The sequence below is a fragment of the Aquimarina discodermiae genome (assembly GCF_040786235.1).
GTDB lineage: Bacteria > Bacteroidota > Bacteroidia > Flavobacteriales > Flavobacteriaceae > Aquimarina.
Map to the genome: position 1 here is coordinate 57,672 of NZ_JBFMKP010000015.1, position 57,671 is coordinate 115,342.

A 57,671-nucleotide genomic window follows, 5' to 3' on the forward strand; every position below is an offset into this window, starting at 1 on the left:
AATACGGTTTGTGCAAAAATAGTAACACAGTGGTGCCCCGATGGAGTAGAATATTGTACCAATATTTATGTCCCCTAATTCTGGAATAGAATTAATTATCTTAAAACAATCTTTTTAATTAATGTTTTTCCGATTTCTTCATTAAGATTATCTATAATTTTTTGCTTACCATAACTTAACTCTTCTCTAAGAACAGATGAGGTAAGCTCGACATAAAGTGTATCTCGGTTAAATTTTATAGTATTCGTATATTTTACAATGGCAGGTCCCATTACAGACTCCCATACCTGCTGAGCAGCTACTTTATCAAGGCCTTTTTGAAGATTATTGTCTGAAACAAAATCTTTTAACACTTCTTCCAGGCTTTGATGTTCTTGATGACGTTTTGCCATTATAATTTAATCTTTTGATGTCGTCTGTAAAAATAAACATTTCCTGCTTCATTTTTAATAACCATTTTGTTTTCTTTAAGAGTGATAATCGTCTCTTTCCAAGATGTTAACGAGGTTTTGTAGTGTAATTGTATGTTTTCTTTAGCAAGATTGACCGAAAATTGTTCTCCTTTACCAGAGATTACATATTTTTCATTAAACCTGGGCTGTATTTTTTTTCGAATACCCGTAGTGTCTTTAATTTCAAAAAAGTCAATAATTGAATTAAAACCATATTCTTTAACATTTCCATCAGATAAGATTACTTTTTCTATTTCCCAATATCCGTTTATATGTTTGATTTGAAGTTGAGGATTGACTTTGTTACAAGAAATTATAGTTAAAAGAAATAAAATTATAGACGAATATACTTTGAGAGCTTTGCACATATTTTTATAATTTGATGACATTGTAGGATTGCGATATTTTTTTAACAACAGTTTCAGTTCTATCGGCATGCGTATCACTAATAAATAATTGACCAAAACTTTCATCATCTACTAATTTGATAATATGTTCGACTCTTTTTTCATCAAGTTTGTCAAAAATATCATCAAGTAAAAGTATGGGGTTTACTTTACATTGTTTCTTTATAAAATCAAATTGTGCAAGTTTTAATGCAATCAAAAACGATTTTTGTTGTCCCTGACTACCAAATTTCTTGATTGGATATTCTTCAATTTTAAACAACAAATCGTCTTTGTGAACTCCAACACTCGTATATTGTAGTATTTTGTCTTTGGCTATATTTTCTTTTAGAAGGGATAATAAATCTATATCAGCCAGTTTACTTTGATAAGATAAACTTACCTTTTCTAGTCCAGAACTTATTGCTTGATACCTATTTATAAATATGGGGATAAATGTTTCTAGAAAAGTTACTCTTTTTTTGTAAATAATAGTTCCGTATTCATGCAATTGCTGATCATAAATACCCAAGGTGTCTGCATCAAAAGTAGCATTGGCAGAGAAGTATTTTAATAAAGCATTTCGTTGAGATACAATTTTAGAGTACTTGATTAGAATGTTAAGGTATTTCTGATCACTTTGTGAAATAACACCATCTATAAACTTGCGACGGGTACTACTACCTTCTGTAATTAGATCTCTATCGGCGGGAGAGATAATAACCAGTGGCAAAAAACCTATATGTTCACTAAAAGTATCATATATTTTTCCGTTACGTTTTATAACCTTTTTATGACCTTTTTTTGCGCTAATAATGATTTTTTCATCTCTGTCTTCTTTTACGTAGTGTCCATCAATAACAAAAAAATCTGCATTATGCTTAATGTTTTGACTGGTAATAGGGTTAAAATAGCTTTTCCCAAAGGATAGATGATATATAGCATCCAAAATATTGGTTTTTCCTACCCCGTTATTACCCACAAAGCAGTTGATTTTATCATCAAATTTGAAATCAACAGATTCAAAATTTTTGTAATTAAGTAAAGAAAGAGATTTTAAGATCATAAAATTCTGACTGTATAAGGAATCTTAATTGTAAAGGAATTCTTAATTAATTTGCGCAAATTATTGAAAAATTATAAATAGTTGTGCTTTTAATTATGAATAAAAATTTTATTTTTGCCGTTCATTAAAGAAAACTTATGGCAACTTACAAGAAACGAGGATACAAACCAAAGAATAAAGCTGAAGAAGTTGTAGAGGTAGAAGATAACTCTACAACAGCAGAAGTGTTTAATACCTTAGACGAAGGTGCTTCTAAGACCGAGGAATGGGTTGCAGCAAATCAAAAATATATATTAGGGGGTGTAGGATTAATAGCTATTGTTATTTTGGGATATCTTGGATTTCAAAAATTCATCCAAGAACCAAAAGAACAAGAAGCTTCTAATGAGATGTTTCAGGCACAGCAGTATTTTGACAATGCTGTGAATGGTAATTCTACAGTTCGCGACTCTTTATATACGTTAGCACTTAACGGAGGTGAAGGTAAATACGGGTTTTTAGAAATTATAGAAAATTACGGCGGAACCAACGCAGCTAACTTAGCAAACTATTACGCAGGATTCTCTTATTTAAATACGCAGCAATACGAGAAAGCAATTGATTATCTGGATAATTTTAAAAGCGATGATCAAATGTTAGGTCCTCTAGCTTTAGGAGGTATTGGTGATGCATTTTCACAATTAAACCAGGTAGAAGAAGCTTTGGGCTATTATGAGAAAGCAGCAAATACTAAAATAAATGATTTTACAACACCAAAATTTTTGTTGAAAGCAGCGATTACAGCAATAAACCTTAACAAACCAGAAATAGCAACTCCTTACTTAAAAAGAATTAAGGAAGAGTTTCCTAGAAGTGTAGAAGCAAATCAAGTAGATGTGCATCTAGGAAAAACGCAGGCAATGCTAGAATAGTTTGTGGTATGTTGTAATTAGGTGTTAATGGTTGTCAAGAAGATGCCTGACAATAAATCATAAAAACTTAAAGCTTACATGGCTACAGAAAATAAAAATTTATCGGTATACGATAAAACAACAATCCCAAATGCGAAAGATTTTCGGTTTGGGATTGTTGTTTCAGAATGGAATGAAAATATTACTCAAGGTTTATTTCAAGGAGCTTTTGATGCGTTCATAGATTGTGGAGTGCTTAAAGAAAACATTGTGAGATGGAATGTTCCTGGTAGTTTTGAACTCATTTATGGATGTAAAAAAATGCAACAATCTTATGATATGTTGGATGCAGTTATTGCTATAGGTTCTGTTATACAGGGAGAAACCAAGCATTTTGATTTTGTGTGTGAAGGAGTAGCTCAAGGGATTAAAGATTTGAATATATCAAATGATATTCCGGTAATCTTTTGTGTGCTTACCGATAATAATATGCAACAATCGATAGATCGTTCTGGAGGTAAACACGGTAATAAAGGAACAGAAGCTGCTATTGCGGCGATCAAAATGGCACAATTGCGTAAAGACGCAAAGTTTTAATTGTAATATAATAGCCTTATGAAAGAAGAAATTAAAGTTGTAACTGCAAAATTTTCTGAATTATTAAAAGAGGCTACTAAATATATAGCTAATACTTCAGAAGGTGACCTAAAAAACAAAATTTCAGAAGGTTCATGGTCTAAACTTGAAATATTAGGGCATTTAATTGATTCTGGAACTCATAATTTACAACGGTTTTTAGAAGTTCAATTTGCTGATGAGACCTATAAAGTTCGACCATATAATCAAGATGAGCTCGTAAAAGCAAATGGGTATAATAATGCAGACCCTATGGAGTTACTTAGTTTTTGGTTGTCTATTAATGAAAGAATACTTCAGGTAATTGGTAGGATCAACGAAAAAGTCTTTGATTATCAAATTCAATTACCTAATAATGATATTTCTGATTTTAAATTTTTGTATACCGATTATGTAGTTCACTTAGAACATCATATAAATCAGATAAAAAAATAAGGTTTTTACTGTTTTTTAAAGTCCTTCTATATATAAAACTATGTTGTTTGTAATAGTTTTCTAGCGCAATTTTATAACACTTTATTGTTTTAAGAGGTATGGTATAATACTTGTAATAACAATGTTGTTGTTATTGTAATGCTAAAAGCTTTAGATTGCAATGCATTTTTGAGTATATTTGGATAATATAAAGATAGAGTAGATTTTGAAATTAAGTATCCCAAAGAGAAGGAAAAACAGAAGATTTAACTATACTCCCAGATATTATAAAGGGAAGAGTGAAGGTAATATTTATGATTTTGAGAATAAAATTACCAAATTTCGGGATGCTACTAATGATATTGATTTTGGTTCTCACTGGGCAGAGGCTCGTGAGTCTAGTAGACACAGAGGCAATCGAGAGATCAATAAGCGAGTGATTTATATTGCTATGATCTTGATCTTGATCTTTTTATATATAATAGACTTTGATTTATCCATATTTACTTCACGACGATAAATGTCAGATATCATTCAATTATTGCCAGATCATGTAGCCAATCAAATTGCTGCGGGAGAAGTGGTTCAAAGACCAGCTTCTGTAGTAAAAGAATTGCTAGAAAATGCAATCGATGCAAAGGCAACTTATATAAAGTTAATTATAAAAGAAGCAGGAAAAACACTTATTCAGGTCATCGATGATGGAGTAGGGATGAGTGTTACTGATGCCAGATTAAGTTTTGAAAGACATGCAACATCCAAAATAAAAACGGCAGAAGACCTTTTTGAGTTAAATACAAAAGGTTTTAGAGGAGAAGCTTTGGCTTCTATTGCGGCAATTGCACATGTAGAATTAAAAACGAAACAGGAGCCTGATGAAGTGGGTACTTCAATAAAAATAGAAGGCAGTGAGGTATCTGCACAAGAAGTGTGCGTAACTCCTAAAGGAACTTCTATCAGTGTCAAAAACTTGTTTTATAATATTCCTGCAAGGCGAAATTTTTTAAAATCCAATTCGGTAGAGCTAAGACATATTATTGATGAGTTTCATCGTATTGTAATGGCACACCCTATGATACGATTTGATATGTATCATAATGATAGTGAGGTTTTTAATTTACCTAAAGTAAACCATCGACAGCGTATTGTAAATGTTTTTGGAGGAAAAACCAACGAAAAACTGGTGCCGATCAAAGAAGAAACAGATTTGGTGACTATTAGTGGGTATGTTGGTAAACCAGAATATGCAAAACGAACGCGAGGAGAACAGTTCTTTTTTGTAAATGATAGATATATAAAAAGCCCTTATCTAAATCATGCGGTAAATGCTGCATTCGAAGGATTGCTGAAGGATAAAACACATCCCAGTTATTTTATCTATCTAGAGGTAGATCCAAAATCGATTGATATTAATATTCATCCAACAAAAACTGAAATAAAATTTGAAGATGAACATGCTTTATATGCCATGCTCCGTTCTTCGATAAAACATAGTTTGGGGCAATTTAATGTGGCACCTGTGTTGGATTTTAATAGAGATGCCTCGATGGATACTCCTTACGAATATAAGAGTAAAACTGCTCAAACCCCCACTATAGAGGTGGATCGTAGTTTTAACCCTTTTAAGGAAGAAAAACCTGCGGGTGAGAAATCATCAAAAAATACAGCATATACATCCTTTAAAAAAGAACCAACTGCAAGTTGGGAAAACTTATATGTTGGGCTTGAGTCAGAAACAAAAACACCAGAACCCGAAGAAAGTAATTTTTCTTCAGTAGAATTCGAGAGTACAGAAGTTACAAGCTCATTGTTTGAAGATGATGATACCCAAATTGCTCATCATACTACGTATCAGCTTAAGAAAAAATATATTGTCACCACCATTAAAAGTGGAATGGTGATTATCAATCAACATAGAGCGCATCAGCGAATTTTATATGAGGAACTATTGCGCAGTATCACAATGGCAAGTGCAGTTAGTCAGCAATTGTTGTTTCCGATTACGATCTCTCTTTCTAAAAGAGAAATAACCTTGTTAGCAACCGTCAAAGAACAATTAGAGAACACCGGTTTTGTTTTTGATAAGTTTTCTGATGAATCCATAGAAATAACAGCAATACCCTCTGCTACATCAGAGCAAGATGTGTCTATGATAGTTGAAAAATTATTAGGAGATTTGGAGAGTGAAGTGCCAGAAAGTGGTTTTTCGCAAACAGATGTATTGGCAAAATCGATTGCCAAAAGTATAGCAGTACGCAGTGGGGTGGCGTTACCTGTAGAACAACAACAATATATTGCTAATAGTTTATTTGCTTGTACAGAGCCTACTATTACACCAGATAACAAATCGACGTTTATAACATTAACGGTAGACGAAATAGATAAGAAATTTTAATAAATGGGGAGAATTACAGAAACGGTAAAAGCATTATTAATCATTAATGTCATTTTTTTTATAGGGGCTCAAACACTTGGAAATAATGCATTCGAGTGGTTTGCACTTTGGTTTCCTAAAAATGACAATTTTCAAGTATGGCAGATCGTGACACACATGTTTATGCATGGTAGTACAAGTCATATTTTCTTTAATATGTTTGCTTTGTATATGTTTGGTAGTCACCTCGAGAATTCTATTGGACAGAAAAAATTTCTTTTTATCTATTTCTTTTCAGGATTGGGAGCAGTCGGTTTTCAGATATTATTTACTTATTTTCAATTTAACCCGGGCTATCAGGCGTATTTAGAGTCTGGTTTTTCTCCTGCAGAAATAGAAAATTTTATACAAAAAGCAATTGCCTCTGGGCAATATCAAGTATATCCAAATATTCCTAAAGATGTAACTCAGAAAATGATTGGAGCGTTTGTTACCCCTATGGTAGGAGCTTCGGGTGCAATTTTTGGTGTATTGGCAGCGTTTGCTGTGTTGTACCCTAATTTACCTTTATATCTTATGTTTATTCCTGTACCCATAAAAGCAAAATATTTGATAGGAGGATATTTCTTGTTAGATTTATACAGTGGTATTACAGGACAAGCAATTTTAGGACCATCGAATGTGGCTCATTGGGCACATATTGGTGGAGCTGTGATTGGTTTTATCACTATGTGGTACTGGAAAAAAAATTCGTTTAATCAGCATCGTTGGTATTGATATGACAACTAATAACCTTTTATACCAGTTTAAAACTTCTTCTATTATAATAAAGCTGATTGTAATTAATACAGCTTTGTTTTTGATTGCTTCATTAGGAGCATGGATTTTTAAGATAAATCCTGGTGACTTGATGGAGTGGTTTGTGTTGCCTGTGGATCCAGGTTCATTGATTCTAAAACCTTGGAGTATTCTTACCTATAGCTTTCTACATTTTGGTTTTTGGCATATTTTCTGGAACATGCTCGTTTTGTATTGGTTTGGTCAATATGTTATTAATTTGTTTACAGAAAAGCGTTTTCTTACCATTTACCTTTTAGGTGCAATATGCGGAGGATTATTATTTGTGTTGGCATATAATCTGTTTCCTGTTTTAAATAATAAGTTAGCTTATTTGATTGGCGCATCGGCATCGGTAAGAGCAATAATGATTTTTATAGCTGCTTATACGCCTAACACAGAAGTGAGGATTTTCTTTTTTAATGTTAAGTTATGGCAAATAGGGTTGTTTGTTGTATTGTCTGATTTAATTCAAATTCCTTCCTCTGGTAATGCAGGTGGACTCATAGCTCATTTAGGAGGAGCTGCTTTTGGATATGCATATGCCATGCAACTTAAAAAAGGGAATGATATCGGAGAATGGTTTGAGAAAATAGTGGATGGAGTGGTAAATTTGTTTAAGCCAAAAAAGAAAAGCCCATTACGTACGGTTCATAAATCCAAAACCTATAAAACAAGCCCTAAAACAACAACTTCTAATAAAACCCCTAATCAAAAGCAAATTGATGCTATTCTAGATAAAATTAGTAAGAGTGGGTATGATAGTTTAACCAAAGAAGAAAAAGACTTTTTGTTTAAAGCAGGGAAAGAGTAATGTAGTAATGAGGAAACTGATCAACAAAATTATTTTTGTATTTAATTCTATTGCAGCTTTTACTTTGTTGTTGTCTTATCTATTACCCTACATTTCACCAAAAATGTTTCCTTTATTATCAGTACTAAGTCTGGCGGTACCTGTTTTGATTTTGGTAAATGTGTTGTTTTTATTGTATTGGTCTATATTGCTTAATAAAAAACTGATACTATCACTTGTTGTTTTGGTATTGGGGATTTCTCATGTTACTTCTTTATATAAATTAAACGGAAAATCGGTTGAAGAAGAGGAAGAGTCTGTGTCATTAATGAGTTATAACGTACATAGTTTTAATCGTTTTGATTGGATCGATTCGAAACAGATACCGCAAGATATTTCTAAGCTGGTAAGAAAAGAAAACCCTGATATTGTATGTGCTCAGGAGTATTATAACGATGTATTTACCGATTTTACACAATATCGATACAAGTATGAGAACTTTAATAATGATAATGGTGAGTTAGCACTGGTCATATTTTCTAAGTTTCCGATCATTAATAAAGGGTCGTTACACTTTAAAGAAACAGTAAATAATATTATTTTTTCTGACATTGTAATCAAATCAGATACTATTAGGGTATACAATGTGCATCTACAATCTCATAAAATTAGTTCTATGACCAGCCAATTGGCTAAAGCTGATTCTCAGAAATTATTGAAAAGAATCCAGGTGTCTTTTGTAGAACAACAAAAGCAAATAGAGCTTTTATTACAGCATATGGAGACCTCACCTTACAAAAGTTTGGTGATGGGGGATTTTAATAATACCGCCTATTCCTATGTGTATAATAAGGTGAAATCTATGGGACTTCAAGATACTTTTAAAGAAGCGGGAAAAGGTTTTGGAAAAACCTTTGAGTTTGATCTCTTTCCCGTTCGTATTGATTTTATTTTGGTTCCAGAGGATTTTGAAGTATTATCTTTTAAAACTTTTGATCAGCACCTGTCTGATCATTATCCAGTAGTATCCAGGGTAAAGTTATAAAAGGTTGTATTTTGAAAAATAGCTATTCTATTCGGGTTGCTTTTTCTTTCATTTTTTTTTCCCAACCTTTTGTAAAAGTCGCGTGATTTTGCGAGAGTAATTTCATTTTTTCTATTGCAACCTTTTGTATGGATTTAGGTAGCATATAAAATTTTGAACTGATTTTTGTTAACCTTCCTCCATATTCACTGTTTTGATGACGTATGGTTGCTCTGGTACGATTATGATAAATCATAATTTTCACCCTTCCATCTGCGTATCCATCGGGACCTAATGTGCCATAAGTTAGAATAAGGTCCATATAACCATCGTTATCAAAATCTGCCAACTCAGAGTATTCATTCCAAAAACTGATAGCAACTTCCCAATCTTTGTCAATTTCATCTTTAAAGGTAGATCTTTTTTTAAATGTATTGTCTTTAGAATAAAGCTGAAAGGCTTTGATAGCATAGTAAGTTCTATCGTTCTTTTCTTTACCTTGTAAATAATGATCTGTCAATAATAAATATTGTAAACCTAAACTATCTTTATAGGTATATGCTTGATAAATAGGATACTCAATTCCTAAACGCTTTTTTATTCTTTTTGTAAAAATAGAATTGACCTCTTTTTCTGATAGCTTTTGAGTAGTTTCAGGGTTAAATATGATAGGGTCAGATCTTTCTAGGTTAACAATTACCGACTTATCTTGAACAGTTGTCTTTTCTTGGGTGTTATTTTTGGATTTCTGGGACTTTTTTTGACAAGAAAATAATGTAAATAATAAAATAAAAAGTAAAATTCTCTTCATAGGTGGTTTCTTTTTTTATCTGCTACCTAATAAAGATAATCAATATTTCGTAAAAGAACGATTTACATCATCCAGCAATCAATTTGATCGGTGCATATATGCCATAGCAGCGCTAAACCAACTATTCGGTAGCTCTTTATAAATGATAGTAAAAGATACCCTACTATTGCATAATAGCTATGTAGGGGATGATATCCTATACCACAACGGTTAGGGTCAAAAATTGGGTATGCCAGTAAGTGATCAAGGTCAATAAGCATAGCAGCAATAAAAACTAAATAGGTTTTTTTCCATTGCTTTGGAAAAAAAATAACTGCAATAGCTAGAGGTAGTATAAAATGGCATCCATAATGTATTAATGGTCTAAGCATATAGAGAGATGATGTATAGAATAAGTTGGTTATGTCTTTGTTTTCTCTAAATGTGATACGGGATTTAAAGAGGTTGAAAAATCAATTGATTTTCTAGATATGACGTCGTATTCGTGCCTTCATTAAAGAGTAGGTCAAGAATAGATAAGTTGGGAATAAACCCTTCTTTACTTTCAAAAACCTGTATATAGGGCTGTAATTGATATGTTTTTTCTTTTTTTGCGTTGATAAGATTTCTGACATCAATAATATCAATGGGTTCCTTTTGAAACTTGGTGGTTTTGGTATAAGAAAAATCCATTTGCAAACAATCTGTAATAGCTTGCATACATTCATAGTTTAAATCTAAAAGAAACTCTTTTTTCTTTTCAAACAGTGGTGCAAATTCATCTTCATAATATTCAAAAAAGGGAGAAGTTCTATATGCTGCTTCCAATGATTTCCAATGTTGTTGTTGCCAGGTAAACTCGTTTTCGATACGTATGTCTCGATATAATTGCCTACCATTTTTTTGACTGTGTTTTATAGGTACAGTTAGCAATAATTTTCCGTTTGCACCATAAATATAAGTTCTGTTGCGGTAGGTTTGTTTTTGATAGTTATCTTCATTTTCAAAAACAATTGCATTAGATTGTACCATAGCAACATATTGTGCTATAGAACCAAAATACATAGGGTGTAATAAAGTTGTTTTCAATTTTACTATAAGTAATTAAGAATCTATTCCAGAACTTGTAGCGGTTTAAAATAAAAGTTCTGGAATAGAAGATAATATATCTTAGGCAGCTTTTTTTCGTTTACGGTATTTGCTGTAAATAAACCAACCGGCCATGAGTATTAAGAAGTATCTAAAATAAGAAACAGGCTCTCCGTTTCCACCAACTGTAGTAAACATACGTTCCCATCTTATTTTGTTAAAAAGCCCTTTGGCATTAGAATCGATACTTAGCCATATAAACACTGGTTTTCCTACAATATGATTTGCAGGGACATACCCCCATGCGCGACTATCTTCACTATTATGTCTGTTATCACCCATCATCCAGTAATAATCTTGTTTAAATGTGTAGCTGTCTATAGGTTTATTGTTTAATAGTATTTGTGTTCCGTTAGCAGTAAGTTTGTTTTTAATCCCCATTTCAGAACCTTCATACACTTCGATGATTCTTCTATAAAGAGCAAAACTTTTAAGGTTCATTTTTACTGTTTCTCCTGCTTCTGGAATATAGATAGCTCCAAAATTATCGTTGCTCCAGTCTACTTTGCTATTGTTGGGAAAAATAGAAGGGTCTTTTCGGGCTGTTTTTGGAGCTATTATTCTTTCTACATTTGCTATGTTTGGATGGTGCTTAAAGCGTTTTGCAGCTTCTTCTGTCATTCCCTGAGCAAAGAACTGTGATTCGTTGTACCTAAATTCATTTGGTTTTATTTTATACCTATTGTATAAGTTTTGAAGGTTGAAATTACTTCCCTTGGTTGCTCCTGTATAAGAGAATTGTAACTGAGCACGATCAGGTAATTGGGTTCTTTTACCATTGATATGTACATATCCGTCAACTACAGAGAGTGAGTCTCCCGGGACCCCAACACAACGTTTTACGTAATTTGATTTTTTATCAATTGGTTTATAGAAATTTTGCTTAGAACGATCTCTAAAAAATCGTACTGTATCAATAGGCCAACTAAAGACAACAATATCATTACGTTTTATTTTTTGAAAACCTGGTAATCTGAAATAAGGATATTGTGGACTACTTAAATAAGACTTTGTTTTTACTACAGGTATGGTATCATGTACCATAGGAAAAGATACTGCAGTCATAGGAGTACGGGCTCCATAATGAAATTTACTAACAAACAAAAAGTCTCCTACTAATAATGTTCTTTCTAACGAACCTGTTGGTATCGTATAGGGTTGCATAAAATAGGTGTGTACTATGGTTGCCGCTACTACCGCAAAAAGAATAGAACTAGTCCATTCGCCAGCAGCTGTCCTTGGTTTTAGATCACGGTCTTCTATATAGGTTTCATCCAGCATATAATTCACATAGTAAATGTAAAAACCAAGTGTTATTATAACAAGAACAGTATCTTTTGTAGTGTTTTTACCAAAACTACGAATCGTTTCTACCCATATAACAGGTAACATGATAACGTTTATAACCGGTATAAACAGAAGGATTACCCACCACCAAGGTCGATTTATAATTTTCATTAAAATTACGGCATTATAGACAGGAACAATTGCTTCCCATGCTTTTCTACCAGCTTTCACATATAATTTCCAAGTTCCTAAGAAATGGACAACTTGTATTATTAGAAAAAAAATAAACCACTCTGTAAGTATCATCTTTTATATTTTTAAGTATAAGTACCTTTTGTTTGTAAAGTGTTACAATTTATAGTCCTAAAACATCTTTCATGGTGAAAATTCCGGTTTTGTCTTTAAGCCATTCTGCAGCTACCACAGCACCTAATGAAAAACCTTGACGATTATGGGCTGTATGTTTAATTTCGATATCATCGATTTCAGAAGTATATGTAACAGTATGAGTTCCGGGTACTTTTCCAATTCTTTTTGCGGTAATTGCAATAGTATCATCATCTCCTTCATCTAGTTTCCAGGCTTTTTTATCTGTGTTTTGGATGACCCCTTCTGCAAGTGTAATTGCTGTTCCGCTTGGGGCATCTAATTTTTCTGTATGATGTATTTCTTCCATTGTGGTAGTGTAGCCTTCTAAGGGACTCATCATTTTCGCCAGTTTTTGATTCAGTTCAAAAAACAGATTAACTCCCAAGCTATAATTTGAAGCGTATATAAAACTGCCCTTTTTTTCTTTGCACAGTGCTATGATTTCGTCATAATGATCAAGCCATCCGGTGGTGCCAGATACAATAGGTACATTGGCATTAAAGCAATTTGTAATATTGTCTACAGCAGCAGAAGGGATGCTAAAATCTATAGCTACATCTGCTTCAGAAAGATCATAATTGTTATCATCTTTATCTACTTTTAGTACAATGGTATGGCCTCGTTCGATTGCAATTTTCTCTATGGCTTTACCCATTTTTCCATATCCAAGTAGTGCGATTTTCATAGTTGATTGTTTGTTATGTTGCTTTAAGAAAGGGAATTACTTCTTAAAAGCTGAAATTAAGTGATACGCCATAATTTAATTGCGCATCAAATTCGTTATAATTTATTTTTGGTTTAAAAGATAGATCCTCGGTAACGTTGTACTGCATAAGGTGTGCGGTAACATTTGCATCGATGATGTTTAAAAGATAACCTCCAACGGTAAGAAGGAGGGATAATTCTTGTTGGCGTCTAAAACGCTTCTGAAAATCTATTAACTGGTCATTGCTTATTCTGGGATCTCCATTCGAATTGGTTGGGGCATAAAATTCATCATCTGTAAAACCCGCAAGCCTTCGTTTGTAGGCATCTCTAACCCGATTATAATTCTTATTATTTTCGATATAAAAATAGATTCCTGTTCCTAATGCAGCATATACAATAGGGATTTTCCAGTATTTTTTGGTATAAGCTTGACCAAGGCCAGGAAGAACCGCAGAATAAAAAGCAGCTTTGGCTGGTGCCAAAGGCTCATAAGGGTGTACTTTCTTTTCCTTTTTTTTCTTTTTTACGGCCACTTCTTCTGTTAAAACTTTTAATTCGTCTTTGTCTTGTGACAAAACATTTTGAATAGAAAGTCCTACGAACAGAAGGATATAAAAGAATTTAGCGTTCACTATCTATAAGTTTCTTTATGCGTTTGAAATCCTCTGCAGAGGTAAATGGTATAATTAATTTACCGCTTCCTTTGCTGGTTACTTTTATATCAATTTTTGCGCCAAAATAGTCTGAAAAATCTTTTACTCCTTTTGCAATGTCTTTTGGCAGTTGTTTTGAAGAAGTTTCTTTGCCAGTATCTTCTGTTCCATTATTTAAAGAGCGTACTAATTTTTCGGTATCTCGTACAGATAATGATTTACCAATAACTTTTTCGTAGATGTCAAGTTGTTGAAGTTGATCTTCTATATTGATCAAAGCACGTCCGTGTCCCATAGAAATAAACCCATCTCTCATACCGGTTTGTACAATTGGGTCTAATTTTAACAGTCTTAAATAGTTTGCTATGGTAGATCTTTTTTTACCCACGCGATCACTTAATTGCTCTTGTGTAAGACTGATCTCGTCTATAAGACGTTGATAGGATAATGCGATTTCTATTGGATCTAAATCCTGTCTTTGAATATTTTCTACCAATGCCATTGTTAATGATTCTTGATCATTAGCAATTCTGATATAGGCAGGTATCGTTTTTAATCCTACTAACTTAGAAGCTCTAAAACGGCGTTCTCCACTTACAAGTTGGTAATTATTAAAATCTAATTTACGAACCGTAATAGGTTGTATTACACCGATTTCTTTTATAGAGGTGGCAAGCTCTCTTAATGTTTCATCATTAAAACTTGTACGAGGTTGAAATGGATTAACATCTATACTGTCCAATTCTAACTCAATAATATTACCTACGACTTTATCGGCATTTTTATCTTCTACAGATTTTATATCATTTTCTGGATCTTTTAACAGAGCCGATAATCCTCTTCCTAATGCTTGTTTTTTTGTTGCCTTCGCCATGAATCCTTAACTGTTTTTCTTTATTATTTCGTGTGCTAAACTTAAATAATTGCTTGCACCTTTACTAGATGCGTCATAATTGATTATACTTTCACCATAACTAGGTGCTTCACTTAAACGAATATTTCTTTGAATAATCGTTTTAAATACCATTTCATTAAAATGTTTTTGTACTTCTTCTACTACTTGATTTGATAATCGTAATCTAGAATCATACATGGTTAGTAACAAACCTTCAATATCAAGTTGTTGGTTGTGTACTTTTTGTACACTTTTTATGGTATTTAATAATTTTCCTAATCCTTCCAGCGCGAAATATTCACATTGAATAGGGATAGCAACAGAATCAGCAGCAGTTAATGCGTTAAGTGTTAATAAGCCAAGAGATGGAGCGCAATCTATTAAAATATAATCGTATTGAGATTTTAAATGCTCAATAGCTTTTTTCATCATATATTCTCGTTGATCTTTATCTACAAGCTCAATTTCTATAGCCACCAGATCAATATGTGCTGGTATGATATGCACATTGGGTGAGCTAGTTTCTATAATAGCATCTTCGGGTTTTACTGTGTGTTCAAGAATCTGATAGGTTCCTTTTTCTATAGTTTCTACATCCAATCCAAGTCCAGAAGTGGCATTGGCTTGCGGATCTGCGTCTATAAGTAACACTTTTTTTTCTAAAACACCCAGAGATGCAGCTAAATTAACAGAGGTAGTTGTTTTACCTACGCCTCCTTTTTGATTTGCAATTGCTATTATTTTACCCATAGGGGAAGATTTGGATTTTACAGCGATAAAAATACGATTTATTATATATTATAAAAATGAAAAATGTTAACAGTATTAGAATAAAAAAGACCATCCCTTTAAGGATGGTCATTTGAACTTTGTATATTGTTAATAACTAGGTTATTTGCTTTTTTTTGCTCGTATCATTGCTTCGAGCATATCCCACATTTCTTCTGGCACTTGTTCTAATAAATTAAATTGCCCTGCACCTTTTAACCATTCTCCTCCATCAAGAGTTACTACTTCACCATTTACATAGGCAGAAAAATCAGAAACTAAATAGGCTGCTAGGTTGGCTAATTCCTGATGATCTCCCACACGAGCCAAAGGTACTTGTTTTTTCATGTCAAACTTTTCCTTTAATTCACCAGGTAGTAGGCGATCCCATGCTCCTTTTGTAGGGAAAGGGCCAGGTGCAATGGCGTTAAAACGCATTCCGTATTTAGCCCATTCTACCGCTAGTGATCTGGTCATGGCCAAAACGCCTGCCTTGGCAGTAGCACTAGGTACCACATAAGCAGATCCTGTCCATGCATAGGTGGTTACGATATTAAGAACCACTGTATTTTTATAATTTGTATCGATCCAATGTTTTCCAAAAGCGAGGGTACAGTTTTTGGTACCTTTAAGAACAATATCTATAATGGTATCAAATGCTCTATGTGACAAACGTTCTGTTGGTGAGATAAAATTTCCCGCAGCATTATTTAATAATACATCTACAGTACCAAATGCCTTGAGCACTTGATTTTTCATGGATTCTACCTGATCGTATTCTCTTACATCACATTGTAGAGGCAGACAGGTACCACCGGTTTCGGTTTCAAGCTCCTTGGCAGTATTTTGCAGTTTTTCCAAATTTCTGGAAGTAATAGCAACTTTGGCACCTAGTTCGAGAAAATATCGAGTCATGGATTTTCCCAGACCGCTACCTCCGCCAGTAACTACAATGTTTTTTCCTTGTAGGGCCCCGTCACGAAGCATTTTATCTGTATAGCTCATATAAATATGCGATTATCATTATTTTTTGTGAAAGGTACAATTTATAGTTCAAAAAAACTATGCACGCATAATTTTATTGATAAGTTTCAATTAAAATATTTAAAATAGTAATAGCTGTATCACTTATTTTTGTGCCTGGTCCAAAAATAGCAACAGCTCCTGCATCAAAAAGATTTTCATAATCACCTGGTGGTATGACTCCACCTACAATAACCATAATATCTTCTCTCTCGTATTCTTTAAGTGCTGTTATGATTTGCGGAACCAGTGTTGTATGCCCTCCAGCCAGGGATGATACTCCGATAACATGTACATCATTTTCTACAGCTTGTTTTGCCGCTTCACCTGGAGTTTGAAACAAGGGACCTATATCTACATCAAATCCTACATCTGCATAACTGGTAGCCACTACTTTTGCTCCACGGTCATGCCCATCCTGGCCCATTTTGGCAATCATTATTCTTGGTCTGCGACCTTCTAATTCTGCATATTGATTAGCTAATTCTTTGGCTTTGTTAAACGATTGATCGTTTTTTATTTCTTTTGCATACACTCCTGTAAACGATTTAATTTCTGCTTTATATCTTCCAAATTTTACTTCGAGAGCATCGCTGATTTCTCCTAAAGTAGCACGATGTCTTGCTGCCTCTACTGCTAAAGCTAGTAAATTTTGTTGATCATCAGAAGCCGCTCTTGTTAAATTATCCAAAGCCTTTTGTACAGCTTCCTGATTTCGTGTAGCTTTTATTTTTTTTAAGCCTTCTATTTGTTGGGTTCTAACTAATAGATTATCTACTTTTAGAGTGCTTATAGGATCTTCTTCTTTTAGTTTATATTTGTTTACACCAATGATAATATCTTGTTCACTATCTATTCTTGCTTGTTTACGAGCTGCTGCTTCTTCGATTCTTATTTTAGGGATGCCAGCTTCAATAGCTTTTGTCATTCCGCCTAAATCCTCTATTTCTTTAATTAATTTCCATGCTTTAGTGGTAATCTCATGTGTTAAGGATTCTACATAATAGCTTCCTGCCCATGGATCTACTGTTTTGGTAATTTGTGTTTCTTGCTGTAAATAGATTTGTGTGTTTCTAGCGATTCTTGCAGAAAAATCTGTAGGTAAGGCAATTGCTTCATCCAATGCATTTGTATGTAAACTTTGCGTTCCTCCAAATGCGGCTGCACTAGCCTCAATGCAAGTACGAGCTACATTATTAAAAGGATCTTGTGCTGTAAGACTCCATCCACTAGTCTGACAATGCGTTCGAAGCATTAGAGATTTTGGGTTTTTTGGGTTAAAAACTTTTACCAATTTTGACCATAATATGCGGGCTGCTCTCATTTTGGCAATTTCCATAAAGTGATTCATACCAATAGCCCAGAAAAAAGATAATCGTGGTGCAAAAGAATCAATATCCATCCCTGCCTCAATACCCTTTTTGATATACTCGATACCATCTGCCAAGGTATATGCCAATTCTATATCACAGGTAGCACCTGCTTCCTGCATATGGTAGCCAGAAATACTTATAGGATTAAATTTGGGCATATTTTTAGAGCAGTACTTAAAAATATCTCCAATAATGCGCATCGATGGTGCAGGAGGATATATATATGTATTACGAACCATAAACTCTTTTAAAATATCATTCTGTATGGTTCCTGTAAGTAATTTTTTATCAACACCTTGTTCTTCTGCCGCTACAATATAAAATGCCATGATAGGTAATACCGCACCGTTCATGGTCATAGAAACCGACATTTGATCCAACGGTATTTGATCAAAAAGAATTTTCATGTCTTCTACAGTATCTATGGCAACTCCAGCCATTCCTACATCTCCAAGTACACGTTCATGATCACTATCGTATCCACGATGCGTTGCCAGATCAAAAGCTACAGAAAGCCCTTTTTGACCGGCAGCCAGGTTTCTGCGATAAAATGCATTACTTTCTTTTGCCGTAGAAAAACCTGCGTATTGTCTTATGGTCCATGGTCTACGAACATACATAGTAGAGTAGGGACCTCTAAGATAGGGAGGGATGCCTGCAGAGAAATTAAGATGTTCGTGATCTTTGGTATCATTAGAAGAATAAAATGATTTTACAGGAATTCCTTCTGCCACATCACGAATTATTTTTTTTTGAGATGAGTCGACTCCATTGTTTTTCGATATTTGAAGATGCTGTATGTCTTTTCTATCCATATTCAAAACCCCAATTTATGGTATAATGGATATAAAAATAAGGTTTTAAAAATGGTTTATCTCAAAAAGTATCATAAGTTTTACAGTAACGACAAATACCATTATTTAAATGCTTTTTCGATTACCATCAAAATAGAGAAGTATATATCAAAGGCAATAAAATTCTTTATTTCTCTACTACATAAATATTTGTCGGGGATATAATAAATTTTTTGGGACACTAAAGAGGTACTAATATTTCCATCTTCTTCCAACGCATAAATAATTTCCTTAAAATCATCGCTGTCGCTATTGTTTTTTAGGCATTGGATAAACCCCCCTCTATAATTGAAAATGAGCAATTCCTGATCATCATCTTTTGATGTTGAAGGAGAAGCTTTTTTTTGAGCTTCCTGGTTCTCATATTCACTAAGTTTTATCCAGAGAGAGTTTTTGTTATCAGCAATTTGTTTAAACTCTCTAACTAGTCGAATGGAGTTTTCTGAAGGTAACTTTTTTAAGTTAATGGATAAACTGGCTACCTCTGCAAGAAATGTACGGTATGTTTTGGTAGAATCTGTACCAAATCTATAATAACTAAACAAATCCTCTTCAAAAGATCTAAATGCTTTTTTGATAATACCTGTATCATCTACAGACAAGCAGTTAATACCTGATTGCGCGCGTGTTACTTTTAAGCAAACTAATATCGCTATTAGCATGCAATATCTAATCTTAAGGGGCATTGATTTAGATTTAGTAATGTTAATGTATAGGCTTAAATTTATAATTCGACAGTGAAGTTAGTGAATTGTTTGTTAAAATTAACATTTTATTATTACTATTTTTGATAAAAGTTATTTATATGGCGATAATTTGTAATGATAGCTGTCTTTTTATAAATAATTTCTCAATAATTGAAGTAGAGCTACTTATGGATTTATAAGAAGCAAGAAACCTTTTTAAACAGAATTTTATTTGAGAATATAAACTAAAATGTATGCCTTCTTTTATATATATGTAAAATATAGATATTAAGATTGTCAGATAGAACGTTTAATTACCTAAAGGCCTTTTCTATAACTAATAAAATAGAATAATAAATATCAAAAGCAATAAAGCTTTTAACCTCGGGAGTATTAAACTCTGCTGTAGGTAAGTCGTGTAACCTTTGCGCTATTAAAGATGGGCTTACATTACCATCGTATTCTAGTGCTTCGATAATATCTTTAAAAGCCTCACTTTCATTTGTGTTTTTAAGGCATTGTATAAATCCGCCTCTGTAATTAAAAGTAAGCGTTTTTTCATCGGTATTATCTGTTTTGATAGAGCTTTCACCTCCAGAAGCTACCAGTTCTTCATCATATTCACTCAAAAGTACCCAGAGAGAATTTCTATCAGTTGCTTGTTTTTTAAAAACTCGGGCTAACTCTAAAGAACTACTAGAAGGCAGTTTTCTTAAGTTTATAGATAGACTATATACTTCGGTAAGAAAAGTTTTATATGTTTTTATAGTATCGTTTTCAAAAGAATAATGATTAAATAAGTCTTTTTCGAAAGAATCGAAAGACCTTTTTAGCACCCCGAGATTATCAATCTGGAGGCAATCAAAATTTTGTTCGTTGGTTTGTGTATTACCAATAGTACTTATAAAAAGAACTAAAAACAATAACACAACCGTATGATTAATCCTTTGGGGCATAAGATTAAAATTTAGTTATTATTTCCTGTAATATACGAAAAATTAATAAGTTATGCTATTTGTTTACGGTTTTACTCTCGATTTTGTACGGTAATCTACTAGTTGTTATGGGTTGAATAAGTGTTTTTCGTACCTTTTTTTGGGGGAAAATTGGTTTTTCAAAATTAGGAATTACCTCTTTTGAGTTTTCGAAAGCATTAACACCGGTTAAGACAATTTTTTCATCATCAAAAAGTGCTTGTTCTTTTAGAGCACTTTCTTTTATTTTTTTCTGAATAACACCCGATTTAAGTTGTTGTAAGAAGCCACCCCCTTTTTCAATGTTTTTGAACAGCTCTAATACTTTTTCTGAAATTTGAGATGTTAAGCTTTCTATGTAATAAGATCCAGATGCTGGATTGGCGACCAAATCAAAATAACTTTCGTTTTTAAGAATCAACAATTGATTTAGTGCTATTCTACTAGCAAATCCATTTTCTAGATGGTAGATGGTATCGTATGGTAGATTCTGAATTGTATCTGCACCTCCAAGTATTGCACTCATGCATTCTGTTGTGGTGCGTAGCATATTAACATTGTAATCTAAAAAAGTTTTATTTCTAAGCGATGGATATGCAAGGATGTGGCATTTGGGATGAACATCATATGCTTCTGCTAATGTGCTCCATAAAACCCTAAGTGCTCTTAATTTAGCGATTTCAAAAAAATAATTACCTCCTAAGGCTACTTTAAAAATGATAGGTGTCTTTTTAAAAAAAGAAATTGAGGTGTTGTTAAAGTGATTTAAATATTCATTGGCATGAGCCAAACCATATGCTAATTGTTGTACCATGGTAGCACCAGCATTTTGGTATAATCCCAGATCGACACTAATGATGCCTTTTAGATTATTATTAGAAACTACTTTTTCTAATTCTTGATGATCGCTTTTTAAATTAACATACCAATTTCCTGTTTGTGCAAGGTTACCAATAATATCTGTAAAAATGAATATGTCTAAATTATTCTTTAAAGCTATTTCATTTACCTTTTGTGTAAAAGAGTTTGAAATAAATTTATTCTCTATGTAAACAGTTATTTTAGAGGGGATGTTATTTAATAATTTTTCAGGATCTGTTTGGGTATTGGTGATTGTAAAATGAATATTCTCTGCGCCTTTTGCAATAGCTTCTATAGCTTTTTGTTGTCCATCAATAGTATCGTTAACCTCAATTTTTATTGAATTTTTCCAGGCAGTAGGAGTAGGAACTGAGAGGTTGTTGTTGATAAGATCTTCTTGATGGTAAAAAGGCTTGATATCTATACCTTCAAGCGATTTATAAATCAAAGCTTCATTATAATCTGCGCCTTTAAGATCAAATTGAATTTTTTGTTTCCATTGTTTTGCAGAAACTTCATTAAAATCATCAAATAGCGGTTTATTCATTACAATGGTGTTATTTATGGTATACTGTCCTCGTACTCTATAATATAAATCTCTTCATCATCACGCTTCATAAAATATTCTTCTCTAGCAAATTTTTCTAGTTCGTTACTATCTTTTAATATTTTGGTGTCTTTTTGATCTTTTACAATCTCTTTTATATAATATTCTTTATTATTCTTTAGTTCTTGTATTTCTTGATTTAATTCTCTGTGAATCAACCACGAGTTGGTGTCAAAAAATAACATCCAAACCACAAATAATAAAACAATAAGTACATATTTGTTTAAAAATATAGCAAATATTGGTATTAATGCAGGTTTGTTTTTTAATTTCTGAAAATATTGTTTTAGCTTCAATTTAGTTAAGAATAATATAAGATGGTAAAGGTACAAAAAGTTAATTCAAACGTTCTTTTATGATCGTTCTAAGAATATTAATAGCTACATTATTATAGTTGTTGTTGGGTATAATTAAGTCTGCAAATTCTTTTGTGGGATCAATAAATTGTTGGTGCATAGGTTTTAAAGTGTTTTGGTAACGATCTAAAACTTCATTCATATCTCTTCCTCTTTCAATAATATCTCTTTTTAAACGTCTAATTAATCGTTCATCACTATCGGTTTGTACATATATTTTAATATCAAACAAATCGCGAATTTCGGGTCGGGTTAGAATCAATATTCCCTCGACGATAAGCACTTTTCCTGGTTTGGTAGTAACTGTTTTATTGGTTCGGTTATGATCAACAAATGAATAGACTGGTTGTTCTATTGATTTTCCTGTTTTAAGGATTTTTAAATGTTCTCCTAATAAATCAAAATCTATGGATTGAGGATGATCAAAGTTGATAGCTGCTCTTTGATCTGGAGTAAGATGACTGGTGTCATTATAGTATGAGTCTTGAGAAATAACGCTTACTTCATTTTCAGGAAGTTCGTTCACAATTTGATTAACAACAGTGGTTTTACCACAACCTGTTCCACCAGCGATACCTATAATCAGCATTTGTTTTTTTGCAAATTTAAAGATTGTTTTTTGATTTTTTGATCTTTTGTTTTTAACATGTTTTATAAATCAATTTTATTTGCTTAAAGTGTGTTTTTTTAATCAAAGTTGTAGAGTTTGATTCTCTGAAGTTTACTTCGAGGTAATTGGTTATTATTATTATTATTATTATTATTATTCCTTAAAGAAAAGAATTGATTTAAGGTGTTTAGAGAACTTTTAAAAGGTGTCATTAGAACAAGGTTTCGTCGTCATACGAAAGCATCCTGCGTCCTGCGGCAAGGTTTCGTCATCATACGAAAGCGTCCTGCGTCCCGCGACAAGGTTTCGTCATCATACGAAAGCATCCTGCGCCCTGCGGCAAGGTTTCGTCATCATACGAAAGCGTCCTGCGTCCTGCGGCAAGGTTTCGTCATCATACGAAAGCGTCCTGCGTCCCGCGGCAAGGTTTCGTCGTCATACGAAAATGTCCTTCGTCACGTAGGACAATTTTGCTATTTTGTAAACAATGTGTTGTATTCGAGAAAAGTAAATCTGTGGTATTAACTCGAAGTCGATGGATTATATACTTACTGGCTTATAAAGCCTTAACTTATTAATGTTCTATTCCTTAAGAACAAATCTAAAATATAGATAGGGTGCCTTTAAGAAGGGATAAATACGACCCCCGAAGAAGAGTCAAATTTTGCGCCTGTAACCGATTTTAAGCAATTTATTTCATTTCTATCCCTTAGAACTCCCATAAAAGCAAAAATTAAAGCTTCTTTAAAATCAATAATTTCTTCTGAAGGAATTATGATTTCGGCATGGTTTACCTGCTTTTGTCGTAATGTTTGAATAAGAAAGTCATTTTTTGCACCACCTCCAGTAATTAATAGTTTGGTTTTATCGGATTCTATTTTTTTTACAGAAAAACTTATTTGATCACAGATATGATGCACAGCAGTATGTAAAAGATTTTCTGTGGTATCTTTTGTGTTATCGATAATTGGAATTACTTTTTTTGCAAACCACTCGTATCCTAATGATTTTGGGAAAGGAAGTTGGTAGTACTCCAGAGCGTTTAATGTGTTTAGTAGATTTTTGTTGAGACTGCCTGATTGAGCAATTGCTCCACCTTTATCATATGCTTTTCCAATTTTGGCGCACAGATAGTTAAGAAGCATATTGACGGGAGAGATATCATAGGCGATCCTATTTTCATGTTCTTCGAAAGAAATATTACTGATGCCACCCAGATTTAAACAAGCGTCATATTCGTTAAACAACAATCGATCTCCTATAGGAACAAGAGGTGCTCCTTGTCCACCCAACGCAACATCGTTTGTTCTAAAATCACAGATCACTTTTTGACTCGAAGCGTTAGCCAAATGTTGCCCAGAGCCTATTTGATAGGTTAACCCAATTTCTGGTTGATGAAAAACGGTATGACCATGACTAGCTATAAAGTCGATAGAGAGTTTATTTTTATCGATAACCTTTTTTACTTCTTTTCCTAACCATGTTCCGAACTCATTGTGAAAATGAAGTAGATCAGTGGCATTTAGATGTACAGTATTTTTTAATTTCTTTTTAAAAGCGGCATCATATTCAATACTCTCTTTGCAAACAATAATAAACTCCCATTTGCCATTTTTATGGGTAAAATTAGCACAAACAATGTCTAATCCATCTAATGAGGTTCCTGACATTAATCCTATAACAGTATACTGATTCATATTTCTTATTTGGCGCTATTTTTTTAAGATTATAGGGAGTTTACCGATAGCTGTATGTTGCTCAAGAAAATGAGCAGAAGCAATTTCTTGAAAAGCGTCAAAATTCTGATAAACAATCGTGATGTTCTCAATATATTCGGTGTGTAGTGTTCTCAAGACATACGGATTACCAAACAGGTATAGGCTTATATTTTTTGATTTACTTATTTCATTAATTTTTTTTAGTATTTCTTCGTCCAAGCCAAAATTATTGGCAGGCTTTATAGAAGGCGGGAACAAGGCTATAAGAATATTTTTATGACCCAGCATATTAAGGTTGGTTGTATGACAAGGTATGTGTTTTTCAATGTTTGCGATAAATGAACAAGTATCGACATTACCTATCATGATGGTTTCAAAACCTTCTGTTTTAAAATTGTTTAGGTTTTCTTTATTAGACTTATATGCTGTTAGGGATCCTTTTGCAAGTTTTAGATTAAGAGCCCTTGTTGCTTCAAGATTAAAGTTTTGTTTTACGCTTTGCCCTTTAAACATTTTTTCTTTTAAGGTCAGAATTCGCAAAAAACTTTCTTCAATTTGCTCACTAGTAGCATTTTTTTCTATGGTTTTCATACCTTCTTCGACGTTTTCTGCAAAACATAGCAGGTCATTACCTGCATCAAAAGCCTTCCATTCTAATGCACCTTTTTCTGGATATAGTTTTGAAACACTATGCATATTCAGCGCATCAGATATCACCACTCCTTCAAAATTTAATTCGTTTCTTAAAATTCCTTTTATGATTTCTTTTGATAGTGTGGCAGATATACTTTTTCCGTTAGTTAATGATGGAATAGCAAGATGTCCTATAAGAATACTATCGATTCCAGCTTCAATAGCTTTAATAAAAGGATACAGTTCCTGATCATACATCTCTTCTTTAGATTTTGAGATAATCGGTAATCCAATATGTGAATCTACTTCGGTATCTCCATGCCCAGGAAAATGTTTAAAACATCCCAGAATATTAGCATCCTTTTGCCCTTTATAAAAAGTCAACGCTTTTTGAATCACTTTTTCTTTGTTTTCACCAAAAGAGCGATAACCGATAACGGGATTATTTGGATTGGTGTTTATGTCTACAACTGGTGCCAGATTAAGATGAATACCTATTTGTTTAAGATCGTTGCCAATATGTTTTCCAACCTCATAAATAAGTTCTTGTTCTTCATCGGGTAATGCACCTAGAGTAATTGCATAAGGATATTGCGGTGTGTTTTCTACGCGCATTGCCAATCCCCATTCTGCATCGATGCTTATTAATAAGGGATAAGGAGCTATGCTTTGATAGTGAGTGATGAGTTCTGATAACCGGTCAATACTATGATCATTTTTTACAACCGTTTTTTTTCCTTCAAAATTGGTAGCTGTACTGGCTCTGCTATGAAAAAAAGTGAGCCCACCAATTTTATACTCCTTAATAAGACGTTCTAATTGCTGTATACCTTGATTTGTATCGTTTATGTAGGCAGCCGGAGAGAAAAACTGTCCAATTTTTTCTACTTTAGAAATGGCTGGATTTAGTATTTTCTTAATATCATGTGTCATAGTACTTGCTAGCTTTTATCTTTTTTTCCGTAGGTAGCAGGATATTGAATATACCTAGTAAGAATAATCCCAGGAATTGCAGCAATTGCCACCCAGATAAAGAAACCTGTATATCCTATATACTCTTGTATATACCCACTGATCATACCTGGCAACATCATTCCTAGTGCCATAAATCCAGTGGCAATGGCATAATGAGAAGTTTTTGATACTCCCTCGGCAATATATATTAGAAACATCAGGTAGGCTGCAAATCCAAATCCATATCCAAATTGTTCTATAATTACGACCAATGTTGTAAATACAACAGAAGAAGGTTTTAAAAAAGCAAGAAAAACATAGAGAATATTGGGTAAGTTAAGTGCTAAAATCATTGGTAACATCCATTTTTTTAATCCGTGAGTAGAAATGACGATTCCGCCCAGTATCCCACCAATAGTAAGGGCAACAACGCCAAAAGTACCATAAATAGTTCCTACCTCTGTAGTAGATAACGCTAATCCACCTGCCTCTGGTTTATCTAATAAAAAGGGAGAGGCCATTTTTACCAATTGCGATTCTCCAAGTCGATATACTAATATAAATGCCAGTGCAATACCGATCTGTTTTTTCTGGAAGAAAGTTTTAAAAACTTCAAAAAAGCCAACTGTTTTTTCTTTGTCGATAGTGATGGGATCTTCTGCTTTGGGAGTAGTAAAAAGATTTAATGCTGTAAGTACAATCATCATTATAGAAACAAGGATCATCGTATAGGACCATGCCCTTTGATTATCACCATAATATTCTTCTAAAAAACCTGCAAGCACTACAATCAACCCTTGCCCGGTAACCATGGCTAATCGATAGAAAGTACTTCTTACTCCCAAGAAAAAGGACTGCTTTTTTTCTGATAAAGCAAGTAAATAATAACCATCAGAAGCAATGTCATTGGTTGCAGATGCAAAAGCTGCTATCCAAAAAAAGGAAAGACTTACTACAAAAAAATTGTTGGTAGGTGTGGTAAGTCCAACTCCCAAAAAAGCGATTGCAATCAATAGTTGCATGCTTAAAAACCAATTTCGTTTGGTACTTTTTATATCTACTAATGGACTCCATAGAGGTTTAACCACCCAAGGTAGGTATAACCAACTTGTGTATAGACCAATATCGGCATTACTAATTCCTAGTTTTTTATACATGATTACGGACACTGTAATGATGATAATATATGGTAACCCTTCTGTAAAATATAGGGAAGGTACCCAAGCCCAGGCATTTTTGTCTTTGTTAGATGATGTCATGAATTAGTGGTATGAGAGTAGTATACTGATCAAAGTATCGTAGCGTATAGTTTATATTTTATCCTTAGGGTCAAGCTCAAAGGTGTCTAAATGTATATGAGGAACTGATTTTTTATAGAAAAAATCAATGATTTGGTTTTCAAGGTATGAATTAATTCCTTTAGTTTTTTGTTCTGTTACCATTTTATAAACATTCATCGCTTCTGCCGTTTTAAACTCTTGAATTATTTTATCAGGTTTCTTAACAGCATTCATCCCTCTATATGTTTCAATTCTTTTCTTCATCCATCGATGACTCATCAATTTTAATTTGCTGTCTCGCAAATCTTCACGTAGAATATCAATTCGATCGGTATTATTTACGGCTTCTTTAGAGGCTCGATCCAAAACTCTTTTTGCATAAGTATATTCTCTTTCAAATTTAAAATCTAGACGGCGCATATCTTGTTTTAAATGCATAATTACCTCATACAACGCTTGGTCATATATAAGTAAGAATTCTTCATAAGAGTATAAGGTATCCAGAAAAACAATAGCATGTTTTCGATATAATTTCGGAATAGGTTGACGGGTTACTTTTTTAAACAATCCCGTTAACACTACCTGTCCTTCTTCTGGGATGTTTACAAATAAAGAATTATTTTTTAGTTCTCGTAATTGTTTGGTAATGGAATACCTCGTGCCTTTAAATACAATTGATTTGTATCTAAACCTATACGTATTAGGGTTAAGACTTTCGTTGTGTTGTGCTACGCCCTGATACATGAACATAAACATCATTATGAATAGTAACAGTCTCATATATCACATTTGGGTAAATCCAAATTTTTTTTAAGGTATACAATATACGGCTTATTGTTTGAATTTATGATTTGCGAGGAATTAAGTGTACGATTTATGTCCTTCTTTATTGTAAAAGAGGTAATCTTTTCTAAATTTTTTATTGAAGAATTTTACTAATAGAGCAAGTCACGTTTAAAACAAAAACATCGTTATGGAGTGGTCCGATTTAACTTAATATTTACAGGTTAATAGCGGCTATAAGTAAAGGGGAAATAGTATGTTCTGTCGTTGAAAGAAGTTTGTTATTAGATGTTTATGAATTTTTGTAAGGTATGTTAGAATGTGGATTTCCATCATAAAATTTGACTTTTTTTGAGTAACTTGATAGAGGTGAAAAAAGTACTGTGTAAAAAAATGTGACCTTTTTAAAACAATGGTGTCTAAATTATGGGAGTTTATGAGAAACGATAAAATAGATTGAAAGAAATAGGGAAGGATACTTATTTAGAAGATAAAGAATTGGTCTTTAGAATTGCCAAAAGCAACGATACCAAATTGTATGCAATTCTTTATGATAGATATGCTACAATGGTATATGCTAAATGTTTAAGTTTTGTGAAAACAAAAGAAGAGGCGCAGGACCTAACACATGATATTTTTGTATTACTATTTGCCAAACTAAAAACCTTTAAAGGAACTTCTAAGTTTTCTACCTGGCTTTACTCTTTTACCTATAACTTTTGTATTAATTATGTGCAGCGAGATCGAAAAAAGAAGAACGAAAAAATTATTGTTTCAGATACTTTGGTAGAATATACAACAGAAGATGACGATGATAGTTTGGATGAAGAAATAATGAAATTAAAATCGAAAAAATTAGTTCTGGCATTACAACAAATAGAACCTAATGATAAAGTTATTTTGATGATGAAGTATCAGGATGATTTATCGATTAAAGAGATTAAAGAAAACCTAAATATTGGAGATAGTGCCGTAAAAATGAGGTTAAGTCGCGCTAAGTCGCGATTAATAAAAGCTTATAATACCCTATAGCGATGAAGAACCCTTTTAAAAAAATAATTCAAAATGAAGAACTGCCCGATACTATAAAGAAAAAAGTATTCGAAGATGTAGAGATGGTTAAGCTTTCGCTTGAATTGGCAGATCTCTTTACGGTCAAATATCCTGGTTCTGTCGAAGAACTTCTAAAATTAACCAACAAACCTGATAAAAACTAAAAGATATATGGACGACTTTTTTAATATTAAACTACTAGAAAACGTATTTAATGAATTGTACGAGATTGTGCCAAACATTTTGGGCGCTATTTTATTCTTTTTTGTAGGTTGGTTGATCATCAAGGTTATCTTGTTTGTAGTTAGAAAAACCTTGAAATATACCAAAATAGATACATTGGCAACCAAGATTAGTGAAAATGGTATGCTACTTAATTCTTCGATAAAAATTCAGCCTACTCAAATTCTACTTGTTTTTTTAAAGTGGTTTTTAATTTTGATTTTGATCATTATTGGTTCGGATGTGTTTGGGCTTACGATTGTATCTAATGAAGCGAGTCGACTTGTGGATTATTTACCAAAAATATTTAGTGCTATTGTAATTTTTGGTTTTGGTTTATACTTGGCAACATTGATAAGGAAATCGGTATATACCATGCTCAAATCTTTTGATTTAAGCGGTTCTAAGATTATTAGCTCGATACTATTCTTTATAGTTTTTGTGATCGTGTCTATAACGGCACTTAATCAAGCAGGGATCAATACAGACATCATTACTAATAACTTATCATTGATCTTAGGAGCCTTTTTGGTAGCATTTACTTTGGCTTTGGGGTTAGGGTCCAGAGATATTATTTATAGATTATTGTTAGGGTTTTATTCTCGCAAGAGCCTGGAAACAGGGCAGAAAATTAAAATAGATGAGGTAATAGGAACGATTATAGCCATCGATAATATTAGTATGATATTAGAAAGTATTGATGGGAACAAAATTGTATTTCCTATAAAAATGATTGCTAACAAGAAAATAGAGATTATTAGTTGATTTTATATGTTTAAGAACAGCCGTTTTCATATGAAAAGATAAAAAAGAAAAAAAGAAGTGACTTTTGATAAGAACAAGGGTCTAATTAAATAGAATGGAGATAAAATGGCGATTTTGTCTTGTATAAAAAGTAAAAAAAAGAAGGGATGATTGTGCTAATTATAGTTCAGATTGTGATTGTTGTGATTTTATTAATTTTTATGCTTAACAATTGGTATGAGTATATAAAAGATAAAAGAAAAATAAGGGAATATAACAGAGACAAGCGCGAGAATTCATAGAACTACCTATTTTTTTTGATAATGATATTTTAAGAATAAAGTATACACTACTCATAATGTGATTAAAGGGTGTTTTTATTTTGTAGGCTACTGTACTAGTTTTGGGGGCATAACGTTTACAGTAGAGCGGGTTTATAGCAAAATAGTAAAAACGCCCTTTTTAATCGAATTACTTTTAGATAAAACATTGATGTCAAGATTCGTTCCTAACGAATTTATGATTGAAAATAAGCTCTTACTTCAAAAGAGATTTGACATATTTTATAGAAAGCTACCCTTTGTTTTAATGAACGGTCCAAAAATGTACTACGCAAATGGTTAACTAGGTTGCCAGGATCGTTCGATAAATTCTTAAAAGCACTAATTGGGTTACAACTTTTGGGTATAATTTCTTCAGTACCTAAGAACATAACAAAAACTTAATAATTTAATTTGCCAGTCAAACACTGTTTTGAAAAGTCAGGCAGTAATGTGCCCCAAATGATCAGTAAAGTTAATTTTGTAGCACGTCTGGTTTTTTCAATAGTTATTGTGATTTGATGCAATACACTAAGGTTTGAAAAAAAGGATACGTTGGTATGGGATCAATTTTTGTAGTTTCATGCTTTTATTTTATGTTTGTGACCCCTACATAATAAAGAATCATACTTTTGAGAAGTAAATTATGATCTCTATATTCACACTTCGTCTGCTCAATTATAATCAAAATATGAAAAAAGTAATAGTATTTGTTACGTTAATGACGTCTTTAATTTTTTATGGACAAGAAAAATTAGAGTTTATTGATTATAATGATATCCTAGAAAAAATAGATGTATTAAGTGAAAAAGAAGAGTATGATAAAATTATAGAGCATCTGGAGAAAATTAATATCAATGACTCATTATATGAATCTTCTTTGGTTACTAAATCATATTATCTCCTAAAAAAAGATGCGTATCAAGAAGCTATAAAAGTATCTGATATTGGGCTTAAAATAAATAATGGAACAAACAGGTATTCATTTTTATTAAATAAAGGAGTAGCGTTTTTAAGGTCAGAACGTTATCAAGAAGCGCTGACAGTTTGTAATGATGCGATACGTGAATATCCCAAAAATTATGTGCTTTTTTATAATAGAGGTATTATTCACGAAAGATTAGAAATGTTCGATAAAGCCATAAAAGATTATATAGAAGCGATCAAATTAAATCCTTTTTATGCTAATGCTCACTTACAATTAGGAAAAATATGCTTAAAAGAAGGTAGAACTGGCCAAGCCATGATGGCTATTAATATGTACTTGCTGTTAAATCCAGAAGGGAGTGATTCTTTTAGTATTTTAAATTCTATTAATGTTGCAGTTTCAAATAAGAGTGAAATAAAACCCAAAGGAATTAGAATCTCGCCAGATGATAATGCTTTTGAGGATATGGATTTGATATTAAATAACAGAATCGCATTAAACCCAAGCTATAAGATCGATAATAAGATAAATATTGCGCTTACAAAACAGAATCATGCTCTTTTTGAACAATTAGATGATTTTGATGGTAATAATGGTTTTTGGGATAGAAAATATGTGCCGTTCTACAAATGGGTTTTTAGCAGTGGTTACTTTGATGATTTTACATATACCATAGCATATACCATAGAGAATAAGGATTTTAAAAAAATAGTTGGTAAGAATATTGATAAAATAAAAGCATTTATTAACCTGTTTTATGATAAATGGGCAGCTATTATGAGTACCAGAAACCAACAATTGTTAGAAGGGAAAAAACAAGAAGTTTCTTATGTATATGATGATTACACTTTACGTGCATTTGGAAAAACCAAAGATGATAAAAGAATAGGAAATTGGTTAATATTTAATGATCAGGGAAAATTAAAAGGGAGCGGAAAATTTAACGAAAAAGGAGAAAGAGTAGACAAGTGGATATGGTATGATGATTACGGTAATAAATCGATTATAGAACAATATGTTGGAGGAAAACTAGAGGGAGAGTTTCTTTCCTTTCATGATAATAAAAACCCTAAAGTGGTATGTAATTATAAAGCAGGAAAATTAAATGGGTTGTATGAAAAATATAACAAGAAAGGTGCTTTAATTGAAGAAAAATCTTTTTCTGAAGATCAGTTGGATGGTTCTTATAAATCATACTACGCTCTAGGAGCATCTGCCCAAGAATATGCTCTTAAATATAAAAAAGGGAACCCAGAAGGAGAGTTGTTACAATATCACCCTAACGGGAAATTATACAAGAAAAGAAATTATAGGAATGGAGTTCTTGAGGGAAAAGAACAAAAATTCTATAAAAATGAGATATTACAGTCAGAATTTGATTATTCAAAAGGAGTTATTAATGGCCCTTATACTACATATCATAAAAATGGCACAAAATATGAGGTTGGAACATCTACAGAAGGTAAATATAATGGCAATGTAAAATTGTATTATAATGATGGTACAATTTTGAATGATTATACATATACCAAAGGAAAGCTAAATGGACTTTATAAAGAATATGATGTTGACGGAAAATTATACTATGAGTTTGTTTATCGAAATGATGAATTTATAGAATATCGATACTTTGATAAAGAAGGTAACAGTATTATAGAAGGTAAAAAGAAAAAAGGAGAATTTTATTATAAAGGCTATTCATCTTTAGGAGATTTGGAAACAGAGGGGATGTATGATGTAAAGGGAGGGAAAAAAGATGTTTGGAAATATTACGAAAACGGTGTTTTGATTAGTAAAGGGATTTATACAGATAATAAATTGAACGGAAAATATCATGAGTTCTACAAATCTGGTCAGAAAGAATCAATTATAGAATATAAAAATGATTCTTTGACCGGCTATTATGTTGCCTACCATAAAAATGGTAACATATCTAACCAAGGTTGGCATAAAGATAATGCCAATCACGGTACCTGGGTATCTTATTATGATGATGGTCGTATAAAACAAAAGAGTTTTTATCATAAAGGACTAGAGCACGGAAAACAAGAGTTCTTTGGTGTTGAGGGAAAGTTGTTTTATGAATCTTATTATGAGTTTGGAGACTTGATTGCCGAAAAATATTATACATCATCAGGAGAAATACTAGAGAAAATAGAACATGACCCAAATAAAAAAGAGTATACCGTTTCCTTAAAACAATATAATGGTAACACTTATTCTACTACAGAGTATTTACATACAATAAAGCATGGTAAGTATATTAGATATAATGCAAGTGGCAAAAAAAATCTTGAGGGATCATATTTTAATGGCAAGTATCATGGCGAATGGATATGGTATCATGATAATGGACAGGTGAGTACGAAAGGAACGTATTTTCATGGAGACTATATAGGAGAATGGAAAACATATTTTAAGAACGGGAAAGTAAAGGAAACATATTCCTATCAATCGGGAGAACTAAACGGACCTAATAAAAAGTATAGTGAAGAAGGAGTTTTGACAGCTGTAGTTCCTTATAAAAATAATAAACTGCATGGGCAAAGAATATTTTATAGCCCAGAAGGTAAATTACAATTAGTTAGATTTTATCATAATGATAAAATTATAGGGTATAGTTACAACGATAAAAATGGAACACTGAAACCGATGATACCCTTAAAAAATTATACAGGTATGGTACATGGTTTTTTTGATAATGGAAAACCTTCGATACAAATGGAATATAAGAATGGTTTTTTTGTTAATGAGTATAAAGCATATTATTATTCAGGACAACTAGAGCGGCATACAGTATATAAAGACGGTGATACTCATGGAAAATACACATTTTACTATCCAAGCGGGAAAGTTAAAAAAGAAATGAATTATCGTCATGATGCTTTGCACGGTTTATATAAAGAATACTATCCTAATGGTACTAGTAAAGAAGAAATAAATTATCAACATGATAGTCGTAGTGGGATAGCAAAGTATTATGATGAAAACGGAAAACTTATAAAAGAACAATCATATTTTAATGATTTATTAGAAAAATAGACATATGAGGAAGAGAAAATTTTTGATTTTTAAAGGGTTTGTATTGCTTCTGTCCTTTAATTTGATTGGGCAAAAATCACCTGTATTCGAAAAATATAAAGCGGCGTATCCCAATGCACATTCGGTAAGATTAATGGAGGAAACAAAAGTAGATATTAGTCTTAAAGATAATGAGATTCATATTACTCAAGAAGTTTTTGAAGAAGATTTATACTTAGGAGCTGCTGCTACCTATGGATCCAAACGATCTATAAATTATTCTTCTTTTTTTGAAATAGAATCGGTAGAAGCTACTTCATTATTATATCAAAATGGTAAATACAATAAAATTGAAGTAAAAGACTTTATTGAAAAAGATGAAATGGATCAGAGTTTCTATGATGATACCAAATCCATTAATTTCATCTATCCTAATTTAGAGCCAGGATCAAAATCTACACTCAAATACAAAGAAGTAATTAAGAACCCTAGGTTTTTAAATTCATTTTATTTTGCTGATTTCAAGCCTATTATAAAAAACAAGGTTACTATTAGTGTAGACAAAGAAATAGATTTGAGGTTTAAAGAGTTTAATACCAAAGGTGTACCAATTAGTTTTTCAGAATCAGAGAAAAAAGGAAAGCGTATTTATAGTTGGGAGGCAGAAAATGTAAAAGAATATGATCTGGATGCGAATGCTCCAAACTATAGAAATTCCTTTCCTCATGTTATTCCTATCATTACATCATACACCTATAAAGATAAACAGGTAAAAATACAAGAAGATGTTTCTGATTTATATAAATGGTATTATTCTTTGGTCAAGGATATAAATACTGATGACGCCAACGAAGAATTAAAGAAAATAGTTCACATTCTCACAAAAGATAAACAAACAGATTTTGAAAAAGTTAAGGCAATCTATTATTGGGTACAAGAAAACATTAAATATATAGCTTTCGAATATGCTCTAGGTGGATTTATTCCTAGAGAAGCAAATGATGTATTCAATAAAAAATATGGGGATTGTAAAGATAATTCTAGTATTCTTTACAAAATGTTAGAAGTAGCAAACCTAAAAGGAAACCTAACCTGGATTGGTACCAGAAGTATTCCTTATAAGTATAATGAAGTACCAACCCCTGTAGTTGATAATCACATGATTCTAACATATATAGACGGTGATAAAACCTATTTTCTGGATGCTACAGGTAGATATATTCCTATCGATATGCCATCTCCGTTCATACAAGGAAAAGAAGCTTTAATATCCAAAGGAGAAAAAGACTTTGTAATTAAAGAGGTTCCGGTAATGGAAGCTAAGAGAAACACACTTATAGACTCTACAATTATCAAAATCGAAGATAAAACAGTAATAGGTACTGGTCATTTAACCTTAAGCGGATATACCAAAATAGATTTCTTTAATACGTTCGAAGAGAAGAAAAAAGAAGCGAATCTTAAAGAAGCGTATACGTATGAGCTTAGAAAGGGTAATAATAAATTTTTGATAGATGATTTTAAAGAAATTAATAAGTACGACTACGACAATGATTTTGAAGTAACATATAGTTTTAATATTAACGATTATGTAAATAGTTTGGATGATGAAACCTATATTAACCTAAACCTAAACAGAGAAGAATTAAGTAGTATAAAATCAAAAGAAGATAGAAAAACAGCTAGAGAGTATAGATATAAGTCGAATGTGAAATACATTACAACTCTCGAAATTCCTGATAATAAGATAGTAGATTATGTGCCAGAAGAGTTTAAAGTCTCTAACGATTTCTTTTCTTGCAGTATATCTTACACAAAAAAAAATAGAGCTGTTGTTTATGAATTACTTATTAATTATGATTTCATTCTTCTTACCTTAGAGCAGCAGAAAGAATTAAATAAACTCATAAAAAAAGTAGAAAAAAACTTTAAAGAAGTAATCATTTTAAAAGATAAAAAATAAGACTGTCCAAAAGCGTCTTAGTAATATAATAATAAAGAGAATGAAAATATATAAATCACTTGTATATACCCTAATTTTTAACTTGTTTGTAATAAGTGCCTTTGCACAAAGCAAACCTTTTTATGAAGAATATGATTGGGATAAGAATCCTATAGAAAATATTAATGTAGAAAAATTTAAGGATAAAGATATTGTAGCTTTTAAAGATAAAAGAGTAAATGAGTTCTTTTTTATAGAAGATAATGCATTAGTAGAATATTCATTAATTCATAAACTATATTGGTTAAATGCTAATGATAAAATAGAAGAGTATAATAAAGTATACCTTCCATACAGTGCGGGATCCGAAATTGTGAAGAATAAGGCTAGAGTAATCACTAAAGAAGGAAAAATACTAGAGTTGGATGATTCAAAAATACTATCATCTACAGATAATGAAACACAAAGAACCTATAAGTATTATGCTCTAGAGGGTGTAGAAAAAGGCGGATATATAGAATATTATTATGTAGTCAAAAAATACCCTACATATACAGGTAATAGAGTGATTTTACAATCAGATTTTGATAAGTTAAATATCGAATTTGATCTTTTTGCCCCTTCAAACCTTATTTTCGAATCTAAAAGTTATAATGGTTTAGCACAATTAACAGAAGATACGTTAATCAAAGATAAAAATCATTGGAAACTAAAGATCGATAAATTAGAAGGAATTGAAAATGAAGAATTGGCTCCTTATAAGGCAATGCATAAATATATAGTTTATAAGCTAAAGGCTAATTCTATTAACCCTTCAAAAGATTTGGTATCTTATAGTTTGGCGTCACAGAATATCTATAATTCGTTATATCCTGAAGCCGATAAAAAAATAGAAAGTAAGTTAGAAGCATTGCTTAAATCGATACAAGATCTAAAAAATGAAGACCTTACCACCAGAATTAGAACTATAGAAAATTACATAAAATCTAATGTATATATAGGGGATGTTAAGCGAGATGATCTCGAAGACCTATCTAGTATTATTGATAATAAAGTAGCTAATGAACAAGGGATAATGAAATTGTATGCAGCAATTTTTAACGCCCTAGACATCAAACATCAAATTGTATTAACTAGTGATAGAACAGAGATGAAGTTTGATAAAAGCTTTGAGGCTTATAATTTCTTGCAGGAATATCTTATATATTTTCCAGAGAATAAGTTGTATATGGCTCCTACAAAACTTGAATCCAGATTAGGTTATCCACCGGGTAATTTTACCGACAATTATGGGTTATTTATAAAAAAAGTGTCTTTAGGTGGTTTTACATCTGGTGTTGGAAGCATCAAATATATTAAGCCTGTAAATTATGATAAAACCAATTATAATTTGGTAATGAATGTAAGTTTTGATGAAGAAGACCTTACCATCACCAAATTAAAAATGAACCGAACCATGGATGGTTATTATGCTGTTTATATTCAGCCATTTATGGATATTGCCAAAGAAGAAGATAAAAGTGGTATGATTGATCAGGTGATTCGATCTGTAAATGAGAACCTGGAGATAATAGACAAGAAAGTTTATAATGATGCAACAAAAGATTTTGGTAGTAAACCTTTACAAATTATAGCAAACTTAAAATCAGAAGATTTTGTAGACAAAGCAGGAAATAAGTACCTATTTAAGGTGGGAGAAGTATTGGGGCCACAGCAAGAAATGTATCAGGAAAAAGCACGCAAACTACCGGTAGAAAATGAATTCGAAAGAGCTTATGATAGAAAGATTATTGTAGATGTGCCAGAAGGATATCAATTTAAAAATTTAGACAATATAAATATAGATGAATCATATTCTCAAGATGGAGTAGAGTTGTTTATGTTTAAATCGACATATACGTTAGAAAACAACCAATTAACAATTTTTATTAAAGAATATTATAATAAGAATATTGTACCAGTTCCTATTTATGAAGAATACAGAACAGTAATTAATAGCGCTGCTAATTTTAATAAAGTTACACTGGTATTAGAGAAAATATAAGTAATTGTTTTTTTAGAATTTTTAATAAAATTCGAATGAACAAAAAATGGTTTTGAGAATGTTATCGTATAGTAGCATTCTCAAAACCATTTTATTTAAAATTGTACTGGTTGTAAGTTAATCCATGTAACAAAAAAATGATTTTAACGATAGGTTATTTTATGTTTCTTATACGACAATTAGATTAATGGTAACGGTAAATACCTTTGTTGATCCGGTTGAACACCATCATGATTCCCATGATCCCCTCCTAAAGTATATCGTAATTGATCGTTGGTTAAAAGAATAAAATGGTTTGATTCTTTTTCTTTCTTAATTTTCTTCATATTTAAATTGGTGTTTTTTTGCTTTAATACAACGAAAAAATGTTAGTGTAAATTATTTTTTAAAAAGTATTGGAACAGTAAACTAATTGTGTTTTTTGTTTAATTAATAGATCATTTTAATTGTATAGAAAGTTTTTGTTCTCTTGATACATTTATAATTTCCCTAAAATTTTATCCATAACCCAGCTAGTATGTAAAGCAGATTCTCCTGTCGAAGGATGTAAATAGTTTTCTTCGAGTAATTGCTTTTTGATGTTTTTTACATGATACATCTGTATGTTTAATGGATTTTCAATATAAATTTCTTGCTTATGATCACCTTGTTTTAATACCAATGGCTCTTCCTTAAAAACAGAAAACTCGATTTTTCCTTTGCTCCCTATTATTTCGACATGATCCTCTCTTCGGTCACTACCAAAGTTCCAGTTTCCTGTCCCAGTAATACCATTTTCATGAAGCCAACATGCTACAACTGCATCTTTTGCTGCATATAACCCTTGTTGATTATGAGCAATACCAGATACAGTTTTGATCTCTCCTAGTAAAAAAGTAAATAGATCTAGTCCATGACTTGCCAAATCGTCAAAATAACCTCCTGTAGCTATTTTTGGATCGGTACGCCAATTATATGCTCCAGATAAATCAACATCATTAGGTGGCTTATAGAAATGCCAATTGATATGACGTATCTCACCAATTTCATTACTTTTTATCCAGGTATTTACTTGTTCAAACCTGGGTAATGATCGTCTATAATATGCTACAAATAATGGGATACCTTTATTTGCGAAAGAATCATAAATTGTTAAGCTATCTTCATAGCATGGAGCCAAAGGTTTTTCTATACAACAAGGTTTTCCTGCTTCGGCAACTTTAAGTGCATAATATTTGTGAGTATCAGGAGGTGTCGCTATGTATATAGCATCTATATCAGTATCATTGATTAGGTGTTCTGCACTAGTATAATATTTTTCTACCCCATGTCTGGTGGCATAATCAATTAGTTTTTCTTGATCTCGCCTCATTACAGCCGCTAATCGAAACCCTTTTGTTTGTTGATAAGCAGGACCACTTTTTATTTCAGTTACATTTCCGCAGCCAATAATTCCCCAACGAATTAATTTTAAATCACTATAAGTACTCACTGTTTAGTTTTATTAAAAATATTATTTCAACAACCAAAGTAATAAATCATTTATGATCTTAAATATTTATGACGATTAGATTTTACATTAAAAATGATTGATAATTGGTCTATTAAGATTTTGATTATTTTGAATTTACGATTTATATATATTTTAGGATCAATAATGCAGATAATGTAAAAATGAATCGTTTTTTTTTGAGATATTCATTTTAATAGCTTTATAAAGTAATCTTGATAAAAAGTTTTTGCTATTGACAAAAACTTTTTTATAAATTTGCAGTAATGAATAAATTAATAGCATACAATCCATTACCCGAAATTCACCTTCCCGGTGTGCGCCGCCGCCGCGTGCGCTAATCCCCGCTCTCGAATTTCATTGATTGTTTTTTAATTTATTTTTTTTCTTTCTTGCAACATTTCATAAACATAGTACTTCAAAACTCAGTTATTTTTTACAATAACTACCCCGCTGTACGCTTTTTTGCACCCCGCCGCCGCCCGTAAGGGTATGCTTCTATTTTGGGAACCTAGGTGAGTCCGGTTCTTTATTTCAAAATTCAAATCACAACATTTTTTTTAATTATTTAAAGTCAGAACAATGAAGATTGTTATTGCTGATCAATCACATGTTATTTATGCAGAAATAATTTGCGAAACCATAGCTAAGGCTGCACAGATTAGAGGAACAGGAATCGCAAAGCGTAAACCAGAATATATTACCGCTAAGATAAAAAAAGGTAATGCTGTAATTGCCTTGGATGGTAAGAAATTTGCAGGGTTTTGTTATATCGAAACCTGGAGTCATGGAAAATTTGTTGCCAATTCGGGCTTGATAGTTCATCCAAATTACAGAGGAAAAGGACTTGCTAAAAAAATCAAGAAAAAAGTTTTTGAGCACTCGAGAAAAAAATTTCCAAAAGCTAAAATATTTAGTATCACTACTGGATTGGCTGTTATGAAACTAAATAGTGACCTGGGTTATAAACCTGTTACTTTTTCAGAACTCACCAAAGATCAAAGTTTTTGGAATGGCTGTCAAACCTGTAAGAATTATGACGTGTTACAACGAACCAAGCAAAGTATGTGTTTGTGTACAGGTATGCTATATGATCCCAATTCGATTGCTTCGAGCAAGAAAATCAAACCCAATGTTTTTGAAAGATTAAAAGAAATGAAACAATCCAAATTTTTAAAAAAAGTTAAAAAATGAAAAAGTTAGTATTGGCATATAGTGGAGGATTGGATACTTCGTATTGTGCAGTAAGTTTGAGCAAAGCAGGGTATGATGTACATGCAGTATCTGTAAATACAGGAGGATTTACAAAAAAGGAGATCGATGAAATAGAAATGAACGCTTATAAAATGGGAGTTTCTACTTATAAAAATATAGATGCGGTATCCAATTTTTATAATAAAGTAATAAAGTATTTGATATATGGTAATGTATTAAAAAACAACACCTACCCACTATCAGTAAGTGCAGAGCGTATCGTACAAGCTATAGAAATTATTAAATATGCCAAAAGTGTTGGAGCACAGTATATAGCGCATGGTAGTACCGGTGCAGGAAATGATCAGGTAAGATTTGATATGATTTTTCAGACCATAGCTCCAGAGATTAAAATTATTACTCCTATTAGAGACCATAAATTATCCAGACAAGAAGAAATTGATTATCTAAAAGAAAACAACATTAATATACCTTGGGAGAAAGCAAAATATTCTATTAATAAAGGTCTTTGGGGAACAAGTGTTGGAGGAGATGAAACATTAACTTCAGAAAAACCCTTACCAGAAAACGCATATCCTTCTCAAATCGAAAAAGTAACAACAGAAAGTATCAAACTTACTTTTGAAAAAGGAGAAATAAAAGGGATAAATGATATCCCAAAAGATCCTGTTTCTGCAATCGAGACATTGCATGCGATTGCCTCAAAATTTGGTATTGGAAGAGATATTCATGTAGGAGATACAATTGTAGGTATCAAAGGAAGAGTTGGGTTTGAAGCCGCCGCCGCTTTAATTATCATTAAAGCACACCATTTACTAGAAAAACATACACTTACCAAATGGCAATTACAACATAAAGAATACCTGTCTAGTTTTTATGGAATGCATTTGCATGAGGGGCAATATTTGGATCCGGTAATGAGAAATGTCGAAGCATTTTTAGAAAGTAGTCAGACACAGGTTACAGGAGATGTTTTCGTAAGCTTAAAGCCGTATCATTTTATGTTAGAAGGGGTGTCTTCTCCAAATGACCTTATGAGTGCCAAGTTTGGTAGTTATGGCGAAGTTAATAAAGATTGGACGGCAGAAGAAGCAAAGGGCTTTATAAAAATCCTGGGGAATCAAAATAGAATATATCAACAAGTAAACAGCAAAATATGATCAAGGTAGGAATTGTTGGTGGAGCGGGTTATACTGCGGGAGAATTAATTAGACTATTAATTCATCACTCTAAAACAGAAATTCATTTTGTATATAGTACATCAAACGCCGGAAACAAAATAAGCAATGTACATCAGGATTTGGTAGGAAGTTTAGATTTAGAATTTACAGCCACTATTACCAAAGAAATAGATGTATTGTTTCTTTGTTTAGGTCATGGTAATTCAAAAGTTTTTTTAGAAAATAATACATTTTCGAAAACTACAAAAATCATTGACTTAAGTAATGATTTTAGATTAGATATAGATAATAAATATCTGGGTAAAGAATTTGTTTATGGTTTGCCAGAATTACAAAAAGAGAAGGTTAAAACAGCAACATTTATTGCTAACCCAGGTTGCTTTGCTACAGCTATTCAGCTAGCGTTACTTCCATTAGGAGCATCCAATCAATTGAAGAACGATGTGCATATTAATGCGGTTACGGGTGCTACCGGCGCGGGTACCTCTTTATCAAAAACTACCCATTATACCTGGAGAGACAATAACTTTTCATATTACAAACCATTTGTGCATCAGCATTTAGGAGAAATTTATCAAACCATAGATAGTATACAAGAAGACTTTGAGGCAGAAATTCATTTTCTTCCTAACAGAGGAAATTTTTCTCGAGGAATATTTGTTACTGCATATACCAATTTTGAAGGCAGTCTAGAAGAAGCCATTACACTATATAAAGACTATTATAAAGATGCGGCTTTCACATTTATATCCCCTCAGGAGCTTCATTTAAAACAGGTGGTTAATACCAATAAGTGTTTAATCCATTTGCATAAGCATTCGGGTAAACTTTTGATCACTAGTGTTATTGATAACCTTTTGAAAGGAGCTTCGGGACAGGCTATTCAAAATATGAATCTAATGTTTGGTTTTAAAGAAACAGAAGGACTTCAACTTAAAGCAAGCTTTTTTTGATAGGAGTTTTGTTAAATGATGAATTGATTAATTAAAATTATAAAAATAGATATGAAATTGTTTGATGTATATCCTTTGTTTGATATCACTCCTTCCAAGGGAAAAGATGTATTCGTATATGACGAAAGCGATATAAAGTATTTAGACTTGTATGGGGGACATGCTGTAATTTCTATAGGGCATTCGCACCCAAAATATGTAGATGCCATTTCGAATCAGGTGGCAACACTTGGGTTTTATAGCAATGCTATTCAAAATAAATTGCAAAAACAACTTGCAACCAAGTTGGGTAAAGTTTCTGGTTGTGATAAGTATGAACTTTTTTTGTGTAACTCGGGGGCAGAAGCCAATGAAAATGCATTAAAACTAGCTTCGTTTCATACTCAAAAAAAGAAGGTAATTGCTTTTAAAAATGGTTTTCATGGCAGAACATCTGCTGCGGTAGCTGCTACAGATAATGCTAAAATTATAGCACCAATAAATGCACAACAAGAGGTTACTTTTTTTGAGTTTGGAGACCTCGAAGCAATTGAAAATGAATTGTATAAAAATGAAACCTGTGCAGTAATTATAGAAGTAATTCAAGGTATAGGAGGGTTGGATGAAGCAAGTTCTTTGTTTTTTAAAGACTTAGAAAAACTATGTAAAAAGTATCAGACCCTTTTAATAGCAGATGAGATTCAATGTGGATTTGGGAGAACAGGAGATTTTTTTGCATTTCAAAAACATGGTATACAGCCAGATGTTATTTCGATGGCCAAAGGAATGGGGAATGGGTTTCCGATAGGAGGAATCCTAATTCATCCTACTATAAAAGCATCTCATGGTTTATTAGGGACAACCTTTGGAGGTAATCATCTAGCCTGTAGTGCTGCTTTGGCAGTTTTAGAAGTCATAGAAAAAGAAAACCTAATGGAGAATACCAAACAGATTGCCACGTATTTCAAAAATAAAGCAATGTCTGTTAAGAAAGTAAAAGAGGTAAAAGGAAGGGGACTTATGTTAGGGTTAGAGTTTGATTTTCCTGTGGCAGAGCTAAGGAAAGCACTTATTTATAAACATCACATTTTTACAGGAAGTGCAAAGAATCCCAATTTGCTGAGGATTCTACCTTCATTAACAGTTCAAAAAGAACATATCGATACGCTTTTTGAAGCACTACAAGAAGAATTATGAAATGAGTCATACAATATCATGGGTTCTAGCCAAAATGAGTATTGGTGAATTCTATCTGACCATTGAGAAAGATTAAAAAGAAACAGATGAAAAAGTACACAACAATACACGATGTAAAAGATATCCCCAATATTATTAAAGAGGCGATACAATTAAAGAAAGATCCATTTCAGTTTCCTGAATTAGGAAAACATAAGACCCTGGTTATGCTTTTCTTTAATGCCAGTCTAAGAACAAGATTGAGTACAGAAAAGGCTGCAAAAAACCTGGGAATGAACGTGATGGTTCTAAATGTTACAGATTCATGGAATCTCGAATTTGAGGATGGAGTAATTATGAATCTAGATACATCAGAACATATAAAAGAAGCTGCTCAGGTAATCTCTCAATATGCAGATATCATTGCGGTGCGGGCTTTTGCAACCTTAAAAGATAAAGAACGAGATCTATCAGAATTGGTGCTAAACAGTTTTGTTAGGTATGCTGCGGTTCCCGTTATTAATATGGAGAGTGCTATGTCACACCCTTTACAAGCTCTGGCAGATGCAATCACTATTGAAGAATTAAAAACCAAACCAAACCCTAAGGTGGTATTGTCATGGGCACCACACCCCAGAGCACTGCCGCAAGCAGTTGCCAATTCTTTTATAAAAATGATGCAGGAGTTAGAGGTAGATTTAACGATTGTACATCCAAAGGGATATGAACTTGATAAAGAAATTACAGGGCAAACTCACGTTATGTATGATCAGGATCAAGCATTGCAAAATGCAGATTTTGTGTATGTAAAAAACTGGAGCTCTTTTACCGATTATGGTAAAATAATAAGTAAGGACAAGAATTGGATGATAACACCAGAAAAGCTTGGAGATGCCAAGTTTATGCACTGTCTGCCAGTAAGAAGGAATGTTGTGGTGGCAGAAGAGGTCATGGATTCTAGAAGTGTTTTATGTATTGAGCAGTCAAACAACAGAACATTTGCGGCCCAGGTAGTATTAAAAAATATACTTGAAAACATAAAGTAATGGAGACGTTAAAAATCATAAAAATAGGAGGAAACATTATCGATAATGAAATCATGTTGTACGATTTCTTAAAAAACTTTTCACTGCTTACCTCCCCAAAAATATTGGTGCATGGAGGCGGAAAAATTGCAACAAAGCTTGCTCAAAAAATAGGTCTAGATGTGCAAATGGTTAATGGTAGACGTATTACCGATCAATCTACCTTAGAGATCATTACTATGACGTATGCAGGAGAGATAAATAAAAATATAGTTGCCAGATTACAATCAAATCATTGTAACGCAATAGGTTTTTCTGGTGCAGATGGTAATACTATTATCTCAAAAAAAAGACCAGCAAAAGAAATTGATTTTGGCTTTGTTGGTGATATAGAAAAAGTAAATACTAAGACTGTGTCAATATTATTAGGACATATGATCACTCCTGTTTTTTGTGCAATAACCCATGATGAAAATGGACAATTGTTAAACACCAATGCAGATACGATTGCATCAGAATTGGCAATTGCTTTTGCAAAGGATTTTAAAACAGAACTTTATTATTGTTTTGAAAAACAAGGAGTTTTAGAAGATATAAATGATGAAGAATCGGTTATAGAGAATATCAATATGCAGAACTATCAAAAATTAGTTGCGGACAAGGTAATTACAGAGGGAATGTTACCAAAACTAGATAACTGCATGAATGCTATACAGAACAAAGTAGAAAAAGTCTGTATTGGTTTACCCGAAATGTTATATGACCCATCATCAAAACACACCACAATTAATACCTAATCAAACCAACACGTTTAAAAGGTTCTACCTGACCTCTAAAACAATAAATATAAACAGATGAAACAGCAACAATTAACCAACGAAGCCATCAAATTACTAAAAAAGCTGATTGAAACACCTTCATTTTCTTCAGAAGAAAATGATACGGCAGTTCATATCGAATATTGGTTTAAAAAAAATCAAATTCCATATAAACGAAATAATAATAATGTTTGGGCAACTAATAAGTATTTTGATGAATCCAAACCAACGATGCTTTTAAACTCTCATCATGATACAGTAAAACCTAATAAAGGATATACAAAATATCCGTTTAAGGCTATCGAAGAAGAGGGTAAGCTATACGGACTAGGGAGTAATGATGCAGGAGGATGTTTGGTGTCATTACTGGCGACTTTTGCTTATTTCTATGCCCAAGAAAACTTACAATATAATCTGGTTATCGTAGCTTCTGCCGAGGAGGAGAGTAGTGGTAAAAATGGCTTAAATAGTATGTTAAGTGTTATTCCAAAAATAGACGTTGCAATTGTAGGAGAACCTACCCAGATGAATCTGGCAATTGCAGAAAAAGGCTTGGTTGTTTTTGACGCTATTGTAAAAGGAAGACCTAGTCATGCGGCACATCCCAATGAGAATAATGCAATCTATAATGCTATAAAAACATTAGAGTGGTTTAAGCAATATCGGTTCGAAAAAAACTCACTTGTATTGGGAGATGTAAAAATGACAGTGACCCAGATTAATGCTGGAAAACAGCACAATGCGATTCCGGCAGAAGTATGCCTTGTGATCGATGTTCGTGTAAATGATAAATATTCTAATCAAGAAATTGTTGAAATTTTACAAAGAGAAGCTCCGTGTGATCAAATAATACCAAGAGGTGTAAACTTAAACTCATCATCGATTCCGGTTTCACATAAGCTTGTTCAAAAAGGAATACAACTGGGTAGAAAACCATATGGCTCACCAACATTATCAGATCAAGCAGTATTGAGCTGTCCCTCGCTAAAATTAGGCCCAGGGGATAGTACACGATCTCACTCTGCAGACGAGTTTATTTACCTAAACGAAATAGAAGAAGGAATAACAATCTATATAGCATTATTGAGCGGTGTAATTCTTCAGCCACATACTAAAAAGAATGAAGTAAAAGGGTGTATTAATAAATAACAATAGAGGTTAAAATATATTTTAAAAGTCAACTAAATAACTTCGAAACAATAAAACATAAACAGATGAAACTTTGGGATAAAGGATTTTTAATCGATAAAATAATAGAACAGTTTACCATTGGTAATGATAGAAAAATAGATATTCATATTGCAAAATATGACATCCAAGCTTCGTTGGCACATGCAAAGATGTTGTGTGAAATAGAGTTATTATCTAATGAAGAGTTTTATGATATAAAAAAAGAGTTGCTAATTCTTGAAAAAGAAATAATGAATGGAACATTCGTTATTGAAGAGCAGTTTGAAGATGTACATTCTAAGATAGAGTATGAGCTCACAAAAAGAATTGGTGATGCCGGAAAAAAAATACATACTGCACGATCTAGGAATGATCAGGTTTTAGTTGCGCTACACCTCTTTTACAAAGAAAACTTACAGCAGATTACAGGTAGTGTAGAAACTTTGTTCGAAACGTTATTACAGCTGGCAGAAGCTCATAAAGACAAAGTGTTACCCGGTTATACCCATTTGCAAGTGGCAATGCCATCTTCTTTCGGACTTTGGTTTTCTGCATATGCAGAGATTTTATTAGATGATGTGTTGCTACTATCCGCAGCAACAAAAACCGTTGATCAAAACCCATTAGGTTCTGCAGCGGGTTACGGAAGTTCGTTTCCTATAGATAGAGATTTCACAACTCGAGAATTAGGATTTTCTACCTTAAAATTTAATGTTGTGGCTGCCCAAATGAGTAGAGGGAAAAGTGAAAGAACCATTGCAATGGCTTTAGGCAGCCTATGTAATACCCTGTCTAGGTTTGCAATGGATATTTGTTTGTATATGAGTCAAAATTTTGGTTTTATTTCTTTTCCAGATGAGTTAACAACTGGCAGTAGTATTATGCCTCATAAAAAAAACCCGGATGTATTCGAATTATTACGAGCCAAGTGCAATAAAATTCAAGCATTACATTCAGAAATGATATTGATCACCAATAATTTACCAAGTGGATATCATAGAGATTTTCAACTTTTAAAAGAAAATATGATTCAGGCTTTTATTGATGTAATGGATATATTAGATGTTTTTAATTATGCGATACAACAAATTAATGTCAAAGAGATTGACCTTACCGATGAAAAATATCAATATTTAAGTACAGTTGATACTATCAATACTTTGATCGAGGAAGGAATGAGTTTTAGAAGAGCATATCAAAAAATAGGAAATCAAGTTCAAAACGGAACATATATCTCTGATGAACCCAAAAAACATACACATGTTGGGAGTATGGGTAATCTGTGTTTGGATAGAATTAGAGAAAAAGCTAATGTTGTTATTTCTGGTTAAGAGAGTATACAAATTGTTTTATAGAAGAAAACTCTACTACTATACCTATTGTAAATATCCGAGTGAATCCGTTTGGCACCAAATTTGAGCATCAGAAAAAAGTACTTTAAAACCTTAATTTCTAATGAAAAAAATAGTAACACTTTTATTCCTGTTTGGTGCCATTACATTATCTGCTCAATCTACCACATATGCGGGAATATATGAACTGAAATTTAAAACAGAAAAAAATGAACTGCTCGAGTATACCCTAACTCTAAACAAGGATGGTGATTTTTTATTTCATTTTTATAGAGATTTACAAACAGTTCCCGAAGAGAACCGGTATGGAAAAGGAAAATGGAGTTCAAAAGATAACTACATTTACTTCCATGCAGATCAAAATGATGTAAATGAGGAGTATACTTTAGATTTTAATAAAGCGAAAGCAAGATTTAGCAGTAAGCACCCTAGAGATACATCTTCCAGGGTTATAAAACCTACGTTGATATTTTATGAGGCTACAATTTTTTGGGTAAAAGGATTGAAACTACCAAAAGTAGAATGATAAGTTCAATATACTATTTTGACTTTTGAGAGGTAGGACATTTAAAATCTGTGATTTTGATGTCTGTTTCTTTGACTCCAGAAAAACCACCTTTTACGTCAATGATATTGTGAATACCTCGACTTTTTAAAATGGATGCAGCAATTACAGATCTATATCCACCTGCACAGTGCACATAAAATGTTTTGTCAGTGGGGAAAGCGTGCATATGATCGTTTATAAAATCTAATGGAGTATTAAATGCATTTTCAATATGCTCTGCGGTATATTCACTATTTTTTCTAACATCAAAAATTGGAAGAGTGTTAGTATTTAGAAACTTTTCTAATTCTGCTACAGATATCGAATCGATGGTATCGTATTCTTTACCCGCTTTTTTCCAGGCTTTAAACCCTTTATCAAGATATCCCAGAGTATTATCAAAACCTACACGAGATAGACGAATAATGGTTTCTTCTTCACGTCCCACAGGAGCAACCAATACTATAGGTTGTTTCACATCGGCAATTAAAGTACCTGCCCATGGAGCAAAAGTACCGTCCAAACCAATAAAAATAGATCTGGGGATATGACCATTACTAAAATCGTTTTGATGTCGAACATCAAGAACTATGGCTCCTGTTTTGCTAACCAAATTTTCAAATTCCTCGGGTGTTAACGGACGAATACTTCTTTCTAAAACACTATCAATATCTTCGTATCCTTCTTTGTTTAATCGAACATTGAGTGGAAAATATGAAGGAGGTAGTAATAGCCCATCGATAAGCTCTTTGATAAACTCTTTTTTGGTCATATCTGCTCGCAGTGCATAATTCACCTTTTTTTGGTTACCCAATGTATCAACGGTTTCTTTCATCATATTTTTACCGCAAGCAGAACCAGCACCATGAGCCGGGTATACAATCACATCATCTGCCAGCGGCATAATCTTGTTACGCAGACTATCATATAATGTACCTGCTAATTCTTCCTGTGTCATGTGTGCAGCTTTTTGCGCCAGATCAGGGCGCCCTACATCTCCAAGAAACAGTGTGTCTCCGCTAAAAATAGCATGGTCTTTTCCATGCTCATCTCTCAATAAATAGGTAGTACTTTCCATAGTGTGCCCAGGAGTATGTAATGCTATAATTGTAATTTTTCCTATGTTAAATGCTTGATTGTCTTTGGCGATGATCACATCAAAAGAAGGATTAGCATTTGGGCCAAAAACGATGGCAGCTCCCGTTTCTTTGGCAAGAGTGATATGACCGCTTACAAAGTCTGCATGAAAATGTGTTTCAAAAATATATTTTATAGTGGCATGATTAGCTTGTGCTCTTTTTATATAAGGACCAACCTCTCGTAATGGATCAATAATAGCTACTTCACCATCACTTTCTATATAATAGGCTCCCTGGGCAAGACAACCTGTATAAATTTGCTCTATTTTCATAATTCCATCGTTTCTTCTAAAATTAATATTTGTTGGTTTAAATTGGTTGGTATGCAGTTGTTTAAAAAGCATAACGACTTAGTTAATAATACTAAATTACGGCCAAAATACCAAGGCCTTTTACTTTGTTAATCGATTTTTAATAAAGATCCTAAATAGCGTATAGGAAATTAGTTAATTTGATTTTTTTTTTGATTTTTTTTCGCTGTTTTTGTAATTTGTAGGCAAAACCCCTACAAGAAATTTCTAATAACCGTTTATTTCGTTTCTTAATGGGATTGATATTGTCTGCAAGTACCCTTACGCTTATAGCAACTGTATATATGCATCATATTCAGAAAAGATTGCATATTAACGATGTGATTTTTATAGGATTCACTAATTTGATCATAATTTCTGTTTTACTCTTTGTGCTTTGGGAACGTAATTTTAGTTGTCTGATCTGTTGGGGAGTATTATTTTTGATAACGACTTCTTTTGTTTTAAGAATCCTCTTAGGAAAACATCGAGTTAAAAGACAAGAAAAGGTTTTAATCATCTTTATTGTTGCATACCTACTTATAGGATTGCGTTATATCTTTTTGATATAAAACGATATCAAAATAGTTTTATAATAGCTCTTGTAAGGCCAAGACCCCTCGGGAGAGAGGTCCTACCATGTAATGTGGCTAGTTGTTTACAATAGTTCTTGCGGCAAGATATCCATTATACAAAGTTGCATCTGCTCGTTTAAAACGTTTAAATACTTTATCCATCTTTTGAGTAAGCAAATTACTGGTACTTGTAAACAATTCTGCTAGAGATAGGGTAGCCTGTTTACCTGCTATACGATATTGACGAGGTTGCCTCTGCAAGATTAAAAAATGATCAAAACTGTTTTTTAAATCGGTAACCTGATCTTTGGTTACTCCATAATATGACAAAGTTTTTATATGTTCTTCTAGAAGGGTAATGGTTTCTGTAATAACAGTAATAAAATCCTGGTTTCGCAATTTGTAAAGATCAGAAAATGATTTAGCTGCTTTTTGTTCTAGTGCTATCACTCCTTCTACAGCAGCATATGCTTCTAAAGCATCGTTTAGGATATCTGCTTTTTCTGATACAAATCGCTTTTGAGTGGTTTTATTAGCTCCCAAAAAGATTCGGTTTGCCTCTTGAGTATCGCTATTTTCTCTAAGTTGAATGAGTAACTCATCCAACTCATTCTTAAAAGTTAATAGGACAGGTACACCACTCCATTTGTTAGTATCGGTGTCTAAGTAAGTTTGTACCGCTTGGTACATTTCTAGTTTATTAATCTGTTCTTTGGTCATAAAACAAAAAATTAAAAGTTTATATACTACTATATGTTAGGATATAACAAAATGTACTTTTTAAGTTTTAACTCAATTTGATTTTAATGATACTTTATGTTGTGATATTATTCGAAGGATGAAGTTTTCGAACGCTGGAGGTTGAAAATTTTTGTGACTAAAGTCGATATTTCTAGTTTAAACCAGTTAGTTATAAAGAGAATAAGCTTTTCTGTAAGAAGAGAAGATATTTCGGTGTACCGAGAGGATATTTCTGTAAGAAGAGATAATGTTTCTGTAAGAAGAGAAGACGTTTCGATGCACCGAGAAGATATTTCTATAAGAAGAGACAACATTTCTGTGTAGCGAGACCATATTTCTGTAAGAAAAGAAAACAGTTCTATGAATAGAGGAAGAATTTCTATACATCACCAAGATGTTGTTTTATCATTTGAAGGGTTTAAACAAATAAATCTCCAATGATGAATAGTATTCCCCAAGAATCCAACCTAAGAACCTCAATAAACCGTCTACTTATATTTTTTTATGCAACTCCCTATTGAAAAGTTGGTAACAACGAATTCAAAATGGCTAGTTAAATTAATCCCGATTTTTAGCGGGATCAAAAAAATAAGAAAATACCCAATATCAAAAAATGATACTGTGATGTATTATCATTGCAAAATGACGAATTTTAAAAAAAATGCAAAAAAGTTTTTTTATTCCAAAAAATTATTTTGTAAGATTTTTTTGGAATGTATAAGTTTTTAATCAATTGATTGTTAGGTGTTTAAAACAATTAAAATTAAAAATAACAAAATTTAGCTATGTATTTGTTCAAAAATAAAAGTAACGTAAAGGGGTGTTTTTACCTGGTTAACCTATTGTTTTACAGTAATATGGGTTATATATTTGCTCCTTTGTTTTATTTGTTAATTATTTGTTAACGAATTTTGTATATTACATAGCCCTAAAATAAAAATTGAATGAACGTCAAAATGTATCCTTACATAGTGCTATTATGCCTATTGATCTGGTCACCATTTGCTTTTTCAAGTACAGACCCTGTAGAAACAATCGCTATAGATTCTGTTTATGTCATAGAAAATGCTACCCATAAGGCACTCGATTTATTAGATAAACAGTTTCCCACGGCAATATCACAAGAGTTAGTAACAGCACCAGAGTTTACTTATGAACGTATCCGGTCAGAATACCCTGTTAACGGTAAAATTCTGGAAGACCGTCAACGGGTTGCTGCCATGTTTGCCGATATTCAAACTCAAGGCAGATGGGTGGACTCCTTTTCTAATGAGGATATCCAAACGCTACCCGTAGGGATCAAATACAATAATGAAGAAAGCGGTACCGGTTTCGAACTTGGGTTAATGCACGCCAAAGTCAATACGCAGTATATAGAATTTACTGCTTTTGCACGTCTTACTTTGCAACAAACCGATGATACCGGAAAAAGGATACAGTTGTTCTTTGGGGCTAACAATGTTAAGATTTCTCATAAAGGCGGTATTGTTGGGGATGCTAATCTGGTATTAATGGGCGATGTAAATATTCCTTTTGATAACGGGGCCTGGATGTTGAGTTTTAGAGGGGGCTTTGATTATCGTACCGGGATTACCCATAACCTTACCTATGCCAGTATCGATTGTGATGGATTAAAAGAAATAGGGGTTCAGGGAGCAGTGCAATTCTCTAGAGATAAATTGTTACCTGTTAAACCTACCGGAGAATTAGAACCAGAAACCAGACAATATCAGGGTGCAGATGGTAAAAGTATTACCATCCCCAATAGGGTAACAGGGTATTTTGGCATGGTTGTTTCTGATTGGAATGATATGATTGCAGAGATCAGTTTATCTCCTTTCGTACTTACCAAAAGTAAAGATAAATTCTTGTTTAATGTCAATAAGGCGGTATTGGATTTTAGTGATGTGCGTACAGAAAATGTCACCTTTCCGCAGTTCTATTATGATAATGGGTTACTATTTCCTTCAGAAGAAAGTTGGCGGGGTGTATATGTAGAATCCCTGGAGGTGGTATTGCCCGATGTATTTAAGTCGAGAGGTAGTCTCGCAGAAGGAAAACGTATTTCTTTTGAAACACACCATATGATCATCGATAATAATGGTGTATCTGGGTATTTCGGGGTAAACAATCTGGTGCCACTCAATGAAGGAGTCACCAATGAACGAAAAGCCTGGGCGATGTCTATAGACCATTTAGGTGTAGATTTAGCAGCTAGCAGATTGGTAGGAGCTGCTATAGAAGGACGGGTTGTATTGCCAATCTCTGAAGGTATGAAAGATAAAATCTATACCTCTTCAAATCAAACAACGGTTACCCAAAATGAAGATGGCACATCAACTACCACTACACAAGAGCAAAAAGAAAATACATTGGGGCTGGCCTATATAGGCTTGATTTCAGAAGATGAATATCTGATGCGATTAGGGGCATTGGATGTAGTAAATTTTGAATACTGGGGCGCCAAAGCACAATTATACCCTAACTCTTATATCGAATTAGCGGTAAGGGATAAATCCTTTAGGCCTAAAGCCGTACTTAGTGGTAATTTGTCAATTTCTACCAACCTATTAGGAGGGGACACAAAAACTTCTGATGCTTCTAGTAATAAAGAAAAGAAACTCATCAATTTTAAGGGTGTTGAATTTCAGAACCTGGTCTTACAAACAGAATCCCCCATTATACAGGTAGATTATTTCGGGTATCAGGGAGATGTAAGTATTGCAAACTTTCCTGTATCCATAGGAAATATAGGATTAACTGCTACCGATACCCATACCGCATTGGGGTTTGACCTAAAGTTAAACCTGATGGGGAAACAAGACAAAGGTTTTGCTGCAGAAACCCGACTAGAGTTTTATGGGATCATCAAAGAAGAAAACTATAAACAACGCTGGAGACTCGATAAAGTAGCCCTTAGTAGAATTGCCATTGATGCCAATCTGGGAGGGTTTAAAATGTCTGGTGGACTTCATATCATGCAGGATGATCCAGAATATGGGGATGGTTTCCAGGCAGATATAGCGCTAGAAATGGGCTTTTTAAAAGGAACTATTATTAAGGCCAATGGCATTTTTGGCAGAAAAGATTTTCGTTACTGGTATGTAGATGCCCTAGCAGATAACCTTCCTACCGGAAAAGCCTCACCCATTGGGATCAAAGGATTTGGTGGGGGCGCTTTTTACCGTATGAAACGCAGGGGGTTTGACTCTGCTTTTAGTCCATCAGGATTGGCCTATGTCCCTGATGAAAATAGTGGGCTTGGACTTAAGGCTATGGTACTGTTTAGTATTATGAATGAAAAAGCAGTAAATGGTGGTGCAGGTTTTGAAATGCTTTTTAACCGTAACGGTGGGTTAGACCGTATGGGATTATATGGCGAAGCCCATATTATGAAAGTGATTGACCTTCCTAATCCCGCTAAAGCGATTACCGATAAAATGAAACAAATGGCTGATAAGTCAGGGTTATCAGGAGTTACCGATAAATTGAGCGGAAATAAGAAAACCAAACCTTTTGTAGATGTAGCCCAGGAAAGTTACCCTGCCAAGGTCGAAGGAGAAGCTGGTTTTAATGCCTATATAGGGATCGAGTATGATTTTCAGAACAAAGTATTACATGGCGAAGCCAATTTATATGTAGATGTAGTCGGTGGTGTGGTACAAGGGCGTGCTTCTGGCGGGCGTGCCGGATGGGCGGTAGTACATATCGAAAAAGACGAATGGTATTTTCATATGGGAACCCCACAAGACCGTTTGGGGCTTAAAGTTGGTTTCGGTCCCCTACGTTTAGAAACCGGAGGGTATTTTATGATCGGTGATTATATGCCTGCTAGTCCACCACCGCCACCAGAGGTAGCACAGATATTAGGAGTCGAAGCAGAAACCCTAAACTATATGCGAGATGAAAACGCACTTAGTTCTGGTCGTGGCTTTGCTTTTGGTATGGATTTTAAAGTCGATACCGGGGATATGCAGTTTTTGATGTTTTATGCCCGTTTCGTAGCTGGCGGTGGCTTTGATATCATGCTTCGGGATTATGGACAAGCCAAATGTGCCAATACCGGGGATCAGGTAGGGATCGATGGTTGGTATGCCAACGGACAGGCCTATGCGTATCTTCAGGGAGAATTAGGAATACGTATCAAACTGTTCTTTGTCAAAAAGAAAATTCCGATTATCAAAGCCGGTGCTGCAGTACTATTGCAAGCCAAAGCCCCCAATCCGATTTGGGTACGTGGATATGTCGGTGGGCATTATGACCTGTTAGGGGGATTGGTCAAAGGACGTTTCCGATTTAAAGTCACCCTGGGTGAAGAATGCGAATTTATCGATGCATCCCCATTAGGAGGGATTAAAATGATCGCAGACCTTACCCCCAAAGACAATGCTTCAGATGTAGATGTATTTACTGCTCCACAAGCTACCTTTACCATGCCTATAGGGAAAGCTATTGTGATCCCAGAAGATGAAGCTGATAAAACCTATAAAATACTATTAGAAAAATTTGAAGTGACCGATGTTAGCGGAAAGGTAATTCCGGGAGAGTTGGAGTGGAGCTACATGAAAGATAGGGCTACTTTTTTCTCAGAAGATATCCTTCCGCCCAATACCAAATTAAAAGCTACTGTGGTATTAAGTTTTCAGGAAAAAATAAATGGAGCGTTTACTACAATTACAGAAAACGGTCAAAAAGCCATTGAAAAAGAAGAACGGAATTTTACTACGGGTACTGCCCCCAATCATATTCCGTTGCATAATATTCAATATGCGTATCCCGTAGTAGCACAGCAACAATTCTATCGTAAAGAATATGGAGCTGGGTATGTACAATTAAAACGAGGACAGGATTATTTGTTTGATGACCCCAACTGGAAAAGTGAAATTAGATTTATAGAAGAAACCGGGGCAACGACCACCACCGCATTTGGGTACAATAATGCATCCAATAAGGTGAACTATACATTACCTAATTTGCAAAAAGAAAAAAACTATACGTATTCTATTATTAGTTTACCAAAACAATCGAGCAGTACAACAAACAGTGGAACCACCACGCAAACAACTACGCTCGACAAAGACAATACTTTTGAGGTGACTACCAATCTGGCAGAAAGTGTCTCGCAAGATGGAGTGATAGATCGTTTGTCTTATCCTTTTGTAACGAGTAAGTATGCTACTTTTTCTGATAAAATAAAGAGCATGCGGGTACATTACAATCATTGGGGGCGTATTGCTTCTGACGTAATCTACCTGGCTACCTCGATCAAAGAACACGAAGGGTTTTCGGCAGTAGAACTACAAGGAAATGAATATACCGATGAAAAGGCATTGGTGGTTGCAGAATCCGAATTAAAAGATACCTATTTTACCACCGATATCAATCCAATATTGTATAGCAAATATCCAGCAGGAGGACAATATAGCTTACGTAGGGAAACCGATATTGTTGGGTATATTCCCAAAAAGGCATTACCTGTTATGAGCGGGTACGTAGAGAGTATCCATCATAATACCCGTATCCATTGGCGTAGTACTACATTTC

General features: G+C 33.1%; 53 protein-coding genes (2 of these 53 cut by a window edge). 27 read left to right on the forward strand and 26 right to left on the reverse strand.

The genetic code is table 11. The annotated features are described in order from the left end of the window. Positions 1-78, forward strand: the 3' portion of a protein-coding gene (locus ABW636_RS11125) for a hypothetical protein (RefSeq protein WP_367590067.1). 1,368 nt of this gene lie to the left of the window's left edge; only the last 78 of its 1,446 coding nucleotides appear in the window; its start codon lies beyond the left edge, outside the window; its stop codon occupies positions 76-78. A 17-nt stretch (positions 79-95) separates the two neighbouring features. On the opposite strand, the gene ABW636_RS11130 is transcribed toward ABW636_RS11125, so the two are convergent. From ABW636_RS11130 to recF, 3 genes are read right to left on the reverse strand one after another with little or no spacing between them, the layout of a single operon-like run. Then, the gene (locus ABW636_RS11130; protein WP_367590068.1) at positions 96-392 is read right to left on the reverse strand and encodes a DciA family protein; all 297 of its coding nucleotides are present in this window, start codon (positions 390-392) and stop codon (positions 96-98) included. After that, positions 392-820: a lipocalin family protein gene (locus tag ABW636_RS11135; RefSeq protein ID WP_367590069.1), complete on the reverse strand. Its 429-nt coding sequence runs from the start codon at positions 818-820 to the stop codon at positions 392-394. The genes ABW636_RS11130 and ABW636_RS11135 overlap by 1 nt, the downstream gene beginning before the upstream one ends. Positions 821-824: 4 nt before the next feature. Then, positions 825-1,904 carry a DNA replication/repair protein RecF gene (gene recF, locus ABW636_RS11140; RefSeq protein ID WP_367590070.1) on the reverse strand — a complete coding sequence of 360 codons (1,080 nt, stop codon included), beginning with the start codon at positions 1,902-1,904 and terminating at the stop codon, positions 825-827. A 137-nt stretch (positions 1,905-2,041) separates the two neighbouring features. Here recF and ABW636_RS11145 point away from each other — a divergent pair, with 137 nt between their 5' ends. From ABW636_RS11145 to ABW636_RS11180, 8 genes are all read left to right on the forward strand, one after another. Continuing rightward, positions 2,042-2,815, forward strand: coding sequence for a tetratricopeptide repeat protein (locus tag ABW636_RS11145; RefSeq protein ID WP_367590071.1), 774 nt, complete (start codon positions 2,042-2,044; stop codon positions 2,813-2,815). 78 nt (positions 2,816-2,893) lie between these two features. Beyond that, the gene (ribH, locus tag ABW636_RS11150; RefSeq protein ID WP_367590072.1) at positions 2,894-3,391 is read left to right on the forward strand and encodes a 6,7-dimethyl-8-ribityllumazine synthase; all 498 of its coding nucleotides are present in this window, start codon (positions 2,894-2,896) and stop codon (positions 3,389-3,391) included. A gap of 18 nt (positions 3,392-3,409) precedes the next feature. Next, on the forward strand, positions 3,410-3,865 hold the full coding sequence (locus tag ABW636_RS11155) for a DinB family protein (protein WP_367590073.1): 456 nt from the start codon (positions 3,410-3,412) through the stop codon (positions 3,863-3,865). A 202-nt stretch (positions 3,866-4,067) separates the two neighbouring features. Beyond that, positions 4,068-4,364 (forward strand): hypothetical protein, encoded by a 297-nt coding sequence (locus tag ABW636_RS11160; protein WP_445012686.1) that lies wholly within the window; start codon positions 4,068-4,070, stop codon positions 4,362-4,364. Beyond that, positions 4,365-6,239 carry a DNA mismatch repair endonuclease MutL gene (gene mutL, locus ABW636_RS11165; RefSeq protein WP_367590075.1) on the forward strand — a complete coding sequence of 625 codons (1,875 nt, stop codon included), beginning with the start codon at positions 4,365-4,367 and terminating at the stop codon, positions 6,237-6,239. Positions 6,240-6,242: 3 nt separating this feature from the next. After that, entirely contained in the window at positions 6,243-6,995 is a 753-nt protein-coding gene (locus ABW636_RS11170) for a rhomboid family intramembrane serine protease (protein ID WP_367590076.1), read from the forward strand. 1 nt (position 6,996) lies between these two features. Then, complete coding sequence (locus ABW636_RS11175) at positions 6,997-7,869, forward strand: rhomboid family intramembrane serine protease (protein ID WP_367590077.1); 873 nt, start codon at positions 6,997-6,999, stop codon at positions 7,867-7,869. A gap of 7 nt (positions 7,870-7,876) precedes the next feature. Further along, entirely contained in the window at positions 7,877-8,893 is a 1,017-nt protein-coding gene (locus ABW636_RS11180; protein WP_367590078.1) for an endonuclease/exonuclease/phosphatase family protein, read from the forward strand. 22 nt (positions 8,894-8,915) lie between these two features. Here ABW636_RS11180 and ABW636_RS11185 read toward each other — a convergent pair whose 3' ends face one another. From ABW636_RS11185 to ABW636_RS11275, 19 genes are all read right to left on the reverse strand, one after another. Next, positions 8,916-9,683, reverse strand: coding sequence for a M949_RS01915 family surface polysaccharide biosynthesis protein (locus ABW636_RS11185; RefSeq protein ID WP_367590079.1), 768 nt, complete (start codon positions 9,681-9,683; stop codon positions 8,916-8,918). A 62-nt stretch (positions 9,684-9,745) separates the two neighbouring features. Next, a complete protein-coding gene (locus ABW636_RS11190) occupies positions 9,746-10,054 on the reverse strand; it encodes a DUF6122 family protein (protein WP_367590080.1) in 309 nt (102 codons plus the stop codon). A 64-nt stretch (positions 10,055-10,118) separates the two neighbouring features. Further along, positions 10,119-10,751 carry a WbqC family protein gene (locus tag ABW636_RS11195; RefSeq protein WP_367590081.1) on the reverse strand — a complete coding sequence of 211 codons (633 nt, stop codon included), beginning with the start codon at positions 10,749-10,751 and terminating at the stop codon, positions 10,119-10,121. Positions 10,752-10,832: 81 nt separating this feature from the next. Beyond that, positions 10,833-12,404 carry a signal peptidase I gene (lepB, locus tag ABW636_RS11200; protein ID WP_367590082.1) on the reverse strand — a complete coding sequence of 524 codons (1,572 nt, stop codon included), beginning with the start codon at positions 12,402-12,404 and terminating at the stop codon, positions 10,833-10,835. Positions 12,405-12,453: 49 nt separating this feature from the next. Further along, complete coding sequence (dapB, locus tag ABW636_RS11205) at positions 12,454-13,152, reverse strand: 4-hydroxy-tetrahydrodipicolinate reductase (protein WP_367590083.1); 699 nt, start codon at positions 13,150-13,152, stop codon at positions 12,454-12,456. A gap of 43 nt (positions 13,153-13,195) precedes the next feature. Then, entirely contained in the window at positions 13,196-13,807 is a 612-nt protein-coding gene (locus ABW636_RS11210) for a DUF5683 domain-containing protein (protein WP_367590084.1), read from the reverse strand. After that, positions 13,797-14,702 carry a ParB/RepB/Spo0J family partition protein gene (locus ABW636_RS11215; RefSeq protein WP_367590085.1) on the reverse strand — a complete coding sequence of 302 codons (906 nt, stop codon included), beginning with the start codon at positions 14,700-14,702 and terminating at the stop codon, positions 13,797-13,799. The genes ABW636_RS11210 and ABW636_RS11215 overlap by 11 nt, the downstream gene beginning before the upstream one ends. Positions 14,703-14,708: 6 nt before the next feature. Beyond that, positions 14,709-15,473: a ParA family protein gene (locus ABW636_RS11220; protein ID WP_367590086.1), complete on the reverse strand. Its 765-nt coding sequence runs from the start codon at positions 15,471-15,473 to the stop codon at positions 14,709-14,711. Positions 15,474-15,614: 141 nt separating this feature from the next. Further along, positions 15,615-16,496, reverse strand: a complete 882-nt coding sequence (locus tag ABW636_RS11225; protein WP_367590087.1) for an SDR family oxidoreductase — start codon at positions 16,494-16,496, stop codon at positions 15,615-15,617. Positions 16,497-16,569: 73 nt separating this feature from the next. Continuing rightward, positions 16,570-18,702 (reverse strand): methylmalonyl-CoA mutase, encoded by a 2,133-nt coding sequence (gene scpA, locus ABW636_RS11230; protein WP_367590088.1) that lies wholly within the window; start codon positions 18,700-18,702, stop codon positions 16,570-16,572. Positions 18,703-18,803: 101 nt separating this feature from the next. Beyond that, positions 18,804-19,427, reverse strand: coding sequence for a hypothetical protein (locus tag ABW636_RS11235; RefSeq protein ID WP_367590089.1), 624 nt, complete (start codon positions 19,425-19,427; stop codon positions 18,804-18,806). Positions 19,428-19,741: 314 nt separating this feature from the next. Next, positions 19,742-20,383, reverse strand: a complete 642-nt coding sequence (locus tag ABW636_RS11240) for a hypothetical protein (RefSeq protein WP_367590090.1) — start codon at positions 20,381-20,383, stop codon at positions 19,742-19,744. 55 nt (positions 20,384-20,438) lie between these two features. Next, positions 20,439-21,809: a methylmalonyl-CoA mutase subunit beta gene (locus ABW636_RS11245; protein WP_367590091.1), complete on the reverse strand. Its 1,371-nt coding sequence runs from the start codon at positions 21,807-21,809 to the stop codon at positions 20,439-20,441. Positions 21,810-21,823: 14 nt separating this feature from the next. Continuing rightward, the gene (locus ABW636_RS11250) at positions 21,824-22,165 is read right to left on the reverse strand and encodes an FtsB family cell division protein (RefSeq protein WP_445012685.1); all 342 of its coding nucleotides are present in this window, start codon (positions 22,163-22,165) and stop codon (positions 21,824-21,826) included. A 40-nt stretch (positions 22,166-22,205) separates the two neighbouring features. Beyond that, positions 22,206-22,814 (reverse strand): uridine kinase, encoded by a 609-nt coding sequence (gene udk / locus ABW636_RS11255; protein ID WP_367590092.1) that lies wholly within the window; start codon positions 22,812-22,814, stop codon positions 22,206-22,208. A gap of 644 nt (positions 22,815-23,458) precedes the next feature. Beyond that, positions 23,459-24,532: an anhydro-N-acetylmuramic acid kinase gene (locus ABW636_RS11260; RefSeq protein WP_367590094.1), complete on the reverse strand. Its 1,074-nt coding sequence runs from the start codon at positions 24,530-24,532 to the stop codon at positions 23,459-23,461. 15 nt (positions 24,533-24,547) lie between these two features. Then, positions 24,548-26,119 (reverse strand): glycoside hydrolase family 3 protein, encoded by a 1,572-nt coding sequence (locus ABW636_RS11265; RefSeq protein WP_367590095.1) that lies wholly within the window; start codon positions 26,117-26,119, stop codon positions 24,548-24,550. An 8-nt stretch (positions 26,120-26,127) separates the two neighbouring features. Next, the gene (locus ABW636_RS11270; RefSeq protein ID WP_367590096.1) at positions 26,128-27,399 is read right to left on the reverse strand and encodes an MFS transporter; all 1,272 of its coding nucleotides are present in this window, start codon (positions 27,397-27,399) and stop codon (positions 26,128-26,130) included. A 51-nt stretch (positions 27,400-27,450) separates the two neighbouring features. After that, positions 27,451-28,200, reverse strand: coding sequence for a hypothetical protein (locus ABW636_RS11275; protein WP_367590097.1), 750 nt, complete (start codon positions 28,198-28,200; stop codon positions 27,451-27,453). 459 nt (positions 28,201-28,659) lie between these two features. Here ABW636_RS11275 and ABW636_RS11280 point away from each other — a divergent pair, with 459 nt between their 5' ends. The 6 genes from ABW636_RS11280 (at position 28,660) to ABW636_RS11305 (ending at position 38,477) form a co-directional block, all read left to right on the forward strand. Continuing rightward, a complete protein-coding gene (locus ABW636_RS11280; protein ID WP_367590098.1) occupies positions 28,660-29,235 on the forward strand; it encodes an RNA polymerase sigma factor in 576 nt (191 codons plus the stop codon). 2 nt (positions 29,236-29,237) lie between these two features. After that, a complete protein-coding gene (locus ABW636_RS11285; protein WP_367590100.1) occupies positions 29,238-29,420 on the forward strand; it encodes a hypothetical protein in 183 nt (60 codons plus the stop codon). A 7-nt stretch (positions 29,421-29,427) separates the two neighbouring features. Further along, positions 29,428-30,243: a mechanosensitive ion channel family protein gene (locus ABW636_RS11290; protein ID WP_367590101.1), complete on the forward strand. Its 816-nt coding sequence runs from the start codon at positions 29,428-29,430 to the stop codon at positions 30,241-30,243. Between the two features lie 990 nt (positions 30,244-31,233). Then, on the forward strand, positions 31,234-34,512 hold the full coding sequence (locus ABW636_RS11295; protein WP_367590102.1) for a tetratricopeptide repeat protein: 3,279 nt from the start codon (positions 31,234-31,236) through the stop codon (positions 34,510-34,512). A gap of 4 nt (positions 34,513-34,516) precedes the next feature. Beyond that, the gene (locus tag ABW636_RS11300) at positions 34,517-36,454 is read left to right on the forward strand and encodes a DUF3857 domain-containing protein (protein ID WP_367590103.1); all 1,938 of its coding nucleotides are present in this window, start codon (positions 34,517-34,519) and stop codon (positions 36,452-36,454) included. A gap of 40 nt (positions 36,455-36,494) precedes the next feature. Beyond that, positions 36,495-38,477, forward strand: coding sequence for a DUF3857 domain-containing protein (locus tag ABW636_RS11305; protein ID WP_367590104.1), 1,983 nt, complete (start codon positions 36,495-36,497; stop codon positions 38,475-38,477). Between the two features lie 179 nt (positions 38,478-38,656). On the opposite strand, the gene ABW636_RS11310 is transcribed toward ABW636_RS11305, so the two are convergent. Both ABW636_RS11310 and ABW636_RS11315 read right to left on the reverse strand, forming a co-directional pair. Beyond that, a complete protein-coding gene (locus ABW636_RS11310; protein WP_367590105.1) occupies positions 38,657-38,803 on the reverse strand; it encodes a hypothetical protein in 147 nt (48 codons plus the stop codon). Positions 38,804-38,955: 152 nt separating this feature from the next. Then, a complete protein-coding gene (locus ABW636_RS11315) occupies positions 38,956-39,948 on the reverse strand; it encodes a Gfo/Idh/MocA family protein (RefSeq protein WP_367590107.1) in 993 nt (330 codons plus the stop codon). Positions 39,949-40,548: 600 nt separating this feature from the next. Here ABW636_RS11315 and ABW636_RS11320 point away from each other — a divergent pair. The 9 genes from ABW636_RS11320 (at position 40,549) to ABW636_RS11360 (ending at position 49,361) form a co-directional block, all read left to right on the forward strand. Continuing rightward, on the forward strand, positions 40,549-41,160 hold the full coding sequence (locus tag ABW636_RS11320; protein WP_367590108.1) for a GNAT family N-acetyltransferase: 612 nt from the start codon (positions 40,549-40,551) through the stop codon (positions 41,158-41,160). Then, complete coding sequence (gene argG / locus ABW636_RS11325) at positions 41,157-42,341, forward strand: argininosuccinate synthase (protein ID WP_367590109.1); 1,185 nt, start codon at positions 41,157-41,159, stop codon at positions 42,339-42,341. Before ABW636_RS11320 ends, argG begins: the two co-directional genes overlap by 4 nt. Continuing rightward, positions 42,338-43,315, forward strand: a complete 978-nt coding sequence (gene argC, locus ABW636_RS11330; protein WP_367590111.1) for an N-acetyl-gamma-glutamyl-phosphate reductase — start codon at positions 42,338-42,340, stop codon at positions 43,313-43,315. Before argG ends, argC begins: the two co-directional genes overlap by 4 nt. A 51-nt stretch (positions 43,316-43,366) precedes the next feature. Beyond that, on the forward strand, positions 43,367-44,491 hold the full coding sequence (locus ABW636_RS11335; protein ID WP_367590112.1) for an aspartate aminotransferase family protein: 1,125 nt from the start codon (positions 43,367-43,369) through the stop codon (positions 44,489-44,491). 86 nt (positions 44,492-44,577) lie between these two features. Further along, entirely contained in the window at positions 44,578-45,516 is a 939-nt protein-coding gene (locus tag ABW636_RS11340; protein ID WP_367590113.1) for a Rossmann-fold NAD(P)-binding domain-containing protein, read from the forward strand. Beyond that, complete coding sequence (gene argB / locus ABW636_RS11345; protein WP_367590114.1) at positions 45,516-46,292, forward strand: acetylglutamate kinase; 777 nt, start codon at positions 45,516-45,518, stop codon at positions 46,290-46,292. Before ABW636_RS11340 ends, argB begins: the two co-directional genes overlap by 1 nt. A gap of 57 nt (positions 46,293-46,349) precedes the next feature. Further along, positions 46,350-47,462, forward strand: coding sequence for a M20 family metallo-hydrolase (locus tag ABW636_RS11350; RefSeq protein WP_367590115.1), 1,113 nt, complete (start codon positions 46,350-46,352; stop codon positions 47,460-47,462). Positions 47,463-47,527: 65 nt separating this feature from the next. Then, a complete protein-coding gene (argH, locus tag ABW636_RS11355) occupies positions 47,528-48,814 on the forward strand; it encodes an argininosuccinate lyase (RefSeq protein WP_367590116.1) in 1,287 nt (428 codons plus the stop codon). A 124-nt stretch (positions 48,815-48,938) separates the two neighbouring features. After that, on the forward strand, positions 48,939-49,361 hold the full coding sequence (locus tag ABW636_RS11360; RefSeq protein WP_367590118.1) for a hypothetical protein: 423 nt from the start codon (positions 48,939-48,941) through the stop codon (positions 49,359-49,361). Between the two features lie 13 nt (positions 49,362-49,374). Here the strand turns inward: ABW636_RS11360 and ABW636_RS11365 are convergent, their stop codons facing one another. Then, positions 49,375-50,793: an MBL fold metallo-hydrolase gene (locus tag ABW636_RS11365; RefSeq protein WP_367590139.1), complete on the reverse strand. Its 1,419-nt coding sequence runs from the start codon at positions 50,791-50,793 to the stop codon at positions 49,375-49,377. Between the two features lie 272 nt (positions 50,794-51,065). Here ABW636_RS11365 and ABW636_RS11370 point away from each other — a divergent pair, with 272 nt between their 5' ends. Continuing rightward, positions 51,066-51,383 (forward strand): hypothetical protein, encoded by a 318-nt coding sequence (locus ABW636_RS11370; protein WP_367590119.1) that lies wholly within the window; start codon positions 51,066-51,068, stop codon positions 51,381-51,383. 78 nt (positions 51,384-51,461) lie between these two features. Here ABW636_RS11370 and ABW636_RS11375 read toward each other — a convergent pair whose 3' ends face one another. After that, positions 51,462-52,106 (reverse strand): hypothetical protein, encoded by a 645-nt coding sequence (locus ABW636_RS11375; protein ID WP_367590120.1) that lies wholly within the window; start codon positions 52,104-52,106, stop codon positions 51,462-51,464. Positions 52,107-52,259: 153 nt separating this feature from the next. Between ABW636_RS11375 and ABW636_RS11380 the strand changes: the two genes are divergently transcribed. Together ABW636_RS11380 and ABW636_RS11385 are read left to right on the forward strand one after the other, a co-directional pair. Next, positions 52,260-52,451, forward strand: a complete 192-nt coding sequence (locus ABW636_RS11380) for a hypothetical protein (protein WP_367590121.1) — start codon at positions 52,260-52,262, stop codon at positions 52,449-52,451. A 620-nt stretch (positions 52,452-53,071) separates the two neighbouring features. Next, a protein-coding gene (locus ABW636_RS11385; RefSeq protein ID WP_367590122.1) for a hypothetical protein crosses the window boundary here: on the forward strand, positions 53,072-57,671 show its 5' portion. The gene runs 242 nt beyond the window's last position; only the first 4,600 of its 4,842 coding nucleotides appear in the window; it begins with the start codon at positions 53,072-53,074; the stop codon falls past the right edge of the window.

Bases quoted from the DNA above. Each gene is read 5' to 3' on its own strand.
- ABW636_RS11360 (WP_367590118.1), top strand. From the start codon at position 48,939: ATGAAAAAAATAGTAACACTTTTATTCCTGTTTGGTGCCATTACATTA.
- ABW636_RS11155 (WP_367590073.1), top strand. From the start codon at position 3,410: ATGAAAGAAGAAATTAAAGTTGTAACTGCAAAATTTTCTGAATTATTA.
- ABW636_RS11240 (WP_367590090.1), bottom strand. From the start codon at position 20,383: ATGCCCCAAAGGATTAATCATACGGTTGTGTTATTGTTTTTAGTTCTT.
- ABW636_RS11245 (WP_367590091.1), bottom strand. From the start codon at position 21,809: ATGAATAAACCGCTATTTGATGATTTTAATGAAGTTTCTGCAAAACAA.
- ABW636_RS11220 (WP_367590086.1), bottom strand. From the start codon at position 15,473: ATGGGTAAAATAATAGCAATTGCAAATCAAAAAGGAGGCGTAGGTAAA.
- mutL (WP_367590075.1), top strand. From the start codon at position 4,365: ATGTCAGATATCATTCAATTATTGCCAGATCATGTAGCCAATCAAATT.
- ABW636_RS11265 (WP_367590095.1), bottom strand. From the start codon at position 26,119: ATGACACATGATATTAAGAAAATACTAAATCCAGCCATTTCTAAAGTA.
- ABW636_RS11340 (WP_367590113.1), top strand. From the start codon at position 44,578: ATGAAAAAGTACACAACAATACACGATGTAAAAGATATCCCCAATATT.
- ABW636_RS11145 (WP_367590071.1), top strand. From the start codon at position 2,042: ATGGCAACTTACAAGAAACGAGGATACAAACCAAAGAATAAAGCTGAA.
- udk (WP_367590092.1), bottom strand. From the start codon at position 22,814: ATGCTGATTATAGGTATCGCTGGTGGAACAGGTTGTGGTAAAACCACT.
- ABW636_RS11285 (WP_367590100.1), top strand. From the start codon at position 29,238: ATGAAGAACCCTTTTAAAAAAATAATTCAAAATGAAGAACTGCCCGAT.
- dapB (WP_367590083.1), bottom strand. From the start codon at position 13,152: ATGAAAATCGCACTACTTGGATATGGAAAAATGGGTAAAGCCATAGAG.
- ABW636_RS11350 (WP_367590115.1), top strand. From the start codon at position 46,350: ATGAAACAGCAACAATTAACCAACGAAGCCATCAAATTACTAAAAAAG.
- ABW636_RS11180 (WP_367590078.1), top strand. From the start codon at position 7,877: ATGAGGAAACTGATCAACAAAATTATTTTTGTATTTAATTCTATTGCA.
- argC (WP_367590111.1), top strand. From the start codon at position 42,338: ATGATCAAGGTAGGAATTGTTGGTGGAGCGGGTTATACTGCGGGAGAA.
- ABW636_RS11270 (WP_367590096.1), bottom strand. From the start codon at position 27,399: ATGACATCATCTAACAAAGACAAAAATGCCTGGGCTTGGGTACCTTCC.
- ABW636_RS11295 (WP_367590102.1), top strand. From the start codon at position 31,234: ATGAAAAAAGTAATAGTATTTGTTACGTTAATGACGTCTTTAATTTTT.
- ABW636_RS11375 (WP_367590120.1), bottom strand. From the start codon at position 52,106: ATGACCAAAGAACAGATTAATAAACTAGAAATGTACCAAGCGGTACAA.
- recF (WP_367590070.1), bottom strand. From the start codon at position 1,904: ATGATCTTAAAATCTCTTTCTTTACTTAATTACAAAAATTTTGAATCT.
- ABW636_RS11135 (WP_367590069.1), bottom strand. From the start codon at position 820: ATGTGCAAAGCTCTCAAAGTATATTCGTCTATAATTTTATTTCTTTTA.
- ABW636_RS11185 (WP_367590079.1), bottom strand. From the start codon at position 9,683: ATGAAGAGAATTTTACTTTTTATTTTATTATTTACATTATTTTCTTGT.
- ABW636_RS11260 (WP_367590094.1), bottom strand. From the start codon at position 24,532: ATGAATCAGTATACTGTTATAGGATTAATGTCAGGAACCTCATTAGAT.
- ribH (WP_367590072.1), top strand. From the start codon at position 2,894: ATGGCTACAGAAAATAAAAATTTATCGGTATACGATAAAACAACAATC.
- lepB (WP_367590082.1), bottom strand. From the start codon at position 12,404: ATGATACTTACAGAGTGGTTTATTTTTTTTCTAATAATACAAGTTGTC.
- ABW636_RS11130 (WP_367590068.1), bottom strand. From the start codon at position 392: ATGGCAAAACGTCATCAAGAACATCAAAGCCTGGAAGAAGTGTTAAAA.
- ABW636_RS11320 (WP_367590108.1), top strand. From the start codon at position 40,549: ATGAAGATTGTTATTGCTGATCAATCACATGTTATTTATGCAGAAATA.
- ABW636_RS11370 (WP_367590119.1), top strand. From the start codon at position 51,066: ATGGGATTGATATTGTCTGCAAGTACCCTTACGCTTATAGCAACTGTA.
- ABW636_RS11290 (WP_367590101.1), top strand. From the start codon at position 29,428: ATGGACGACTTTTTTAATATTAAACTACTAGAAAACGTATTTAATGAA.
- ABW636_RS11275 (WP_367590097.1), bottom strand. From the start codon at position 28,200: ATGAGACTGTTACTATTCATAATGATGTTTATGTTCATGTATCAGGGC.
- ABW636_RS11170 (WP_367590076.1), top strand. From the start codon at position 6,243: ATGGGGAGAATTACAGAAACGGTAAAAGCATTATTAATCATTAATGTC.
- ABW636_RS11305 (WP_367590104.1), top strand. From the start codon at position 36,495: ATGAAAATATATAAATCACTTGTATATACCCTAATTTTTAACTTGTTT.
- ABW636_RS11300 (WP_367590103.1), top strand. From the start codon at position 34,517: ATGAGGAAGAGAAAATTTTTGATTTTTAAAGGGTTTGTATTGCTTCTG.
- ABW636_RS11335 (WP_367590112.1), top strand. From the start codon at position 43,367: ATGAAATTGTTTGATGTATATCCTTTGTTTGATATCACTCCTTCCAAG.
- ABW636_RS11225 (WP_367590087.1), bottom strand. From the start codon at position 16,496: ATGAGCTATACAGATAAAATGCTTCGTGACGGGGCCCTACAAGGAAAA.
- ABW636_RS11310 (WP_367590105.1), bottom strand. From the start codon at position 38,803: ATGAAGAAAATTAAGAAAGAAAAAGAATCAAACCATTTTATTCTTTTA.
- ABW636_RS11190 (WP_367590080.1), bottom strand. From the start codon at position 10,054: ATGCTTAGACCATTAATACATTATGGATGCCATTTTATACTACCTCTA.
- ABW636_RS11175 (WP_367590077.1), top strand. From the start codon at position 6,997: ATGACAACTAATAACCTTTTATACCAGTTTAAAACTTCTTCTATTATA.
- argB (WP_367590114.1), top strand. From the start codon at position 45,516: ATGGAGACGTTAAAAATCATAAAAATAGGAGGAAACATTATCGATAAT.
- scpA (WP_367590088.1), bottom strand. From the start codon at position 18,702: ATGGATAGAAAAGACATACAGCATCTTCAAATATCGAAAAACAATGGA.
- ABW636_RS11365 (WP_367590139.1), bottom strand. From the start codon at position 50,793: ATGAAAATAGAGCAAATTTATACAGGTTGTCTTGCCCAGGGAGCCTAT.
- argG (WP_367590109.1), top strand. From the start codon at position 41,157: ATGAAAAAGTTAGTATTGGCATATAGTGGAGGATTGGATACTTCGTAT.
- ABW636_RS11235 (WP_367590089.1), bottom strand. From the start codon at position 19,427: ATGCCCCTTAAGATTAGATATTGCATGCTAATAGCGATATTAGTTTGC.
- ABW636_RS11215 (WP_367590085.1), bottom strand. From the start codon at position 14,702: ATGGCGAAGGCAACAAAAAAACAAGCATTAGGAAGAGGATTATCGGCT.
- argH (WP_367590116.1), top strand. From the start codon at position 47,528: ATGAAACTTTGGGATAAAGGATTTTTAATCGATAAAATAATAGAACAG.